The 57,671-nt window shown below is 40.8% G+C and carries 35 protein-coding genes; 10 read left to right on the top strand and 25 right to left on the bottom strand.

All coding sequences use genetic code 11. The annotated features are described in order from the left end of the window. The first annotated feature begins 36 nt into the window (after positions 1-36). From AC5JM2_RS04610 to AC5JM2_RS04600, 3 genes are all read left to right on the top strand, one after another. On the top strand, positions 37-2,325 hold the full coding sequence (locus AC5JM2_RS04610) for a methyl-accepting chemotaxis protein (RefSeq protein ID WP_495833739.1): 2,289 nt from the start codon (positions 37-39) through the stop codon (positions 2,323-2,325). Between the two features lie 256 nt (positions 2,326-2,581). Beyond that, entirely contained in the window at positions 2,582-3,883 is a 1,302-nt protein-coding gene (locus tag AC5JM2_RS04605; RefSeq protein WP_495833738.1) for a P-loop NTPase fold protein, read from the top strand. Positions 3,884-4,128: 245 nt separating this feature from the next. Then, positions 4,129-11,001 (top strand): tetratricopeptide repeat protein, encoded by a 6,873-nt coding sequence (locus tag AC5JM2_RS04600; protein WP_495833737.1) that lies wholly within the window; start codon positions 4,129-4,131, stop codon positions 10,999-11,001. Between the two features lie 631 nt (positions 11,002-11,632). Here the strand turns inward: AC5JM2_RS04600 and ahcY are convergent. After that, positions 11,633-12,910 (bottom strand): adenosylhomocysteinase, encoded by a 1,278-nt coding sequence (ahcY, locus tag AC5JM2_RS04595; protein ID WP_495833736.1) that lies wholly within the window; start codon positions 12,908-12,910, stop codon positions 11,633-11,635. A 773-nt stretch (positions 12,911-13,683) separates the two neighbouring features. Here ahcY and AC5JM2_RS04590 point away from each other — a divergent pair. The 3 genes from AC5JM2_RS04590 (at position 13,684) to AC5JM2_RS04580 (ending at position 16,237) form a co-directional block, all read left to right on the top strand. Next, positions 13,684-15,288 carry a mechanosensitive ion channel family protein gene (locus AC5JM2_RS04590; protein ID WP_495833735.1) on the top strand — a complete coding sequence of 535 codons (1,605 nt, stop codon included), beginning with the start codon at positions 13,684-13,686 and terminating at the stop codon, positions 15,286-15,288. Between the two features lie 172 nt (positions 15,289-15,460). Then, on the top strand, positions 15,461-15,727 hold the full coding sequence (locus AC5JM2_RS04585; protein WP_169266392.1) for a hypothetical protein: 267 nt from the start codon (positions 15,461-15,463) through the stop codon (positions 15,725-15,727). A 108-nt stretch (positions 15,728-15,835) separates the two neighbouring features. Next, a complete protein-coding gene (locus AC5JM2_RS04580) occupies positions 15,836-16,237 on the top strand; it encodes a hypothetical protein (protein WP_244838605.1) in 402 nt (133 codons plus the stop codon). 38 nt (positions 16,238-16,275) lie between these two features. Here the strand turns inward: AC5JM2_RS04580 and AC5JM2_RS04575 are convergent, their stop codons facing one another. Both AC5JM2_RS04575 and AC5JM2_RS04570 read right to left on the bottom strand, forming a co-directional pair. Further along, positions 16,276-17,412 carry a glycosyltransferase family 4 protein gene (locus AC5JM2_RS04575; protein ID WP_495833734.1) on the bottom strand — a complete coding sequence of 379 codons (1,137 nt, stop codon included), beginning with the start codon at positions 17,410-17,412 and terminating at the stop codon, positions 16,276-16,278. A 307-nt stretch (positions 17,413-17,719) separates the two neighbouring features. Then, entirely contained in the window at positions 17,720-18,886 is a 1,167-nt protein-coding gene (locus AC5JM2_RS04570) for a glycosyltransferase family 4 protein (protein ID WP_495833733.1), read from the bottom strand. Between the two features lie 1,477 nt (positions 18,887-20,363). On the opposite strand from AC5JM2_RS04570, the gene AC5JM2_RS04565 reads away from it, so the two are divergent. The 3 genes from AC5JM2_RS04565 to AC5JM2_RS04555 all read left to right on the top strand — a co-directional run bounded on the left by AC5JM2_RS04565 (position 20,364) and on the right by AC5JM2_RS04555 (position 24,860). Continuing rightward, the gene (locus tag AC5JM2_RS04565) at positions 20,364-22,550 is read left to right on the top strand and encodes an NHL repeat-containing protein (RefSeq protein WP_495833732.1); all 2,187 of its coding nucleotides are present in this window, start codon (positions 20,364-20,366) and stop codon (positions 22,548-22,550) included. Between the two features lie 338 nt (positions 22,551-22,888). Then, positions 22,889-23,677 carry a PIG-L deacetylase family protein gene (locus AC5JM2_RS04560; protein WP_495833731.1) on the top strand — a complete coding sequence of 263 codons (789 nt, stop codon included), beginning with the start codon at positions 22,889-22,891 and terminating at the stop codon, positions 23,675-23,677. 103 nt (positions 23,678-23,780) lie between these two features. Beyond that, complete coding sequence (locus AC5JM2_RS04555) at positions 23,781-24,860, top strand: glycosyltransferase family 4 protein (protein WP_495833730.1); 1,080 nt, start codon at positions 23,781-23,783, stop codon at positions 24,858-24,860. 235 nt (positions 24,861-25,095) lie between these two features. On the opposite strand, the gene AC5JM2_RS04550 is transcribed toward AC5JM2_RS04555, so the two are convergent. The 21 genes from AC5JM2_RS04550 to AC5JM2_RS04450 form a co-directional block, all read right to left on the bottom strand. Then, positions 25,096-26,205 carry a glycosyltransferase gene (locus tag AC5JM2_RS04550; RefSeq protein WP_495833729.1) on the bottom strand — a complete coding sequence of 370 codons (1,110 nt, stop codon included), beginning with the start codon at positions 26,203-26,205 and terminating at the stop codon, positions 25,096-25,098. Further along, positions 26,202-27,692: an O-antigen ligase domain-containing protein gene (locus tag AC5JM2_RS04545; RefSeq protein ID WP_495833728.1), complete on the bottom strand. Its 1,491-nt coding sequence runs from the start codon at positions 27,690-27,692 to the stop codon at positions 26,202-26,204. The genes AC5JM2_RS04550 and AC5JM2_RS04545 overlap by 4 nt, the downstream gene beginning before the upstream one ends. Before the next feature lie 112 nt (positions 27,693-27,804). Next, positions 27,805-28,749 (bottom strand): glycosyltransferase family 2 protein, encoded by a 945-nt coding sequence (locus AC5JM2_RS04540; protein ID WP_495833727.1) that lies wholly within the window; start codon positions 28,747-28,749, stop codon positions 27,805-27,807. Next, positions 28,676-29,899, bottom strand: a complete 1,224-nt coding sequence (locus tag AC5JM2_RS04535; protein WP_495833726.1) for a glycosyltransferase family 4 protein — start codon at positions 29,897-29,899, stop codon at positions 28,676-28,678. The genes AC5JM2_RS04540 and AC5JM2_RS04535 overlap by 74 nt, the downstream gene beginning before the upstream one ends. Positions 29,900-29,919: 20 nt before the next feature. Then, positions 29,920-30,954, bottom strand: a complete 1,035-nt coding sequence (locus AC5JM2_RS04530) for a glycosyltransferase family 2 protein (RefSeq protein ID WP_495833725.1) — start codon at positions 30,952-30,954, stop codon at positions 29,920-29,922. Between the two features lie 93 nt (positions 30,955-31,047). Beyond that, positions 31,048-32,223, bottom strand: coding sequence for a glycosyltransferase family 4 protein (locus AC5JM2_RS04525; RefSeq protein ID WP_495833724.1), 1,176 nt, complete (start codon positions 32,221-32,223; stop codon positions 31,048-31,050). A 505-nt stretch (positions 32,224-32,728) separates the two neighbouring features. Then, complete coding sequence (gene hepA / locus AC5JM2_RS04520; protein ID WP_495833723.1) at positions 32,729-34,579, bottom strand: heterocyst formation ABC transporter subunit HepA; 1,851 nt, start codon at positions 34,577-34,579, stop codon at positions 32,729-32,731. Between the two features lie 222 nt (positions 34,580-34,801). Beyond that, complete coding sequence (gene hepC, locus AC5JM2_RS04515) at positions 34,802-35,638, bottom strand: heterocyst development glycosyltransferase HepC (RefSeq protein WP_495833722.1); 837 nt, start codon at positions 35,636-35,638, stop codon at positions 34,802-34,804. A 1,439-nt stretch (positions 35,639-37,077) separates the two neighbouring features. Next, the gene (locus AC5JM2_RS04510) at positions 37,078-39,312 is read right to left on the bottom strand and encodes a GumC family protein (protein ID WP_495833721.1); all 2,235 of its coding nucleotides are present in this window, start codon (positions 39,310-39,312) and stop codon (positions 37,078-37,080) included. 24 nt (positions 39,313-39,336) lie between these two features. Next, positions 39,337-40,437 (bottom strand): glycosyltransferase, encoded by a 1,101-nt coding sequence (locus AC5JM2_RS04505; protein ID WP_495833720.1) that lies wholly within the window; start codon positions 40,435-40,437, stop codon positions 39,337-39,339. A 793-nt stretch (positions 40,438-41,230) separates the two neighbouring features. Continuing rightward, positions 41,231-42,541 carry an NAD(P)H-dependent oxidoreductase gene (locus AC5JM2_RS04500; RefSeq protein ID WP_495833719.1) on the bottom strand — a complete coding sequence of 437 codons (1,311 nt, stop codon included), beginning with the start codon at positions 42,539-42,541 and terminating at the stop codon, positions 41,231-41,233. A 95-nt stretch (positions 42,542-42,636) separates the two neighbouring features. Then, positions 42,637-43,188: a dTDP-4-dehydrorhamnose 3,5-epimerase gene (rfbC, locus tag AC5JM2_RS04495; RefSeq protein ID WP_495833718.1), complete on the bottom strand. Its 552-nt coding sequence runs from the start codon at positions 43,186-43,188 to the stop codon at positions 42,637-42,639. A 215-nt stretch (positions 43,189-43,403) separates the two neighbouring features. Next, positions 43,404-44,255 carry a phytanoyl-CoA dioxygenase family protein gene (locus AC5JM2_RS04490; RefSeq protein ID WP_495833717.1) on the bottom strand — a complete coding sequence of 284 codons (852 nt, stop codon included), beginning with the start codon at positions 44,253-44,255 and terminating at the stop codon, positions 43,404-43,406. Between the two features lie 102 nt (positions 44,256-44,357). After that, entirely contained in the window at positions 44,358-45,350 is a 993-nt protein-coding gene (locus tag AC5JM2_RS04485) for a glycosyltransferase family 2 protein (RefSeq protein ID WP_495833716.1), read from the bottom strand. A 541-nt stretch (positions 45,351-45,891) separates the two neighbouring features. Continuing rightward, a complete protein-coding gene (locus AC5JM2_RS04480) occupies positions 45,892-46,920 on the bottom strand; it encodes an NAD-dependent epimerase/dehydratase family protein (RefSeq protein ID WP_495833715.1) in 1,029 nt (342 codons plus the stop codon). A gap of 179 nt (positions 46,921-47,099) precedes the next feature. Next, complete coding sequence (locus AC5JM2_RS04475; protein ID WP_495833714.1) at positions 47,100-48,041, bottom strand: glycosyltransferase family 8 protein; 942 nt, start codon at positions 48,039-48,041, stop codon at positions 47,100-47,102. A gap of 124 nt (positions 48,042-48,165) precedes the next feature. Next, entirely contained in the window at positions 48,166-49,383 is a 1,218-nt protein-coding gene (gene lhgO, locus AC5JM2_RS04470) for an L-2-hydroxyglutarate oxidase (RefSeq protein ID WP_495833713.1), read from the bottom strand. Between the two features lie 99 nt (positions 49,384-49,482). Continuing rightward, a complete protein-coding gene (rfbF, locus tag AC5JM2_RS04465; protein ID WP_495833712.1) occupies positions 49,483-50,256 on the bottom strand; it encodes a glucose-1-phosphate cytidylyltransferase in 774 nt (257 codons plus the stop codon). A gap of 411 nt (positions 50,257-50,667) precedes the next feature. Next, positions 50,668-52,863, bottom strand: coding sequence for a tetratricopeptide repeat protein (locus AC5JM2_RS04460; RefSeq protein ID WP_495833711.1), 2,196 nt, complete (start codon positions 52,861-52,863; stop codon positions 50,668-50,670). Between the two features lie 67 nt (positions 52,864-52,930). Then, on the bottom strand, positions 52,931-53,710 hold the full coding sequence (locus AC5JM2_RS04455; RefSeq protein WP_495833710.1) for a PP2C family serine/threonine-protein phosphatase: 780 nt from the start codon (positions 53,708-53,710) through the stop codon (positions 52,931-52,933). 50 nt (positions 53,711-53,760) lie between these two features. Beyond that, positions 53,761-54,435 carry a vWA domain-containing protein gene (locus AC5JM2_RS04450; protein ID WP_495833709.1) on the bottom strand — a complete coding sequence of 225 codons (675 nt, stop codon included), beginning with the start codon at positions 54,433-54,435 and terminating at the stop codon, positions 53,761-53,763. A gap of 894 nt (positions 54,436-55,329) precedes the next feature. On the opposite strand from AC5JM2_RS04450, the gene AC5JM2_RS04445 reads away from it, so the two are divergent. Then, the gene (locus AC5JM2_RS04445) at positions 55,330-56,748 is read left to right on the top strand and encodes a response regulator (RefSeq protein ID WP_495833708.1); all 1,419 of its coding nucleotides are present in this window, start codon (positions 55,330-55,332) and stop codon (positions 56,746-56,748) included. A 298-nt stretch (positions 56,749-57,046) separates the two neighbouring features. On the opposite strand, the gene AC5JM2_RS04440 is transcribed toward AC5JM2_RS04445, so the two are convergent. Continuing rightward, positions 57,047-57,586 carry an HD domain-containing protein gene (locus tag AC5JM2_RS04440; protein ID WP_495833707.1) on the bottom strand — a complete coding sequence of 180 codons (540 nt, stop codon included), beginning with the start codon at positions 57,584-57,586 and terminating at the stop codon, positions 57,047-57,049. Positions 57,587-57,671: the final 85 nt, after the last annotated feature.

Here is a 57,671-nt window from a genome sequence, read left to right as displayed (position 1 = left end):
ATTTTCAGTAAAATTACATAATAAATAGGTAGAATAATGTTGAATCATCGTCGATACGACGAGCGAAATCTAGCGCCTTCACGGAAGCTTGACTGTACTCGTATTGTTAAAGTTCTTAGAAAAAGTGTTGTCTTAAAAGTGACAGCTTTAGCTATCACGATTGGCACACTTCCATTAGTAACAGTTAGGACTACGCCTCATAACTTTGGGAATCAATCGATTAGTCAGGAAATAACCGAAGTTCAACAAACCAAAACCTCTGCTATAGCGAATGAGGTACCTCAAGCGATCCTTGAGGATGATCAAAAAATTCAAATAGCGGCTTATCTACTGATTTTGGTAAATCCTCTGGTACGGCATAATACTCTTGAACAACAGCAAGCAGTCTTAAATCGCTACATAATCGATAGTGCATACCAGTTCACAAACTACGTGGTTTGGAAAACACCAAGAGTTTTGCCAAACTTAAGTTCAGAGGTGATCTTTGCTGTAAATAAAGTTACTGCATCTGCCAACCAACAAGACTCATTCCTAAGCCTGCTACTTTGGATTGGAATGATAGGAGCTTTGGTAGTTGCGATCGCTGTTTTCCTAGTTCAATGGTGCATAAGTCCAATCCTGAATACAACTAATGTGCTCAGAAAACCAGGTTCAGGAGAACCCCAAATTGATGCAGAAGAAGACGAACTCGCTTCTTTAGGTCCTGCAATCAACTTGATGGCAGATAAACTCAAGGTTCTAGTCACCGAACAAGCAGAACACTCCTCTCGCAAAGAAGCTGAAGCCAAGCGAACACAAATTTTTACACAAATCACCCTGCGGATTCGTCAATTTTTAAAACAGCAAGATATCCTCCAGACAACAGTTGAAGAAATCCGAAACTTACTTGCAACTGAGCGAGTAGTTGTATATCGCTTTAACGATGATTGGAATGGAAATATCGTATCAGAATCTGTTGCTGCTGGTTGGTCAAAAATGATCGATACACAGATGAATGATCCCTGTTTGAGTGAGCATTACATACAACACTACAAAAATGGTCGCGTGCGTGCTATTGATAACATCTACCAAGCAGGATTTACAGTTTGTCACATACAAACTTTAGAAAAATTTGCAGTCAAGGCAAGTTTAGTCGCACCAATTTTTCTAGAAAAGCAGCTAATTGGCTTACTGGTTGCTCATGAGTGTAAAAAAGCTCGTGCTTGGCAAGAGTGGGAAATCAATTTATTCGCACAGTTAGCAATCCAAGTTGGATTTGCTCTAGATCAAGCGACTCTCCTAGAACAAGTTGAGGCTGTTTCGCAGGATCAACGTCAACAAAAAGAAGCACTTGAGAAAAGATTGATACAAATGCTCAATAGTATCGAAGCGGCTTCTAATGGTGATTTAACTGTCAGGGCTGAGGTGACAGCAGGTGAGATTGGTACAATAGCTGATTTTTTTAACTCTATCATCGAGAACTTACGACAAATCGTCACTGCTGTCAAAAAAGCTGCCGAAGAGGTGAATGTTTCCGTTGGAGAAAACTCAAATGCCACCCAGCAACTGGCAAATGAAGCCCTCGAACAAGCTCAAGAGATTACCCGCACCGTTGCAGAGATTAATCAAATGTCCCTCTCAATTCAAGCAGTGGCAGATCGCGCCCATCAAGCGGCAGAAGTCGCTGAGATCGCTTCTGACATAGCTACAGAGGGTGAGGTAGCAATGGATCGCACTGTCAAAAGTATCTTGAATTTACAACATACAGTCACACAAACAGCTCACAAGGTAAACCGTCTTGGTCAATCTTCCCAAGAAATTTCCAAAGTTGTGTCGTTGATTAACCAAATCGCCTTGCAAACCAACTTGTTATCCATCAACGCTAGTTTAGAAATATCACGAGCAGGTAATGAAAATCGGGGGTTAAGTGTGGTGGCAGACGAAATTGGTCAATTGGCTGCGCAGTCTGCCCAAGCAACACTAGAAATTCAACAAATCTTAGAGAACATCCAAGTGGAAACTAACGATGTGGTTAAAGCAATGGAGTTTGGAAGAAGCGAAGTCTTGGAGGGAGCAAATCTTGTCAAAGATGCCAAACTTAGCCTTGCAAAGATTTCACAGGTGTCTCGCCAGATTGACCAATTACTGCAATTGATTTCAAGTACAACAGTATCTCAAGCTCAGACTTCTAATACTGTGGCTATTTTGATGAGCGATATTGCCAAAGTTTCAGAACGCACTTCGGATTTCTCTTACAATGTATCAGGTTCTCTACAGAAAACTTTAGAGATAGCGCGGGAATTGCAAAAGTCTGTTGGTGTGTTCAAAATAGGTGAGCAGAATTGACGATAACCAAACATAGGCAGCGATCGAGCAGGGGCTGAGGGTAGAAGGTTTAAGGAAATTTTATACTAAATATTCTGGTTCTCAGCCCAAGCTGCTATTAGTTATACTGAAAAACAGTGATTCTATTTAAAAAGATAGGGAGCATCCCAATGGGTGTGAACGTAGTGCGAGCATCTTGCTCGCACTACATTTGGCATAAAGAGCGAACATTTGGAATGCTCCTAAAAGATAGTCTTGTAGTCAATTTCTTATCAGCATGAGCAATACCAATTTTTGGAGAACTGCTTACCAATTATTCAAGCTAGAGGAACCTCTGGCTACAGTTGAAGAACTGAAAAAGTTTTATGTCCAGAGAGATAATAGTCCAGTGGATAAGCTTGTTAGCTTATTGGCTATGGAAGATGAGCCAGCAAAATTTTTACTGGCTGGACATCGTGGTGGGGGGAAAACTACAGAACTGCGGCGATTGCAACAAAAGTTAAATGATAGTTATACAGTTATCTGGATAGATACACAAACGGCTCTTGACCGTTACAATATTGGCTATGCGGAAGTTGTAGTATTAATTGGGTCAGAAATTGCGCATCAAGCTATTAAATCTAATTGGCTATCTACCAAAGATAAATTATTAATAGATTTGCAAGAAAGTTTAACAACTGTAGTGTATCAAGATAAAGATAGCTACAATGAAGGTTTAGGATTACCAAATTTTCTAGACAAATTAGGACTCATTCTCAAACGCGGTTTAACTAAAGAATCCACAAAAACTCTTAACGTTCGTCCTTCACTAAGTAATATTATTGACCGAGTCAATGCCATCATCGACAAAGCTGAAAAAGAAAGAAAACAAAAATTACTAATTATTGTTGATGGACTAGATAGACATGACCAAGCAACAGCTTTGGAGATGTTTTCTAGTTCATTACTGACAGAATTAAACTGTCATATTATCTATTCGATTCCTATTGCTCTACGATATTCTCCAAACTTTCGTCAGCCGATGGAAAGCTTTCAAAAATGTTTGGATTTACATAATCCTCCTGTTTTTGAGTGTGATGATAATTTAGTTCCAACAAGTCATCATAATTCCAGTGGTAGGAAGATTCTCAATAATGTTATTAATAAACGTCTTAATACTTTAGGTGATAGTTACAAGGGTTTATTTAATCCCGATGCACAGGAACTCATTTGTGAAAAAAGCGGCGGTGTGATGCGAGATTTAGTTAGATTAGCACGTACTGTTTGTGAAATTGGGTTGCGGAATAAATTGATTTTAGTAGATTTAAAAACTGCTCAAGAGGCAGTGCAAGAAGTTCGTCGAGAATATAATTTGAGTGACTACCACTATCCGGATCTTGATTCTGTACATTGCACTGGTAAGCTAACAACTAAAACGCATAGCTTACCGAACAAAGGTGAATTTATTATTTGTGATGAACTTTTACAAAACAAATTAGTCTTAGGTTATTACAATTCAAGACAGGAACCTTGGTTTGATATTAATCCTATCTTAATTGAGGATTTGCAGCGTTGGCAAGCTGTTCATAAGACTATATAAAGGGAGCATCCCAAATGTGTAATTTTATTGTCATGCTGAATGAAGCGAAGCGAAATGTAGACACAAAGTGGCTTCCCGCAGGGTAGCATTTTAATCATTCGAGGAGGTTTGAGATTCTTCGCTCCACTTTGTTACGCTCAGAATGACAAACATATTTTTGCAAAATTGGGATGCTCCCCTATATAAATCAATATAAAATACGTGTCCTTTCATTAATAAAAAACAATTTTACACTGGTTTTCTATATGATTTCTCACGACTCCAACTATTCTCTGAGCGAATGTGACAAAGCAGAATTAGAGAAATTAGTTAGCGTATTGGAACTTTCCAGTGGGACGACAATTATTTTCGCCATCGCACCAGAGAGTAGTCCCCAGCATCCAGTTGTAAAAAAGCTGCAGGAGCGTTTAGAAACCAGTGAAGAATATTTTCAGTCTGACAATTTTTTTTATAGTCAGAACTCGTTTCATAATTTTCTTTATAGCTTAGATGACAGTCAACAGCAAAATTCTCAAGAAGAGCGCAAATTAGTGATGGCGTTTGGGCTTGACTTACTACCTACACCGCGCTTAGCGGTAGAGATGCAGCGCTTGAATTTGGGCAGAGAAGAGCTATTTGGTAGAAACTTAGTACTCATTTTTTGGTTAAATAAAGCTCAGTTTTTAGATGAGTTTCGTCATCGTGCGCCTGATTTTTGGGATTGGCGTGAAAAGGTTGTGCAGTTTGAGACACGTAATCCTTTACTTTATCCTTATTTAGAGTGGCTGATTGCCGAGAATTCTTATCTTAAAATGAGCGGCGTGATGCAAGTCAATCGCCAAGTTGATATTTTTCTTGACCAAATTTATGTTTCTCTGCAAGCGCAACGGCGACAAGAAATTACGGAAACTTTTGAGCGCAGTCAACGGGAACTTGAGACGATGACTGGGGATAGATACAAATTGAGGATGATGGATGCCAGTCTCGATGATTGGGATGAACCTGGTTATTATGACTATGAACCATTGAGTCGAAAATCTGTATCTGTTTCAAGTGCTCATTCAAGTTCTAAAACTGTTATACAAAAGGTGGACTTATCCGAAGCAGTACGGGAGCATTCTTATAGTGTGATTTTGGGTGCTCCTGGTGCGGGAAAAACTACGCTTCTGCGCTACTTAGCGCTGCATTTTGCAACAGCAAGAAGAGATAATCAGGAAACAGTGATTGTTGATGAAGAGAATAAAGAGTTAGGTAAAACTCTGTTACCAATTTTCTTTCGTATTGCCGACTATGCAGAGCGACTGAAACAACAACCAGAGTTGACTTTGCTGGAATATCTGCGCCAGTTCTACCGCCAGTGGGAAGCTGATTTTCAAGCAGAGGAACAAGTGAGAACTGAAATGGCGCTGCTGTTGTTAAATGCGATGCGCCAAGGACAGTGCTTGATGCTGCTGGATGGGTTAGATGAAGTCTTTGACCAAAAAAGCCGCAAACGTATTGTAGAACGCATCAATCAGTTTGTCGAAGAGTTCCCCGCTAACAAATTTGTGATTACCAGCCGGATTGCTGGCTACCACGATGTGCAACTTAGTAGTCGGTTTGCAGAGTTCACCATTGAGGACATGGACGGCGAACAGGTTGAGCGGTTTTTGCATCGCTGGTGTCGAGTGATTGAACAAGAGCAGCAGCCAGACGCCGATGAGGAGCAATGGCAAAGAAGAGGAGATGAGCAGGCGCAGGACATCTTGAGGGCGATAGAAGATAATGAGGGTGTGAAGCGGTTGACGGCCAACCCTTTGCTGTTGACAATTTTGGCGCTGATTCACCGCAATGGCGAACGTTTACCTAACCGTCGGGTGAAACTGTACGAGTTGGCGGTGCAAACATTAACAGAAGATTGGCAACTCGGTAAGAAATTACCTGATGCACCGAGAGTGATGTTAAAGGAAAGCGAGGTTGTGCAACTTTTAGCACCCCTAGCGTATTGGATGCATTCGGAAAAACCTTCCGGTTTGGTGACGCAGGCGGAAGTGGAAGAGAAACTAGCAACCCAACTGGCGGAAATAAATGATGCTGAACCGGACTCGGACTCTATCCGTCAAGCAGTCGCGGAGTTTCTGCGGAAGGTGCGGGAAACCACAGGTTTATTTGTGGAACGTATGCCTGGGGTTTATGGCTTTATGCACCTGACGTTTGAGGAGTATTTTGCTGCTCGTTATATTGCTGATAATGAGCTAAGTGAGATTTTGCGTCTGATTCAGGAACATCTGCATGAGCCACGCTGGAATGAGCCGATTTTGTTAGCTTTGGGGTATTACGGAATTTATTCCTCCAACCAAGTTAAGAAGCTTATCGAGAAGCTATTTATCATTATCAAGTTGGAAGATTATGAACCTGTGCTGCAATATAGCGAAATAAAAATTAAAAGTTTTTCACCAAATGATATAAAACTTGTCTGGTTAAAGGCTGAGGATGAATCAGCAAACAATTTGAGACAATTAGAATTCCAACTGAAAGATTTATTGTTTGCAGGACAGGTTATTGCTGAAGTTGAAGTTAATAGCAGTCCTCTTCGTAAGAAGATAATTCGTAAGTTAGTTATTACATATCTCGGTATAGAAGATGATGTAACAACGCAAATCCTCAGATTACTGCGCAAAATTGAACTGTTTAACCAAAAAGGTGAAGTTATACACATACTTAAACAGTTAGCTTCTGATTTAAAACTATCGGAAGAAAATCGTATCCAGGCAAAGACTGCTGTTTTTTATATTGCTTGCGGCGAAGTAGCAGGATTGGTTGAGTCTGTAACAAAAATTATTAATATTTTAGAACCTTTACTATTTATTTATATTATTTATTTAGTTGAAAAATTAGGTAAAGAAATATCACCTGCTCTTGAAGCTAGCCGACTGTGTAATGTAGCTGATGAGAAGTATAAAATAGCATTAAAGTTTATGACAGGAGTGTCTTATATTCGTGAAGACAAATATGATAAAGCTATTGAGCTTTTAGAAGATATTAACCAAGAATCAAATACTTATCTCAAACCATTTCTTAATTGGGCTTTAGCATTTTGTCATCAAAAAAATGAAGAATATGAAAAAGCTAATAACTACTACAATCAAGCCAAAAATACCGAAATTTTGGAAAGTAGTGCCCTTTTTTGGCTATCTTGGGGTTCCTGCCAAACTATTGAGAAAAAATATGAAGAATCACTAGACTGTTATCATAAAGCATTCGTTTTTACTAAAAAACTCAAAAACTTAAAACATGAAGCGGTTATTCTATACATTATCGGTAGTGTATATCAACAATGGGGTAAATACGAACAGGCAATTAATTACTATCAACAAAGCCGCGAAGTTTACCAACACTTATATCAAGAAAAGGATGTAGCCACTTACTGGTACCAGTTGGCTGATTGCTACAGAGAATGGGGAAAATATGAGCGAGCCATTGAATGCGAGAACCAAAACTTAGCGATTCGTCAGCAGTTGGATGACCAAGTCAATATTGCCAGTGCTTACTATCAATTAGGTCGGATTTATCAAGAATGGGGGAAATACGAACAGGCAATCAATTATCATCAACAAAGCAAGGAGGTTTACCAACACTTAGGTCAAGAACAGAATGTAGCCAATCAGTGGAACTGGATAGCGGATTGCTACAGAGAATGGGGAAAATATGAGCGAGCCATTGAATGCGAAAACCAAGACTTAGCGATTCGTCAGCAGTTGGATGACCAAGTTAGTATTGCCAGTGGTTACTATCAGTTAGGTCAGATTTATCAAGAATGGGGGAAATACGAGCAAGCAATCAATTCCTATCAACAAAGCAAGGAAATTTATCAACAGTTAGTTCGAGATAATAATGTAGCCAACCAGTGGTACAATTTGGCTGTTTGTTACAGAAAATGGGGAAAATATGAGCGAGCCATTGAATGCCAAAACCAAGACTTAGCGATTCGTCAGCAGTTGGATGACCAAGTCAATATTGCTGATGCTTACTATCAGTTAGGTCAGATTTATCAAGGGTGGGGTAAATACGAGCAAGCAATCAATTCCTATCAACAAAGTAAGGAAGTTTATCAACAGTTAGGTCGAGATAAGGATGTAGCTAACCAGTGGTACAATTTGGCTGTTTGCTACAGAGAATGGGGAAAATATGAGCAAGCTCTTGAATGCGAAAACCATGACTTAGCGATTCGTCAGCAGTTGGATGACCAAGTCAACATTGCCAGTGCTTACTTTCAATTAGGTAGGATTTATCAAGGGTGGAGAAAATACGAACAAGCAATTAATTCCTATCAACAAAGCCAGAAATGTTACCAACAGTTAGAGCGAGAAAATAATGTAGCTAACCTGTGGTATAATTTGGCTGTTTGCTACAGAGAATGGGGAAAATATGAGCGAGCACTTGAATGCGAAAACCAAGACTTAGCGATTCGTCAGCAGTTGGATGAACAAGTCAATGTCGCCCTTGCTTATTATCAGTTAGGTCGAATATATCAAGAATCAAAAAAATACGAGCAAGCAATTACTTCCTATCAACAAAGCAAGGAAATTTATCAACAGTTAAGTCGAGAAAATAATGTAGCTAATCTGTGGAACTGGATAGCGGATTGCTACAGAGAATGGGGAAAATATGAGCGAGCCATTGAATGCGAAAACCAAGACTTAGCGATTCGTCAGCAGTTGGATGACCAAGTCAATATTGCTGATGCTTACTATCAGTTAGGTCAGATTTATCAAGGGTGGAGTAAATACGAGCAAGCAATCAATTCCTATCAGCAAAGCAAAGAAGTTTATCAACAGTTAGATCGAGATAATAATGTAGCTAACCAGTGGTACAATTTGGCTGTTTGCTACAGAGAATGGGGAAAATATGAGCGAGCTATTGAATGCGAAAACCAAGACTTAGCGATTCGTCAGCAGTTGGATGACCAAGTCAATATTGCTGATGCTTACTATCAGTTAGGTCAGATTTATCAAGGGTGGAGTAAATACGAGCAAGCAATCAATTCCTATCAGCAAAGCAAAGAAGTTTATCAACAGTTAGATCGAGATAATAATGTAGCTAACCAGTGGTACAATTTGGCTGTTTGCTACAAAGAATGCGGCAAATATGAACAAGCCGTTGAATGCGAGAACCAAGACTTAGCGATTCGTCAGCAGTTAGATGACCAAGTCAATATTGCTTTTGCTTACTATCAGTTAGGTCAGATTTATCAAGGGTGGGGTAAATACGAGCAAGCAATCAATTCCTATCAACAAAGTAAGGAAGTTTATCAGCAGTTAGGTGGAGATAATGTAGCTGACCTGTGGTACTGGATCGCTGATTGCTACAAAGAATGCGGCAAATATGAACAAGCCGTTGAATGCGAGAACCAAGACTTAGCGATTCGTCAGCAGTTAAACGACCAAGTCAATATTGCTTTTGCTTACTATCAGTTAGGTCGAATTTATCAAGGGTGGGGTAAATACGAGCGAGCAATCAATTTCTATCAAACAAGTAAGGAAGTTTATCAGCACTTAGGTGGAGATAGTAATGTAGCTGACCTATGGAACTGGATAGCTGATTGTTACAAAGAATGGGGAAAATATGAGCGAGCAATTAAATGCCAAAACCAAGACTTAGTGATTCGTCAGCAGTTGAATGACCAAGTTAATATTGCCAGTGCTTACTATCAATTAGGTCGAATTTATCAAGAATGGGGAAAATACGAACAGGCAATCAATTATCATCAACAAAGCAAGGAACTTTACCAACACTTAGGTCAAGAACAGAATGTAGCTAATCAGTGGTACTGGATGGCTGATTCTTACAAAGAATGGGGAAAATATTCGCGAGCCATTGAATGCGAGAACCAAGACTTAGCGATTCGTCAGCAGTTGGATGACCAAGTAAATATTGCCCTTGCTTACTATCAATTAGGTAGGATTTATCAAGGATGGGGTAAATACGAGCCATCAATCAATTCCTATCAAAAAAGTAAGGAAGTTTATCAGGAGTTAGGTGGAGATAGTAATGTAGCTGACCTGTGGTACTGGATGGCTGATTCTTACAAAGAATGGGGAAAATATTCGCGAGCCATTGAATGCCAAAACCAAGACTTAGCGATTCGTCAGCAGTTGAATGACCAAGTCAATATTGCCAGTGCTTACTATCAATTAGGTAGAATTTATCAAGAATGGGGTAAATACGAACAGGCAATCAATTATCATCAACAAAGCAAAGAGCTTTACCAAAACTTAGATCAAGAACAGAATGTAGCTAATCAGTGGTACTGGATGGCTGATTCTTACAAAGAATGGGGAAAATATTCGCGAGCCATTGAATGCCAAAACCAAGACTTAGCAATTCGTCAGCAGTTGGATGACCAAGTCGGTATTGCCGATGCTTACTATCAGTTAGGTTGGATTTATCGGCAGTGGGGGAAATATGAGCAAGCAATCAATTCCTATCAACAAAGCAAGCAAGTTTATCAACAGTTAGGTCGAGATAATAATGTAGCTCGGACTCTTAGGAGACTTGGTTATGCTCAAACCCTTTTAGCTAAAACTTATCAAGATAACGTTGTAGCTCTCAGCTTATTAACATTATTAACACAAGCTGAATCTAATATTCATCAAGCAATTCAACTTAATACGACAGGCGATTATAAGGATAATCTAGCTTATGACTACACCATCCTCGGTTCACTCTACTCAGAACGCCTACGTTTCTTACTTAGCGACGACTCATCAATACAAGAACAAGTAGTCCTGTTCGAGCAATACTACCACACTGGCTTAACTTATCTTACTGAATTAGGGCAAACAGTGGATAGAGCCGATGAAGCTCTCGATATGGCTCGTGCTTATTTAGAGGTGGAGGTTTTACAAAATCTTAATCGTGCGGAAGAAATCGCTCAAGAATCTCTGCGAATCTTTCAGGAGTATAACCGCCGCAAACAGGAAGCCGCAGCACTCAAGCTCTTGGGCGAAATTTACAGAAAACGTGCCCAACAAAATCAGCCTGATGCAGAGCCAATTGCAACTCAGTTTTTATCTGAAAGTTTGCAAATCTATCGAGAGTTGGATTTACAAGAAGAAGCAGTTGAGGTGACGCAGTTGATGCATCCATCAAACTCCTGAATTTTATTCATGTAGGACTTATACGCCCACCAAGGTAGCTGTATAAGTTAGCTCTTCTTGCCTGTGCGGATCACACACCTTTTGTTTGGGCAATGCGTTCAGTGTTTTGTCAGTGCCAATAGCACGTAGATTGCTTGGATTGCTTCTGGGCGTACGCGAAGCGTCAAGCGTTCGACTGAGCGCTCACGCCGAAGTCCTCCGGCTTATCGCTCTTGTTGGTTAACATTGAAAAACGTAAAATAGAATCTTTGCGATTACTGATACTAAGTTGCGTTCTGTTGTAGTAGCGCTTTAGGGGAGATTGCTTCGCTCCACTTCGTTTCACTCGCAATGACAGGTACTACCTTTGATTGCAATTTGGTATGAGTCCCAAAAGGACACACTTCGACAAAGCTCAGTGACCACGCTGCGCGAACGCTCTTAGCGTGCGCTTTGCGCTTACGCTTCACTCTGTTCCGCTCGTAATGACATTTCAGATTTCACGTTTAATTAGGTTGAGCTGCTTACCTTGCAAAAAAAGCGGGATAAGCAAGTTGCCTATCCCACCATTCGTCATACTAAAAGAGCGATAAGCCGGAGGCTTGACGCTTCGCGTACGCTCTTTTAGACGCTCTCAAATTCTAAGCTGGGCTTAGGTTCCAGAAGTCCAAGAGTTTGTGTACTCAATTTGATCTGGCGTCAGGGTATCAATCTTAATTCCCATCGCCTGCAATTTCAGCCGTGCAATGTCTTGATCGACTTCTGTTGGAATTGAGTGGATACCGGGTTCCAGGTTACCTTTATTTTTCACGAGGTATTCGCAACCCAAAGCTTGGTTGGCGAAGCTCATATCCATCACCGCGCTAGGATGTCCTTCTGCTGCGGCTAGGTTAATCAAGCGTCCTTCACCCAGAACTACGACAGATTTGCCACTTTGCAAGCGATACTCTTGGGTAAAGGGACGTACTGTCTTGACTTCCTTAGCTTTACTTCCCAAGGCGACGAGATCCAATTCAATGTCAAAGTGACCGGAGTTAGAGACGATTGCGCCGTCTTTCATCACGTCGAAATGCTCACCACGAATGACGTGCTTATTACCAGTCACAGTGATAAACAAATCACCTTGGGCTGCAGCTTGTTCCATTGGCAGGACGCGGAAGCCATCCATCACCGCTTCAATTGCTCTGATGGGGTCAATTTCGGTGACAATCACGTTAGCACCGAGTCCTCGCGCCCGTAATGCTGTACCTTTACCGCACCAGCCGTAACCAACAACGACAACGTTTTTACCAGCAAGCAGAACGTTGGTGGCGCGGATAATACCGTCTAGGGTTGATTGTCCAGTACCGTAGCGGTTGTCAAAAAAGTGTTTTGTGTCAGCGTCGTTGACGTTGACTGCGGGGAAGGTGAGAACGCCATCTCTAAACATGGCGCGGAGTCGGACAATTCCTGTTGTGGTTTCTTCTGTGGTTCCAATGATGTCAGCAAGTTGGTGCTGGCGTTTTTGTACCAGGCTGGCGACGACATCACAACCGTCATCAATGATAATGTTGGGGCGATGGTCTAAAGCAATTTGTACGTGGCGGTTGTATGTTTCGTTATCTTCACCTTTGATGGCAAAGACTGGAATTTCATGATCGGCGACGAGGCTAGCAGCTACATCGTCTTGAGTTGATAGGGGATTGCTCGCAATCAGCACAGCGTCTGCACCACCAGCTTTGAGTGCAATTGCCAGATGTGCTGTTTCTGTTGTGACATGGCAGCAAGCCACAAGGCGAATGCCCGCAAAGGGCTTTTCTTGGGCGAAGCGATCGCGAATCTGCCGTAAAACAGGCATCTCACGTCCAGCCCATTCAATGCGCTGTCTTCCCAAGGCAGCTAAGCCGAGGTCTTTAACCTCGTGCTTTAATCGGGGAGAAGTTGCGGTCATCAAATAGTTCCTCAATTACAAAGAAATTGGCGTAAATTCTTACGCACTCTACTAGAGTATTCCAAGACTGGCAATCTGAAACAAGATTTGCTCACAAAAAAGCCAGTTAATGGTTCTTTGCACTAGCTTGACGTTTGAGAGCGCGAATGTCAATAAATTAGGGGTGTAAGGGTGTAAGGGTGTAGGGGTGTAGGGGTGTAAGTGAATGGTTAATTCGTTGGTTCCGACAACTTTGGAATAAAGTTAGGGTAAGAGTGTTTTACTTTCTTCCACGCCAGGTGCACGCCACTTGCTACAACGGGGGGAACCCTCCGCAGTCGCCACAACGGGGGGAACCCCCGCAAGGCGCTGCTCTCCGCAACGCAGTGGCTCCTCAAGTCGGGAAACCCGCCCACGGTGAGACAGCGCGAATGACGGCTCTCCCGACCTAGGCGACTGCGTTAGCGCAGCGTGACCGGAGGTTCTCTCCGATAGCCGTAAGGCGTGGCGTAAGGCGTGGCGTAAGCCATAGGGCACTGGCTCCCCTACACCCCTTTCAAAGGTCAACTTGAGTTCTGTTATTTATGATTGATTGGTGGCTGGTGGTGGCATTCCAATAATTTAACAACGGAACATCCCATAATTATTTTTTTACAAAATATATAATCATATAAATTTTTATTAACATCAAATTGATAAATATCTAACTACAGACAGTATAATTACTGGGGCTGATTAGGCGGGCTAAATTTTTAGCTAAGCTAGCAGGGTTGAAATAGTAAAGGAGGTGCCCATTGCGCTTTCAATTTGTGGCGATCGCTTTTTCTTCAATAGTGATCACTGTTGGGACAATGCCAAAAGCTACAGCGCAGCAGATTCCCTTATTACCTAACCTACAAACTCCTAACTTTTTGATTAATGAATTAGAAAAAGCACCACAAACACGTTGGGTTTTTTTGGATGGTAGGCGTTTGTTTCAGATAGCGGCACCAAAAGGGAATTTGGCACAGCGTTCACAAGATATCCAACAAAGGTTGGATCAACTGAGTCAGGAATACTTTCAAAAATCTGATGCAGAACCTAATGTACAGATTACACCAGAAAAGAAATCAACGACTAAGAACGGAAAAACGACTGTAACTGAAACTGTAGTAATTCTTCTTAATGGTCAATATCTGATGACCGTCAATGACTACGATGCCAGTTTGCAACAACAGGATACTGTCGATACAGTTGCAAAGCAAATCGTTGAAAAGTTGAAAGAAGGTTTGAAACGCGCAAAGCAGGAGCGACAAAGTAAGTTTTTAATTCAACAAGGTCAAATTGCTGCAGCTGCTGGAGTGGCGATGATTGTTCTCAGTTGGGGGGTTTATTCTTACCAACACCGTCGCAAAAAATATAAGGCAGAGCCTGTTACCACGGCTTCAGCAGCAACTAGACCGATTACGATACAGCTAAATCAACAAGAACAGAAACATATTACAGAGGTCAAGAGGCGGCTGTATCAGCTAGCCCAAGCAACGATTTGGGGGGGTGGAAGTCTTTATATACTGGGTTTATTTCCCTACACACGAGCGCTTCAGCAATCGATTATCTTTGGGGCGCAAATTCCTTTGAAAGTGGGTGTTGTCGCTCTGGGAACTTATGTGGTAATACGTCTGAGCTATGCCTTGATTGACCGCTTCAGTTCTGCTTTAGTCAATAGTGCTGTCTTATTGACTCCGGAAGCTCCCGAACGTATACAATTGCGAGTTTCTACTATTTCTGGCGTTAGCAAAAGTATCGCCACCATTACCTGTATAGTAGTTGGTACTCTCATAGGTTTGGGATTTTTGGGTGTAGAACTAGTTCCTTTGCTGGCAGGTGCAAGTCTAGTTGGTGTTGCAGTGTCCCTGGCATCCCAAAGTCTGATAAAAGATGCGATCAACGGCTTTTTGATTATTCTAGAAGACCAGTACGCCTTAGGTGATTATATTACAGTTGGAACTTTCAGTGGGTTGGTCGAAAACTTGAATCTGCGGATGACCCAAGTACGCGATGGAGAAGGGCGCTTAATTACGATTCCTAACAGTGAAATCAAAGTAGTTGCCAATCTTTCCAGTCGCTGGTCAAGAGCCGATTTAACTATCCCAGTTGCATACCAAACCGATGTTGACCAGGCGATAAAATTAATTCAAAAAGTTGGTGTGGAAATGGATGAAGATCCGCTATGGGATCATCAAATTCTGGAAACACCTCAAGTTTTGGGAATAGATAATTTTGCTGTTGCTGAGAAAGGTTTCTTGATTCGTGTATGGATTAAAACACAACCCCTCAAGCAATGGAGTGTAGCAAGAGAGTATCGCCGTCGCCTTAAAATCGCCTTTGACCAAGCCGGAATTTCCATTTTTCTTCCGTAACAAACTATAGGATGTGTTGTTAGTGGTTAGTAGTGCAATCACTAATAACCAAGCCCATCTCACTCGCTTTTTTAGTACAAATATACTATAATTAAGATAGCGTTCACAAAGCCCAGTAAAGTACAAAACGGGTGTGTGACAGCCTTATGAGATGGGTTCGACGGTTTGTCCTATGATCAAGCACTATATTCTCAGCCTTAATCCGACTGCTAAGCATGAATGGGATCGGTGTATTTTACGTGACCCATTGACTGCTAAACGCCCAGATATTGCCAAGTTAGTCGCCGAAGCGGTTGGTGCTGATACAGGCAGTTATTTAGTCAGTGTAAATATTGAAGTTCAAGTATTAGAGCAAGCTGCAGTACCTCACGCTGAACAGCTTTCCTTAAATATTGGGGAGGTGACTATCCAAGCGCCTCAACTGAGGGAAGCAGCATAAAGGGAGATCGGGGGAGAAAATACTCCCTCACCTTTCCCGTTTACCGTAGCTACTCATTACCATGTCTTTGCTATTTTGTATGTAAAATTGCGTAAACACAATTCATCTATGTTAACAAACCAACTGAATCATTATCCAGCGGCGTTGGGCACAGCCCTTGTCGAAGACATCGCTCAAGCTGCCCAAAGAGTAAATAAAGTAGACTCTCAATTAATGGCAGTTCAGCTGCAAATTAATCGGTTTGAAGGTAATGCCGATCGCGCCGCCGCCTTTGATATGGATTTGAAAAATGATGCTCAACGCAAATCTCGTCGTTTTGAAGTGTTACTTGTGAATCAAGAATACCAAAAGGCGATGGACACCCTAATACAATTAACTACCGAAAAGGCAAATGCTGTTGCCCATTTAGAATATCTGCGCAACCTGTTTAGCGTAGCGAAACTGCAAGCAAGACTCACAATAGCTCAACAACTCACAGATTTTGAATCGCATGAATTAGTGGGTTTATAGTTGCGTGCTTTGAAGCTGCTCTGTCAGGTTTATCTGGATCATAACTTATCCAGCAGCACGGCAATTTGCTGATTAATGGCTGTGACATCAAAACGCTGGCTGGCTGTAGTTTGTGCATGATGAGCGATCGTCGCAATCTTCTGTGGTTGTTTTAGACAGGTGGTTATCACTTGTGCTAATTCATCAGGCTTTCCTGGTGTGACTGAGAAACCATTGACACCGTGCTCTACTAATTCTACTGCACCGCCAGCTTTTGCAGCCACAATAGGTTTTCCACAGAGCATAGCCTCTACAATCACTCTACCAAACGGCTCTGGGGCGGTTGAGGTATGTGCAACTAAGTCACAAGCCGCCATCAGCAGGGGAACATCTGAACGAAATCCTAAAAATTTGACTCGGTTTTCTAGTCCCAGCGCTGTCACCTGTTGGTGTAAGTGCTGGACATATTCTTGTTCTCCAAACAGTGCATCACCGACTAAGATTGCTGTGACATCAACAGGACATTGTGCGAGTGCTTCTATTAATATATGCTGTCCTTTCCAAGGTGCGAGACGGCTAAAGTGTCCGACAACAAATTGTCCATCTAACCCCAGTTGTTGTCTAATTTGACTGACATCGGACTCGTGGGTTTGATAATTTTTTGGGTCAAAGCCATTGTAAACCACTTCAGTGATATCTGAGCGTCCTCCTGCTGCAACGAAGCCTGCTTGACTTGCTTGAGAATTGGCAATGACGAGTGATGCAAAACGATTGGCGCAAGTTACAGCAATGCGACGGTTGGTTTGGCTAAAGTGCTCTGGGGAAAGAATATCATGCAAATGATAGACCAAAGGACGACGGCTGAAAAAACTTGCTAGTGCGCCAACAACTAAGGCTTTTTGCGTATTCGCGTAAATTAAATCAAATTCTTTGGCTTTTTGCACAACTTTAGAAATCAGAGGCAGAATTTGAGCCAGACTGCCTAATCCTTGCGCTAAACTGCTTTCTTTACGAACTTGTATAACCTGATTTGTGAGAACTTGAACCGAAATGTGATTTTGTTCTAGTAAATTTCTAAAAGAACCATCAGCAAATAATCCCACTAAAGAGTTATCTTTATAAGGTTTGGCGATATCTATTAAACACAGTTCAGCCCCACCTGGTTTACCACTTTGATCTAGGAAGAGAATTTTCATATCATCTTTAATAATTTCAGTGAGTAGCAGCCATTAAGAGTAAACTTCTTGTTCTTGCAGAAGTATGATTAATGGATCTTTAGAACCACAGATTAACACAGATAATTTATCTGTGTGTATCTGCTGCCCAAGCTTACCAAACGCGCTTTGCTCATGGCTACACCTCACAAAGCGCAAGGTTTATCTGTGGTTTAATTTTCTTCAAATTGATTTTTGCACGAGGTTTTGTATATGGTACGACTGCAAAGGAAAAAGTTGCCAAAGCAGCCTCAAGAGATTTTAGTTTTTTCTTCTTATTGTGTTACAGCTAAGCCAATAGAACTTGCCGTACATCTTGAGCTATCTTATCCCAGTTGAAGTTTGTGACAGCGTACTGACGACAAGCTTGTCGTGAAGGTGTTGGCACTTTTCCCAATAGCACCTGTTCTAATCTTTCTGCAATGGCTGCAACTTCTGTGGAAGACGTAATGAAATCTGGTGAAAATGGTTCTAAAATTTCTGGCATTCCTCCAACCGGAGTACACACAACAGGAGTACCGCAGGCTAAAGATTCTACTACTGCCAATCCAAATCCTTCAAAAGACTGACTGGGCATGATGCTCAAGTCAGCTGCTTGGTAAGCAACAGGTAAGAGTTCGTCAGGCATGAACCCTAAAAATTTCACATGATTGCTCAATCCTAATTCAGTAGCCTGCTGTTGTAGTGTTGCTTGTAGTGGTCCACGTCCTGCGATCGCCAGCATAACATCTGAAATCCTCGGCTTAATAATAGCCAAGGCTTCCAACAATTTATCAAGCCCTACTCGATTCACCAAGCGGCGGGCGGTGAATAAAATTGGGCGATCTTGCGGCCAGTCTAGTTTTGATCGAGCCTCTTGAGGTGATAAATTAGGTTGAAACTGAGTAATATCAACTCCCCCAGGGATGACATGAATTTTGTTCCAAGGAACGTGATACTCTTTGTGTAATATATTCCCGAATGCTTTGCTAAGAACAATAAAGCGATCGCAGTGGTTATATGTTCTTTGTTCTATCAACTTAGCTTTGATAAGAATACTTAGTTTCCTCTGTTCCACTTCTTCTTGACTCTCAAAAGCCCAAGGACCATGAAAGTTAAAGGTAACAGGCACACCTTTTGGCAAAAGATCCAAAATCGGGAAACTATATAGTGCAAAATGTAAGTTAATGACATCTGGTTTTTCAGTTCTTGTTTTCTGAAAATTATTGCGAATACACCACAATCGTTTCCAAATAGGACTACTTGGTGAGGCCAAATTAGTCAATTTTATCGGCAAGTTTGGTTCAGCTTCTGGTAAACCTACTCCACATAATTCAACTTTGTCTTGATTTGCTGCTAGTTTGTGAGTCAGTTCATAGATATATCGTTCCAATCCCCCTGGGGTTTTAGGAAACCAGCCTAGTCCTATGCACAGAATAGACTTAGATTCTAAAGCATTTTTTGTATTATCTTCCACTTATGTTTCTCCAAGTACGGGTTGTGCGTGTGTCTACTTGTTACTTAACATTTTTCAGTTGTCAACTACCGACAGTATTAATTCCATCGCTTGGGTAAGCGTCGATCTACGTCTGAGCACTGTTCGTCGTCAGACGAAGGCAGGCATAGGCGTTATTGACGGGGCAAATCCCCCAGCATACGCCGCTTAAGTGCTGTGCTTAGATCTGGTACTGTTTTCGTGACTAATGCCTTTTTTTGGGTTCATTCAGTATGCTGACTCATGCTGACAATAAATATATTCTCTTGGTGGATATAGAATCCGAATTTTACATAATTAATAGAAATTTATTTCATTTCTCTCATCTCTTTATAGAGCAAAACAGTTCATACGATTGTTGGGTTATAACGTAGAATTTAAGTTAGTATAGTGAATCCTAACAAATAAGGATAAACTTAAGGTGAAAACAACAGGAGATGCTCATGCGCGGAGCCTTAGCATTGGCGATACGCATAAGAAGTCAGCAAGCGGGCTTATCGCACTGAAGATGAAACTCAACAGAAGGCAGTGTGCATTAATGAGTAGCGTTAGTCTTGGCTGATGAAGGTAAATTTGAGCGTCGGGGACGAAGTTCGTTCTTGATTCCAAGTTTTCATTACTAAGTATCCATCTTGCAATAAAAGTTTATAAGTTCTAGGATTAACGATAATAAACGTTTTTTTGAAATAGCATCAGGAAAATCCCTGCTATTTAGGTTGCCTTGAAAAACTTCTTGACACCATTGACTTTTAAGTGTGACAGATGGTTGAAGTTTGCCTCAATTATGAATGAGTAACTAGAAAGGCGCAAATAAACACCAAGCATGTAACTAAAAGTCAAATTGGCTAAAACTCCCTTCGCTTTAGCATAGCTACCTTTTTCCCTCTGCCTTGTCTTAAGGATAAATTTTCCTGCCCACCTAGTTTGAAAAAGGGGTGTAAGGGTATAAGGGTATAGGGGTGTAGGGGAAATATATTTTCATGTAAGGTTCGTGAGATTTTCCCGTGATTAGCAAGCATGAAAATAGATTTTCATGCTTGCTTGTGGGCGCGATCGCCCATGAATGACTGACTTGAAAAAGCAAGGGAGCAGGGAGAGAGGAGAAAATTTTTCATCATCAGGAGTGTAGGTAGTTGATGATAGCTACTTAATCATCCATACTTGTTTAGGGAGATAAACAGTTGAATATTATACGTCTTGTTTTTTACTTAATATTTTTTGTGGATATTCCAAGTCTAATTGAAAACATGTATTGTCCCTAAACAAGTTGAAAATTAAAAAAATAGTGTGATTCTGATAAAGTTTTTGTAAAACCATACGTGGAACACTCTTAAATATAGATAATGACAGAAAACCGCTGTAAAGGTAATTATGATGCAATGATTTTCTATTCTACGCAGCTTCATTGTAAAACGATACTAAATGATATTTGAGAAGTCATCAAGCATTTTGTTACTTTATGAAAAATCAATTCATTTCACATCTGGGTGGACTATATCGTAGGCAACGAAATAGTAGTTATTTGCAATTGAAACAATTTTTCAAGTTTTTTCTATGTCTCATAACTGCATTTAGTATTACATTATACTTTACAACCGCAGTTATACCTGCCACAAAACCCTACACAACATCTTGGATAGGTAATACCTATGGTGGTGGTAAGAAATGGGTGCAAAATTATGTAGAGGGAATGTATGTCGGTTCTGATGGCACGGTTTACACTAATAGCACTTGGGACGAAGCTGCAAGAGAAGCAGGAATATATAAGGATGGTGATGTTATAGGTCCTGACTTTCAGCTTCATGGTCAAAGTCGTGTAGGCGGCAAAGCCATAACAATTAATGATAAATATATTTACCTTGCTATGGTGCAGGGATCAATGGGCAAGACATCAGAAGATTACCCACCAGAAAAAACAGCTTGGTACTGTGTCAGACGCTATACTTTGTCTGGAAAGCCTGCGGGTTTTGCTGGAGGGCGTGGCTATGATAAGAGTATGGTGATTGTCAGTACAAAAAGCCCAGTGACAGGATTAGCAATTGTAGGGAAAGAGTTATATGTCGGTATTGCTGAGGCAAACCGCATTAGTGTTTACAACACTGACACAATGACGGAAGTCCGCAATTTTTCTGTTGCTAGTCCAAAACAGATGACAGTTGATAAGCAGGGAAATCTGTGGATTATACAAAGCAAGAATGGCAGTACTCCTGCTCAGATTTTACATTATTCAAGCAAAGGAAAGCGTTTGCCTGAGGTTATTGCTGATGTTGCTGATCCAAGTGCGATCGCACTCGACAATCAAGGCAGACTTTTGGTAGCAGAAAATGGACCTCGTCAGCAAATATTGATTTATAAAATTACAGGTAAGCCAGCAAAAGTAGGAACTTTCGGAGTCGAGGGGGGCGTTTATGCTGGTGTTCCTGGTGAGGTTGCAAATGTAAAATTTTACGGGATTAGTGGGGTGGGTACAGATGCAACAGGTAATATCTACGTAAATAGTAATGGTTTCAATAATTCAGGAACCGACTTAAGAAAATTTTCGCCGTCAGGAAAGTTACAATGGCGGTTACTGGGTTTGCACTTTGTGGATAATGCAGATACAGACCCTCAAAGTGATGGTGTAGAGGTATACACCAAGCATGAATACTTCCAGATGGACTATAAAAAACCATCCGGTAAGCAATGGAGTTACAAGGCTTACACCTTAAATCCTTTTAAGTACCCCCAAGATCCACGGCTCCATACATCGCCGACTTCAGTTTTCTTCCGCCGCATCCAGGGGAAACCCTTTATGTATCTCATAGATATGTATGACAGCTTTATGCAAATTTATCGTTTCAATCCAACCACAGACGGTAAAATTGCGATCCCATCTGCAATGTTTTTTGGTACAGCCGTAAAAGATGGTAAACCAGTTAACAGTTGGCCACCCAATCAACCGCAGCAAGAAAAAGATTGGATTTGGCGGGATAGCAACGGCAATGGTGCTTTTGATCAGGGTGAATATGATATTAGAGATAAAGATTATCCCTATGGTGGGGGATCGTGGGTAGATAGCAAAGGTGACTTATGGAGAACTTTGCGAACTCAAGAAGGTATCCGGCATTATCCTTTACAAGGGCTAGATAAAAAGGGTAACCCAATCTACTCTTACAGTTCCATGAAAAAGGACAAAACTCCCAGTCCAATTACAGATTTGCGACGGATTGAGTATTTTCCCAATACAGACACCATGTATGTATCAGGCTTTACTAAAGAGCACCCTCCGATTGGAGATGATTCTGGAGTCGTTGGCTCTGAAATTATACGTTATGACAACTGGAATAAAGGAAACCGCACTCCCCGATGGCGAACTGTGATTCCTTATGACACAACTGGAAAGCGTGAAGTGATGACAGAAGCGATGAGTGTCGCCGGAGATTATGTATTTGCTGTAACAGGGAGAACATCAGAGGTATACGTTTACAAAGCAGCGACAGGAGAACAAGTACAAAAGTTCAAACCAGGCCCAGAAGTAGCTGGTGAAAGTGGCTGGATTGACATACCTTATGGTATCCGTGCTTTTCGCCGATCCAATGGAGAGTATCTGGTGTTTGTTGAGGAAGATTGGAAAGGAAAGGTAATTATGTATCAGTTACCGCGATAAGTTTATGATAGTTTTTTACACTTCTTCCCAAACTTAGTTTGGGAATGAATAACGAAGCAATTATCACAGGCAAAGCCTGTTTTTTCTTTCCTTGTATTTTTTTAACGTTAAGTCATGAGACTATAGTTGCATGGCAAAAAATGTTCTGCTTAAAATTGAGCGTATTTAGTAGTCAGAAAATTCTGTTTTTGTATCTAATTTAACAATATTTTGCAAAATTTTATACTGTTTTCATCAAAAATGAAAATATCTTGAATAAGAAAAGTCAAACATAAGAGATAATAGCAACAAAGCATGTTTGAACAATCAATAAAAATCAAGCAATTCTATATTTTGTTATGAAGATAAAACAGATTCTTAAAGTCGTACAAAAATTAATTCCAAATAACTTGCTTTATCTACTGCAAGATATTCACTCTCAAATACTGTTTAGGTGGATTTTACTAAGAGGAAGTGAGCCTACAGCGTTTAATAACAAATCCGCGATGGTGTTTTCTCCTCATCAAGATGATGAAACCTTCGGTTGTGGAGGTATGATAGCCCTGAAACGAGAACATGGGATACCAGTAACTGTGGCTTTTCTAACCGATGGACAGGGTTCCCATGGTCCTGATTCTCAAATCAAAGAAAAAATTATCCAAATTCGCAAGGAAGAGGCGATAAAAGCTTTAGAAATTTTGGGAGTAGAGACCTCAAAAATTCACTTTTTGGAAAAGCCAGATGGGACTTTGCAAGATTTACAAAAAGAGCAACGGGAAGAAACAATTCAGCAGTTAGCTGAACTGATAAAATGTTCTCAACCAGAAGAAATTTATGTTCCTCATAGAAAAGATTGTCATAAAGATCATGAGGCGACATATGAACTTGTTAAAGAAGCAATTGCTCAAGTAGGAATCAAAGTAGAACTCCTACAATATCCTATCTGGTTACTCTGGAGAGCACCCCTATTTATTATGCTTAAGGTGCAAGATATCGCGGTTGCTTACCGACTTTCAATAGAATCAGTTCAAGACAAAAAAAACAGGGCGATCGCCTCTTACTGTTCTCAACTTGAAGGCTTACCTCGTGGCTTTGTCAAACGATTTTTGGGGTCTTATGAAATTTTTTTTAAACCTGATGTAAGGTAGTATAAATTACGTTGAGTCTACGTGTTTACATAATGTTAATTTTATATAATTCTAAATAGCAGGGAATTATGTATAACAAGCAACCACTGTGGAGATGGCAGAAATGCGTATACTACATATTACAAACCACGTCCAAAGAATAGGCAACGGTATCGTTAATGTTGCCATAGACTTAGCCTGTTTGCAAGCCAAACTTGGTTACGATGTCGCTGTGGCATCTGCTGGAGGAGAATATGAAACATTACTGGAACGTTATAATGTTAAGCACTTTCAACTAAATCAGTCGAGGACGCCGCTCAATCTTGCGAAAGCAGCATGGCTTTACTGGGATATTATACAAGCGTTTCAACCAAATATCGTCCATGCCCATATGATGACAGGAGTTGTGCTCGGTGCACTTTTTAAAATATCCTCCTATGGTTTAGTGTCCACAGTACATAATGAGTTTCAGCGAAGCGCAATACTGATGGGATTAGCTGATCGTGTCATTGCTGTCAGTAGTGCAGTAGCGGATTCAATGGTAAAGCGTGGTATACCGAAGCACAAATTAAGAGTAGTGTCCAACGGCACATTGGGTAGTCCTCGGCATCCCAACATTACAGAATACCAAGCCTTACCGTTACACCGTCCTGCTATTACCACTGTGGCAGGGATGTATAAACGCAAAGGAATTGGTGAGTTAATTGATGCATTTGTAGAAATTGCTACTGAATTTCCTGATGCTCATCTGTATTTGGTAGGAGATGGCCCAGATCGCGCAATATTTGAAGCAAAGGCGCAAAGTACACCTGTTGGTGATCGCATTCATTTTGAAGGTTTCCAGCCAGAGCCGCAACGGTATATGCTGGCAAGTGACATTTTCGTGCTTGCTTCATACTGCGAATCTTTCGGTTTAGTTTTGACAGAAGCGCGGGAAGCAGGGTGCGCCATTGTTGCCAGTGATGTAGACGGTATTCCTGAGACATTAGATAATGCAGAGGCTGGTCTTCTGGTGCCACCTAAAGATAGTCATGCATTGGCACAGACTTTGACGAAATTACTCAATAATCCTTGTGAATTAGACCAGTGGAAATGCCAAGCAAAATTAAACTTAGAACGGTTTAGTGCTGCGCGAGTTAATGAGGAAACACTGGCTACATATCGTGAATTATTAACCAACTATAGTGCAATGAGTGTAGTTTGATATCAAGTTGTTGACATTGATAATGATTCAGTCTAACATCAATTCTCCGTAAACTTGAGCTTAATAGTTGACAATAATTATAGTTGTGCCCAATAAGCTTTCCAGCCAAGAACATTGCAAAATATTAAGCCCATGTTTATGGAGAATTACATCAAGTCCATTTAATTAGTTATTGTTTGGAACATCTGTGCGAAAATTGTAAAATCCTCCCTCCTTGCTCGGGTACTCCCTGCTTTCATACAGCAGAACGGAGGGTATTAATAAAGTTTTGAGCGTAATGCTGCGTGGAGAAATCAAGGGCGCGTTGCCGTGCTGCTTGTGCAGCAGTGCAAGCAAATTCTTGGTCGTTAAGGTACCGAAGAATTGCATCTGCCAGTGCGTTTGGATCTCCATAGGGTGTGAGCAACCCGTTTACCCCGTTTGTGATGATTTCTGTTGGTCCCCCAGCATTGCCAGCAATAACCGGTTTACCTAATGCCATCGCCTCAATAATCACAATACCAAACGGCTCGTTATCTGAAGCATGAACAAAAACATCCATTGCTTGCACCCACTCTGGAATGTTGCGCTGTAGTCCAGCCAGGAGTACCTTCTCCTCAAGAGCCAAAGTTGCTATTTTCTCGTGCAAAAAGTCCTCATAATCCGGCTCCAAATCATGCTTACCCCCAACGACGACACAATGGGCGTTGGGATACTTCTGCAACACTTTAGGCATTGCCTCGACAAGAACGTGTATTCCCTTCCAACGCTGCATTCGTCCAACAATGCCAATTAAAGGACCATGTAATGGTAAACCTAGCTTGGAACGTGCTTCACTAGGAGAAGGCAAATCAGAAGGATTAAAGCGGTCTAGTGCTACGCCAGGGGTGACTAAGTAAACAGGTCGCTTTGGTATAATTTGGGATTGGGTTTCTTGAATTTCTTTGCTGAGTGTGAGGACACCACGAGCTGGGACGAGATTAACTAAACGTTTGAGGAAGTCTTTATTATTTGCAAGTTCCAGTTGATACCACAGTGCAGGTATGCCCGCCAAAAACGCTGCTAGTCCTCCAGTAAGGTGGGATAACCACATCCAACTGATGATGACATTTGCACGTTCGCGTCGAGCAATGGAAGCTATGGCGATCGCACTTGTCAGCCAACGATGTACTTCGCGCACGCGACCACCCCGCATAACTCGTGCATCAATACCCAATTTCTGAAACTGCTCAACCATCGGACCATCTTCAAGGAATATGACCAGCCATTCGACTCCTGCGTTGCGTCCTTGCTGCATCAAATCCCAAAGCATCATTTCACCACCCCCACGTTGTTCTGCTAGGGGCATAATTATAATTACTTTCATATCGTAGACCTTTGTTGAGATACAATTATTTCTGGATGCTGCTGATACCTGGATGCACTTATTTCTTGATGCTGATAGTATTTATGTGCTGCCATGCTAATACCAAAAAATCCCCAAAGAATCATGCCTGCCACACTTAGCATTCCGCTACCAATAACAAGCTGAGCACAGGCACTTACACCAATTGCACGAGAAGCACTGACAAAACTATCGAAACGAGATTCAGTATATTTAAATACAGTAGTGATAACCATTATAAGTCCACTGATATAAGGAATGGCTCCCAACCAGCCCAGCGTGAAGAACATATCTAAAACGCCACTATCAATAACAAATACTTCTAGTTGACCTGTTTTTTCATTAAGTTTCCAGGTATTTCCAAATCCATTGCCGAAGACATTAGACAAGGCAACACTCAGGTTTCTGTCATAGCTCCCGGATCTATCTTTCAAGCTACCATCGTTTTCAAGATTAGAAAAACTATTAAAACGACTGCCAACAACACTAGAAAATGGTTCTATGGTTGCTAATGGGACGACACACAATCCCATTGCCAAAATGATAGCAATCAACCGCATTTGAGTTTGCGCTTTGACAGAACCAAAAATCATAACCAGCCCCATTAACCACCCCCCCCAGTTAGTACGTGCCTGAGTTAGTAGGAATGATAAGTAGCCGAATGCAGAAGCGGGAAAGTTTAAAGGTCCTGACGAGCTACCACTAAACAATAACAACAACCCTGCTTGCATCACAGCTGCATAGGGACCGACTGAGTGCATTGTGCTCCACACTCGCATCTGGAAGGGTGCTGGGTTTCCAGAACTGGTATTCATTTTTGATTGTATGAGCCAGTATTTGTCCCACTCAGGTGCTACCGCGAATTGATACACACCGTATATTCCTGTCAGAAACACGCACCAAAAGAATGTGCGTTGAAGGTTCTGACGATAGCTGGGATAATCGCGCCAGCACATGAATAAATGGAATCCAAAAATCACAGGAGATAACCAATCTAGAAGACTTCGTGCTATGGCGATCGGTGAGTTGTAAACGAGTCCTACAAGAAAGCCATAAAACACACCTACAAGAGCAAAAACAAAAGGTAAACCTCCTTGACGAGAAGCACTGGGAAGGTATTTTAAGGTCGTCGCTAATGTTACAAATGTGACTAAATAGGGCGCTATGAGGATCTGACGTGTTGGATCCCAACCAGCACGAAAATCAACCAAGCGAGCAATCAATGCTGATAGAAACCACATCCACCAGGTAAAGCCCAAGTAGAGAATGGGATGCCGTAAGTATAAGAATATAGCTACAACAAAAGATGATACGGGGAATATCAGGCGGAGCTTGGCTGCACCCGCAAAATAAAAGGCGACATTCAGCAACACGAAGCCGGAAATGACTATCCAGCTCACGAATGAACGCTCGTCAGGGAAATAATGCTGTTTAAATAAAGGATGAAAATGTGGCTGTTTAGAATTCACTTGGTTTCTCCAAGTTAAAGATTTCGTAGAGTAAGCTATGCCCTATTTCTAAGGTCATGATTAGGCAGTGCTGTTCACGAGAATAAGGTTTTTTAGCTATCTACTACAACAGTTAGTTATTTATTAAAAAACTGTGGTGCTTTTGCCAGGTTTGCCATCCCTGCCAACGTCCACGAATGGAAGCTAGCCATTTTTGCGCTGCCAGTTTGCCGCCCTTCGGCAAAAGCCTAAGCCATTGGACAAAACCCAAACTATCTCGTGTTCCCACTAATATAGCCCAAAGTAAAAACACTGCACGGCGTGTAGGTGGCAGATGCTCAAGTAACACAAGCGTTTCATTATGAACTAGATTTATCCAAGCTATTTCATTAAAACTATTGCGCTGGTCTTCATCAAAACGTTGTGCTGGATAATGGTCAACGGCTACAGCGGGATCATAAATCATCTTCCAACCCGCCCGCTTTAAGGCTAGGGTAAATGCCATTTCAAAGTGTACCTGTGCTCCCGTACCTCGCATCCGCTGATCAAAGCGCAATCCGGCGATCGCGCTGGTACGAAAACTCATGTTAACACCCTTGAGGACATCGACTTCGCGGGGTTCTCCCATTCCCAAGTGATGATTACCAATGACTCGCCCAAACCACTGTAGTTGACCTACGACTTCGCACGAGTCATCTAACAGCTTTTCACCTTCGTGTATCCAATCGCGTCCGCCGACTCCACCGATGCGACTGTCTGAGGTGAAATGAGCACTGATGCGTTCTAACCAATCAGGGCGAGGTGCTGCATCATCATCAGTAATTGAAACCGTATCTCCTTTAACCGCTTCCAGTCCGGCATTAAGAGCTGCGACCACTCCCCCAACTGTAACTTTTACAATATCCAGTGGCAGTGTAGTTTCTTTGAATCCTTCTAGAAATTGCCAAGTATCAGTATCTATATCCCGTACAACCACTATCACCTGAAAAGGTGGTTTAGTTTGCTCAACTAACGCCTGAAGGCAGCGTAATAGGTCTTGAGGACGGCGATAAGTCGGTATGAGAACCGTGTTCCTCATTCTTGCTTAACTCCTCAAACAGATCCACATAAGTTTTTGCCATAGTAGCCCAGCTGTGCTGTTCTGCGACAGTGCGTGCAGCTTGACCCATCTGCTGCATTCTGTTGCGATTGCGCTCCGCGCAGACGCCAGAAGGCGTATCGCCCACCAAAGACAACAATACCTCTGCCAAAGCCTCAACGTCGTCGGAGTCAGACAAGACAACCCCGCATTCTGGTGTGACTAATTCTGCACCTCCTGTTGCCGTTGCGGTAATAACGGGAAGTCCACAAGCGAGGGCTTCTAATAAAACTAGGGTACATGCTTCGTAACGCGAAGGAAACACGAATAAATCTACAGCACGCATTATCTGGGGTATATCACGCCGATATCCCAAAAAATGCACTCGTTCATTCAACCCTAAGGATTCTGCCATTTCTGGGAAGGGGCTACCTTCAGGACTTCCCACAACTGCAAGATGTAAATTTGGTACTTTCACCAAGGCACGCAGTACAGTATCTAAGTTTTTCCTGGGTGTGCGAATGTCCCCTGCAAACAGCGCTAAAGTGACGTTTTCCGGCAAACCGAGTGTTTGACGAGATACCGTACCAGGAGAAAACTCTTCTAAATCGACTCCATTGACAATCACCCGAATTCGAGAACGAGGTACACCAATACTTTCCAATTCTTGGGCTACTTTTTCGGATACCGCCACCACAATCTTTGCTTTTTGGAAAGCCTGTTTTTCCCAACGGGCATTGAATGCTGTATACAGCTTTTGGTACAAACCGTACAAATCTTGGCGGAGACGGGAAATATGTACAGGCGATCGCAGCCAAGAACTGTGGACAAAGTGTACAGCATTCACATCAGATGCTGATGATGTTATAGCTCCGTTCACTTTCACCAAATCGACTTGGGGGCGGTGTTTGCGCAACCAATCTGCACTTTTTTGAGAGAATATGAAATTACGAATAAATTCAGTTGGCAACCCGTTGACTGAAATAGGAATCCAGTTGACTTGGCTACTTTGTTGTAATTCTGGTGCTATTTCACTTGCCAATAAGGTCAGGTGATGACCCCGACGAATGGCTTCTTTTGCAACCTCATAATTTACTCGTCCCTGTCCATCACCCTTTTTTAGTTTGTGAGTCACAATACATAGTTTCACACACCACCTTCCTTCTCTGTTCATTTTTGACTTAATATTTCTGACTTAAAAATTCTATTTTTAGTTGCCTTGAGGCTTTTAAATTGATTTGCTATTGGTCGTGGAATGAAACTCAAAGTCAATGCTGCTATAGTTCTTAAATTAAACTTTTGTTCAGAAAGCGCCCGCCAAAGATAAGGACGTGCTTGGGTTGTCTCTTCAGAGCGCAGCAAACCTATAGCTAAAGTTGTATGAGATTCTAACCATTTTTGCTTAAAATACAGTTTGTATTTCTTGAGTATTTCATCTTTCATAAATTGCTCGTAGCAAAATATTTCTGCTGTTCCTTTGCGAATTTTTGCCTGAGCATCCACACTACCACTGAGAGTTGTATCTGTTTGTTCATGGGCGCGATACCGTGTCAATTTTTCTGGATAATAGTATGCTCCATGGTCCGAACGAGAACATAAATATGATAAATATAAATCCCACATACCGCCTACTTCCTGTGGAATCTTATCCCAGTCAACAAATTCTTTGCGAATCACACAAGCTCCGGCTGTTGGTACAGACTTATCTATGACTGCAATTTCAAAAAAAGGTTGATGAACTCCTTTTTTTAAAATAGTTCGTTTGTATGCTTTGGAATTTTCCTCAGTACCAATATCATCAATTCTGCCCTGTGCATCTATGATATATTGGTCACAGAAAGCAAGGATCACATCTGGGTTTTCTTCCAAGGCTGGAACCAGTTTTTCCAGAAAGTCCTTATTCCACATATCATCATCATGCAGACTGGCAACGTATTTGCCTTGCGCCATCTTGAAGGCATTCATCTGATTGGCAAACATACCAACATTGTCTGGTTGTCTGAAAAATCGGATGCGTGAGTCACCGAAAGATTCAACTAATGATTTGGGGCTTTCTGGACTGCAATTATCTGAAACAATAATTTCAAGATTTCGATATGTTTGTTTAACCGCGCTCTCTATTGCTTGGATGAGATACTTTGGTCTATCATAAGTTGGAATAATAACGCTTACTAAAGGCTCTTGGGAGCTATTCACCTGTAACATTTTCTAAAAATCCTTCCATGTTACTATAAAATTAGTACTTTATATCTTGATTTTGCATTAAGGCAGCCTATTTAGCTTTCATATATTATCTAATTAATTTTTTTGACTGACAAACTCTGATATTGTGTTTTCATAAATTTTCTGTAAATATTTGACGTGGACATCCATTGTAAATTCTTGCATGAGCAAAGCATGACCTTGTTCGCCCATCTGTCGGCATTTCTGATAATCAGAAGATAAATGAGTTATCGCTTGTGCCAGCATCTTAATATTATTAGCTGGTACAAGAACACCTGTTTCTCCATCTTGTAAATATTCTGGAATACCTCCGACTGCGCTGGCAATGACAGGTCGGTAATGAGCATAAGCTTCCAGAGTGACAAGACCAGCTGGTTCAGGCCAAACACTGGGGAAGATAACAGCAAAACACTGTTCGTAAAGTTGATTTAATTTGTTACTATCACACCAGCCATGCCAAGTGATACGGTTGTTTAACCCTAGTTTTTGAGCTAACTTTTCCAACCGTGGTCGTTCCCAACCTTCACCTGCAATATCAAGATGAATTTGCGAATCTGTGTGTACTAAGGTTTTGAGCAGCCATTCTAGTCCTTTATCAGGAACTATTCGCCCTACAAATAAAATCCGCCCTATTTTGTATGTTTCTAAACTTAGAGGCGCAGTCGCTATTTGCGGTACGGAGATCCCACAGCGTAGTGTTACAGTTTGTTGAGGTGGTAAGCCATTTTTAATCAACTGTTTGCGAACATAGTCGCTATTTGCCAGAAAAGTAACTTTCAGATTTCTGATAAAATTGTTGAGGTGATGAGTACTTTGTAATTCCTGAATCACTCTTGCGGGTTTGCGGCTTCCACAGCCATCTATTATCTTGCCCCAGAGGCATCCTAAATAAGAGAAATTGCGATCGCAAATGACATCTTGTGCTGCTAAATATTTTGTACCACTAGCACAGTACAATGAGTGATTGTGAACGGTGAAGACAGTGGGACATTCTCCTTTGACTTGCTCTAGTAAATCTGGACTGTGAATGTGCAGCAATTTAAACCGACTCTGGTTAAGTTCTTTGAGAGATTTAATAACAAAGTCACTCACACCAGATTGGGGAGATTGAATCAGAGAAGTTAAATAAGTTTCTGCCCCTCCGTTTCCATGAACTCTGAAACTAGAGCAGTGATATATCAAATTATCATCATACTCAGGTTGGTTCAATTTTTCTGCTCCCTCTTGTGCATCTGTTATTAGGTCGGGCATTGCTCCTCCATTTTAGTTTTAAATTCGCACATGTTTATTTTTAACCACAAATAATTGATAATTTTTTTGCTAACTCTTAATTTCTCCATATTTGTTCTAGTGGCTGTTTCTAGAGTAGCTGACTATTCGTTCTTGCAATCTTTTTAGCTGCTTTACCCATTTTTTGCTTAGTGCATCGATTCGTTAACAGCTAAAAAATATAATTTTTCAGCAATAGCTGTTTCGTCTCTAGGTGGTACTATAAATCCATTGACGCCACCTTCTATAGCAATCCCTGTAGGAGTTGTGAAATTACTCGTTGAGGCAGGCAACGCTTAACAGGAAAGAAGGATGTACAAGTGTACTTTATTTTCACAAATGAAACAGGACTGCTATACCAATATCTCATTGAGTATTGCATGTGAAAATAACTTTCATAGGACTCACTATCTAAGGTAATTTTCTCAAGCCATACTTTTCATAGTTTCGTTTAGGTTTGGGCTTTATTAGATATTGCTATTAATCGTTAATTTAGTTGATGCTGCATTTGGTGATATTTCCAAAGCTTACCTTTTTGTTCAAGCAACTCTTGATATCCGCCCTGTTCTACAACCTGTCCCTGTTCTAGTACAACAACTTTATCTGCCCGGACTATTGTCGATAAGCGGTGAGCAATCACAATCACCGTTCGTCCTACAGAAAGCTTTTCTATAGACTCTTGAATCAACTTTTCCGACACAGTATCGAGAGCACTTGTTGCTTCATCCAAAATCAGAATTTCTGGATTCCGCAGCAAAGCGCGAGCAATTGCAATTCGCTGACGCTGACCGCCAGAAAGCCTCACACCTCTATCTCCAAGTTGAGTGTTGAAACCTTCAGGCATTTCTTGGATAAATTCCAAAGCATTTGCTAGTTGAGCCGCTTTGTAAACTTCCTCATCTGTTGCTCCTTCCGATCCATAGGCAATATTGTTAAGGACAGAAGTGTTGAAAATAAAGGTGTCTTGGCTGACCACAGCAATTTTTCGGCGCAGCGACTTGATTTCAAGATCCCGTAAATCAACGCCATCAATAAAAACATGACCCCGCGTTGGATCGTAAAATCGCGGAATCAAATCTGCCAATGTTGTTTTACCAGCGCCGGAAGCACCCACTAGTGCAGTCATCCTGCCTCGTTCAATCATCAGCCTAATGTTACTAAGCACCAAACTTTCGGAGTCGTAGCCAAAATCAACAGACACAAACTCTATTGAACGTTTTAAGCCAGGAAATTCGATATGTCCATTGTGGAAATACTGTCGCTCATCAATCTCTAAAAGTTTTTTCACGACTTCCGACGAGCCGTACATTGTACTGATATGCGTCGCGACACCATTAATATCTTGAATGATTGGTACCAGGCGGAAGAGAACGAAGAAAAACGTCAATAGAAAAGCTGTTTGTAGTAAACCTTTAGTGACAAAAACTGTAAATGCCAGGACAATCATTGCCACAAGTATTGTGGTCGCCAACGCCTCTGCAAGTGGCTTGACTATCATCCATACCGAGGCAATTTTCTTTGAATGATTGACCAAATTCAAGCTGGCATTATAATAACGTTTACGCTCAAAGTCTTCCGTAGAAAACGCGTGAACGGTACGAATTCCATTTATAAATTCTATGGCGATAGAAGTAAATTTATTGTTAGCTTTCGTTACATCAAAACTTGCCTCCCGCACGCGACGATTCAATGTAGACAAGCCCACTGCTAGCAAACTGAAAAGCATCAATGAAATCATAGATAACTGCCAAGATATCCAGAACATTGATATTAGGTAAACTGCAGCATTTAATGTTCTTGAAAACAAGAATGCTGCATCACCAAAAGCTTGTTTGAGTTTTTCTAGCTCGGTTGTTATAGTATTTATCAGTTCACCAGATTTAGTAGTATTAAAATAATCAATTTTTACAGACTGTAGTTTTTCAAATATTTGTTTGCGGAGCCTATCCACTAAAGTAAGCTGAGTTATTTCAGTGTAAAGCAGTGCTAAGTAATTTAACCCTGAACGTATCCAAGCGCTCAAAAAAAGCAATAACGAAACGCGATACAGACGATTGAGAGGTGATGGATCGTCTGATCCTAACAAAGTATTCAACAACTCAAATTTTGTCTGAAACGGGACGTTGGGAGTCGTTAAATTTTGTAGAAAGGCAGCTAAAAGAGTAACATTAAAGCCCTCAAAAATTGCCGCTATAAATGAAAAGGACAGTGCAATAACGGTAATTTTGGGAAAGTGTTTAAATTCTCGCAGTATAAGGTAGTTGTCCTGCCAGAACTTAGTAGTCTTGACTAAATTCTTAAGTAAATTTTGGACTGGTTTGGATACTTTGACATGCATGAGTGAGATTCAACCGTAGTTTTGCAGGGAAGATAAAGCGCTCTAAATACTATAATCTTACAAAAAGCCGCAACGCGTTGACTGACGTGCGGCAATTTTACTTACTACTGTAAGTTCCAGTAGTTGTTTTGTCATCAGAAATAGAGCGAAAGTCACTTTCCAAGGGTGGAACCAATATTTATACCTCAAGGGTGTTCAAGCCATGAGGTAACGAATCACAAATCACAGAGTTGAGCTATCCAGATGTAACAGATTTGACTTTGCTTCAACCTCCCATGACCTCATCATTCCTGGTAATCTGTTGAGCTGTCGTTGTGCTTCTGGAGTGAGCCGTACTGCATCTTCCAAAGTGCGGCAACGTGGTCCAGTCAAACTCATTTCACCACGTAGTACATTCAATAACTGTGGCAGATGGTCTAGTCCGTACTTACGCATCCATCGTCCCAGTTTAGTCGAATTTTGACTATCTTCAGAATCGCACAAATCATCTTGATATGCGATCGCCATATCCCCAATTGCTCTTTTGCTGGCTGTAGTTGTGCGAAACTTGAAAACCTTGAAGAGTTTTCCTCGTTCTCCAACATGCCATTGGCAAGAAAAAAGTAGTCTCGGTTCTGGGGAGGAAATGCGCATGAACAAAACCAATCCCAACATGATTGGACTTACAGCAAGCAGAAAAATCAACGCAGTGACCCAGTCGGTAAAACGCTTCAACCACCACAATGTTGAGTCTAGTGGTTTCGGCTGTTTATCAATCGAGGGTATGCGCAGGAATATGGGTTTGTTGGCTTGAGCGCACGCATCTGCCCAAAATCTTAACCTTGTTTCACCAAGTATTGGATCTATGCGTACCAAATTTGCAGGAGAACGCTTCAGACACTCCACTAACGATTCTTTTCTATGCAGTGAAGGCATATAGGGTTGTGTTATCCCTCCTGGAGGGATGACCAGCAACTGACCCCGACGCCATTGAAGTCTGCAGTATTGAGAGAGATTATCTTGTTGCTGCTGCTTCACTGTATAGTTACTCTGTAATGTTGGTATTATTGAGGTTGTCATATGTATTTTCACTCATAGTATGGTAGATTGCTGACCTAATATTAAAGGCTGCTAAAGCCAAACAGTCCAAGCTGGATCTTACTCTTTACTCTCAAACTGGAGGTAATCGAGTGGAAAAAAGATAACACAATTATCCCTATTAGCAATTGCACATCTTGGTTAATTTTTATTTGCCAAAAATGTATATCATACAACAATAGTAGTTTTCGGATAAATCTCAGAAACTCCACTCTTGTCTTTTTTAGGGGGATTTAATATCTAGGATATAAGACGCTGTAGGAATAACGGTTACATATGGAGATTCTTTATTTAGTCTTTAAACATCAAGGACGTTTTTCCGATAATTATTAAGATCTTATGAATAACAGAACTTGCGTAATTACGAAATAAGACTCTTTCTTGTTACCCTACGTGATTTTAAATCGTTTTTAAAAAAAAGTATAGCTATCATAACTAATAAAAACAGACAAAATCAGTAATTTTAGTCATCTGCACGAACTTTATACGCTGATATAAATTTTTGTGGTTCAAATACTTTCAATAAACAAGGGAGCGGGATCTGAGGGCAGCGGGAACTGAAGGGAAAAGGATTTGACTTGTTTGTTCCATTCGTAGCGAGTGGTGCGCCATTGTAGTGCGCTTGCTTATAAAAAATGTTTCTTGAAGCCTGATTTTTTACTTTGTGAGGCGAATTATATTCGTGGATATACAGCTAAAAGCCGTAAGTTCGGCTTTTAAACCCATGATTTTCTCTGTTTTTGACATCTTTAGTAACGAATCATATTTGTCCTAATATTTGAGTTCCATTTTCATAAATTTGTTAGCAAAAAAACAATATATATGATTTATTAAGTTTTTTTTAATCAATCTAAAAAGACGTATGAATACAAGGTTATTTTTCTTGCCCGTAAGTAATTTGATGTCTGATACACTTTGATTGTGCTTCTTGGAAATAGATAGTTATATGCTCTGCCTTCAAATATAGCAGGGATCTCTGAGCAGGGAGCAGGCGTGTGATTGTCGCGTGGTTTCCGTATTTTCTCATTCGTTGATGTCCTAATCTACCTAGCAACTGCTATATCAGAAGACAAAATAAACAATTAAGATTTTGTCTTTTTATAAATACCAAATCTGCTTAATTACTTACCTTAAAGAAGGAAGGGGGATCTGAAGGCACCAGGCAGTTGGTAACTCGCGCTGCCACAATGCACCAGAAGCTATGCTGTTGTTGTGGGAAGAGAAAATAAAACCTCGTCATACCATCGCTATGGCGAGAAGTATAAGCGTGAAACTCCCACCTCTACTAATAAAAAAACGGCATATGCTTTTCTACGTGGCATGTGCCGCTTTATTTATATTTTTCGTCGTGCGTTGGTTCTCGTTTGTCAAGCGACCCATGTTCTTTGTAGTGTACACCTTGCACTTACTGTGCCGTAGTTTTATTTCTCCACAGCTTGTTGTAGTGCAAATCGTTGTTGATGTGTATATGGCACAAATGTACTACTAGAGTTTGAGACCCCATTTGCCACAACTCCAAGTAAGTTTAACCGGCTCAACATGGCTGTAGCTTGTGTGAGTTGAGTTCGAGTCACTCTACCTATGCTAGCTACCATAACCACGCCACGACAAGATGATGCCGTAAGCATCGCATCAACTAAGCCAAGAACTGGGGTTGAATCTACAAGTACCAAATCATAGTTCTTCTCAAATGTTGCCATTAATTGCTGCATCCGAGGGGAACTTAACAGATTAGCTGGATCAGCAGGTGTTGGTCCTGCTGTCAAAATGTCAATATAGGATGAGCCTGAGGATTGGATACTAATCTGATTGGGTATTGTGACCTCACTTGCTAATAGGGTTGAAAGCCCCTGTTCGTTAGGGAGATTTAGCTGTTTGTGCAAACTGGGTTCACGTAGGTTGGCATCAATCAGGAGTACCCGTTTATGTAAACGAGCAGCACTCATTGCTAAGCCCAATGCCAGACCTGACTTACCGTCATCTGATAAAGCTGAGGTAATCATCAAAGATTTGAACGAAGCAACAGAGTTCAAAAGTTCAATGTTTTTATAAATCAGATCTAGCGATTCCCAACGTGGTGAAGATTGCAATACCTGAATTGTCCAAGGAGCAGGGACATCTGGTTTACCAAATGGTAACTTGATAACTGATTCTCTGGTTTTAGCAGGTGGTAACTTGGGAGTTGTTCCCAGTATAGGTAAAGACATTTGCCTCTCCAACTCAGCTGTGGTATGAACAGAATCATCAGCTGCTTCACGGATAAAGGCAGCAATACCTCCTAACATCAACCCAACTACTGCACCTAGCATGAGATTTTGCTGGAGGTTAGGACCCAACTGTGTACCTTCTTGGGGTTCTTCCACCATTTCCCAGTTAAATCCTCCCTTGGCAATTTCTTGCCGTAATCGGTTTTCTGCTTTCAAAAGTTCCTGCAATCTTTCGCGGCTAAGTTGTACTTGCGGCTGTAAGCGACCATAATCAGCTAACAGCTTGGGGTAATGTGTGAGTTGCGTACGTAAATCTTGCTCTTTCTTCGCCAGAACTTGGTCTTTTGCGCTTAAAGACACTATTGTTGTTTGTGTGTCCACTAACTTCCCAGCAAGGTTGAGGTCAATTGCGCTCTTCTGTCCTTGCTCTAGCAAAGGTCCTGCTTGGGTAGTTGCTTGAGTAGACTCTCCCCCTAAGGTTCGTTTTTGCTCTTCTTGCAATAGTGCCTTTTGACTTTGAAGTTGAGCTACCAACTTTTGCACGCTTGGAGCTTCCTCTGTAAAGCGTAAGCGTTCTTGTGCTAAAGCCAGTTCTGTTTTTTGAATTTCGTTCAGTAGTCCTTGATAGCGAGTAGACTGACTCAGACGAGCTTCGACAAGAGCAGTCTGTGGTGTACTTTGAAGTTGTTTTTGTATATTTTTATACGTAGCATTGGCTTCTTGATACAGAGAACGAGTTGTGCCGCGCTCTTGCGAAATCCTGCTCAATTCGTCCTGTATAGCTTTTGCCTGTGTCTCTGGATCTATAAGTTCCTGGTTTGTGCGAAATCTTTGCAATTGAGTTTCAGCCCCAGTCACCTCTTTTCTTACTGTACTTAACTGTTCTTGAATAACTTTAAGCCCTTTTCTTAAACGCTCATTCTGCTGCTGGATATTGTAAGCTAGATAAACTTTCTGAATTGCTTGCAGAACTTTATGTGTTTTTATTGGGTCTTTCCCCGTATATTGCACGTCAAATATTTTAGTAGTTACATTATCGTCTTTGTTTTTTATTTGACTTACAATCAAAGAACTTTTTAACTGACCTACGTTCATGTCTGGATATTCGCGCTTGAGTTCAGCCACTGCTTTTTTAAGCAGAGGAGAACTTTGCATCAAGCTCAGTTGGGTTGCTGCGTCTACCTGAACAGTAGGGTCAGTAAACTGACTGTCTACACCGCCAGCACTACCTTCTTTCGTTCCTTGATAGTTAGGTTCTACCAACAGCTGCATTGAGCTTCTATAGGTAGGAGCTGTTCTTTTTGTGATCACACCTGCAATAGCAACAGAAGCCACAAATGCTGCCAAAAACCAAGGAAATCTGCGTATTAAAACCGCAAACAGTTGTCCGTAACCCGGTTCTGACTCAGTAACTGGATTCCCGTATGGACTAAGACTGCTCTGAACCACTTTTACTATCCCTCAGCTAACAAATTAAATGAATAATGTATTTACAGTACAAGCTTGCTCAATGACTTGCTCAACTTTGTTAAAGAAAGCTTCCTCGGAAAAGTTTGCCACTGCATGACTACGGATGTAGTTGTAATCCCAATAGATTTCCCTGGCTTCTAGTAGTGCAGCTTGGAGTGATTCGGGTGTTTGTCTCTTAAAAAAGACTCCTGTTTTACCAGGTATTTGAGTATCTAATACCCCACCCGCTCCAAAAGCGATGACAGGTGTTCCACTAGCATTGGCCTCTACTGGAACTAAACCATAATCTTCTAGGGCTGCAACTATAACAGACTTTGCTTTAGAAAACAACTGAGTGCGTTGTATATCAGTTACGTGTCCTAAAAACTCAATATTGGATAATGCTTTAGATTTTAACCTCTCCTTTTCTGGACCACTTCCTGATATCAGCAACCGCCATCCCAGCCAGTTAAAAGCTTCGACTATTATATCAAGACGCTTGTAGCTGATCATCCGAGCCGAGGCAAGATAAAAATCTTCTTTTGTATCTGAAAAAACAAATTTACTGGTGTCAATCGGATAGTTAATAACAATGGCTTCTTTGCGGTAAGTACTTTTAATCCGACTAGCTACAATACTGGAGTTAGCAATGTAAAGGTCAGGTTCCTGTGCATAGACAAGGTCTACCTTTCTCATCATTTCAAAAACTTGTTCGATTAATGGGGCAAAATATCGATAATCTCCGTACTCACGTAAATAAGTTTCTGTGTCCCACAAAAACCGGGTAATGTTATGGCAAAAGCAAATATGGCGACCTTGGCTGTTCTTTCGCACTGCTTTGGCAAAGCTTGTGCTACTGCTGATAATAAGATCGTAGTCTTGCAAATCTAAGGCGCGAAAGGCTGGAAAATATAAGGGAGCCATCAACCTAAAATACTTCGCTGCTCCTGGAATATTTTGTAGAAAGGTTGTGTTGACAATGCGCTCACCAATGTCAATGGTTTTTTCAGGGTCGTATAAGGAAGTAAAAACGTCTGCTTCGGGGTAGCGCTTACAGAGTAACTCGAAAACGCGCTCTGCCCCTCCTTTCTGGGTTAAATAATCATGCACCAAGGCAATTTTCATATGATTCCTTAATGTATTGACTCAATACAACTATTTACAAGTGGTGATCGGTTTGCTCCGAATACTGCACCGACACTTAACAGTTCACAGACTCTAAATGCAAATCTGATTCAACCCCCCTACTTGTTCTCAAGATACTAAAACGTGATTTTTTTAGTGTTAATTTTTAATAAATATTTTGTAAGGAGAGAAGAAAGAAGTTAGTAACCTATTGGGTAAATTGGGAACTTGAGATTTGTATTGGCTACTTGAACAGAACTGATACACAGTCGGTGAGCCTGAGCGGAGTATTGCAAAAAGAACTTAAATGCTAATAGCTTATACCATAATATCCAAATAAAGTATTGCAATAACTCTAAGAGAATTCTGGATTGGGCGATAGCTTCGCGCGCAGCATAGCGGCAGATCGCCATTGCCAAGCTAACTAATTCATAAATCACCTCATAATCTGGGGGAACAGTCTTGCGGTGGAGTACATAAACTTCTCTTGTTTGAAAGGATTTCAGCAGTGCGAAGTGAAACCTTTCGGCGCATTTGTTGACGAACTGGAATTTTGTGTGATAATAAATTATCGATGCTAACTGTACGCTGAACTAACTGAAATCCCATAAGTGTGCTGAGTTGGAAGAGTAATTCAAGATTTATTATGTTTGGAATGACATCAAATCGAAAGAAGAACCTCATAGCCTTTGCATAAGACCAGAGATTCTTTACTACTCAACCTATGCTTTTTTCGCTACCGAAGTCAACCTCATAACATGAAGTATTAGTTAACTTCGGATGAAAAAATGATTTAAACTGCTGCTAAAGTTTTGGATTTGGTGAAATAAGCGTTTTGCTCAGATCGCAGTTTGTCGCATAGTCTGCCTTCAGGGAGTTCTACATCGTCGTAGGTCAAGACTTGATCTTTTGAAATATCTCGCTTCAGGCGACATCCTTCCGCTAGACCTATTGGTAAGAGGTTTTGCTGTTGAACAATGTTGGAATTTTCACATTGCCCGTATGTCATGTAGTAGCCAATGCCATCCAAGGTTTCTCCAGCCTTGAGGTCGATTTTGGCAGTGGTGATTACATCTACCAGAGGAGCACCTAAAGGACTTAAGACGTAATCTTGGAAGAGGACAGCGCGAGCAACAGACAACGGCACCTCAAAGTGACAGAGGTGATAAGGAGTGTAAAAGCTGTAGAGCGGACCTTCACCTAACTTGTACAAGTTGAGGTAGTGACGTTGCTTGGGATCGTCGTGGGTTCCAAAGACAAAGACCCCTGGACCTGGTTTTGCACCAACGACGTAATCAACGATACCACCCAGTTCTTTGAGTTGTTCGACATCGTACATTTTGGTCATTTCATCGACATGACCGTTAAAGTCATATCCCAGCATTCCTCGCTTGGCAACTGTCATACCTGTGGCATTAGCAACTATTGCTTGCTCAAAGGATATCTTTGTTCCATCGGCAAAGCTGGTGACCATGTGAGCTTTTTGACCCCAACGTTTGGCAAAAGCTTCTTGTGTGGTGGGATTGCGATAGGGGTCTTGCAAGCCTTTGATATTACCACACAACAGTGGAGTTAAGCCGATACTCTTGACGAAGCGGTAGAGATTCATTTGCACTCCTGGCTGATCCCCATCACAAGCGGTGAGGATAACTCCTGCTTTGTCAGCGTAAACTTTGAGAATAGGACCGATGGTACCATCTAATTCGGCGTTCATCATAATGATGTGCTTGTGATGGGCGATCGCCTCCATCACAACATGAGCGCCAAATTCTACTGCGCCTGTCACTTCAATCAGAGCATCGATACCCTCGGCACGACACAGTAACATTGGATCTTCAGTGACTGCGTATTGATTGCGGGCGATCGCCTCTTCTAATTCGGTGACGGTGGAAACGACTTTGCTATCTTCAATACCTGCTTCCGAATATGCTCGCACAGCTGCATCAACACTTCGGTTGGAGATAGCAACCAACTCCATACCAGGAACAGAATTTTTAATTTGATTGGCAATTCCCCGTCCCATAAAGCCAGCACCGATCATCCCAACCTTGATGGGGTTACCTGCTTCAGCACGAGCTTGTAAGGCGCGATCTACGATTATCATTCGTTAAACTCCTATGAATAATATTTGCGAATTGCTTAGTTGTTGATTGTTAATGAGTCGTTTTTCCTATCACCGCACTGGCCAACCACTAACAACTAAACATTTCCTCCAACGCTCATCATTTTCATCAAAGGCCAATTCTTATCTTTCTCGGAAATGTCAGTTACTTCCAATGGCCATTGAATATTGAAAAATGGATCATCATAGCGCAACCCCTGCTCATATCCAGGTGTGTAAAACTCTCCTACCTGATACGCGACCTCAGCAGAGTCTGTTAGTGTTTGATAGCCGTGGGCGAACATTTCTGGAACATATAAGGCGCGATGGTTTTCTGCAGTTAATTCCACACCGATATATTGAAGGTAACTCGGAGACTCCGGACGCATATCAATAATCACGTCATAGATAGCGCCTTGGGTACAGCGGACTAATTTCGTTTCCGCTGCTGGTAGAGTTTGATAATGCATTCCCCGCAGCGTCCCTTTTTTGTAGTTAAAAGATAGATTGCATTGGGCAACCGTTGGCTTTAAACCATGTGCCTCAAATTCTTGAGCGCAGAAAGTACGGGCAAAGAAACCACGATGATCCTGCTTTTGTTCTAGCTCAATGATGTACGCGTCTTTCAGTTCAGTTTCTACAAAAATCATGGGTAACCTCGCTTGAAATCTTAACTACACAGTGGCACTCGGTCATTTCAGATTTTTCTTCGTGTTTTTTGCAACTTATTTTGAAGCCCTGTAGAGGTGTAGGGGTGAAGCGGCGGTCGTTATGCACCGAGGGTAACCCGAAGACAGACAACAGTTCACCAAAAGGGCTTCAATAGGAGTAGAACACAAAGAAATTCTTCAACTGAAGAATCGCACTATCTTAGAGCTGTGACAGATGATGGTTCTTGATAGGACTCTGGTTTTGCAAAAGTATCATCCCAGTACTGGGTACAAAGTTCAGGTCGCTTCGGTGGGTTTGCAGTGTAAGTAAAAAATAGTGCTGGTCTTTCTTCTGTCCGTAGTGTTCCGTGGTGTAAAGCAATTTTTGGATCTGTAAAAATCACAGTACCTGCTGGACCTGGACATGATTTCCACTGGTGTTCCGGGATGACTTCCTTAAGCTGTTCATCAGTGATTCCTAAGTAACCTGACTGCCAAAGCTTGTAGTAAATCCGGTAATAATTGAGACTGTATAAAGAAGTCAAAGATACCGGAACGTATTCAAAAGGACCGTGTTTTTCTTCTACATCGGACAAATAAATGATCATTTTGAGCATCCGACGGTCTTCTGAGTCTTTATGCCATAACAGTGTACCAAACTGATCTTCGTTAGGAAAATCTTTACGTAAATGTACGCCCTGAAAAGCAACAGGAAGACCGATGTAATTCTCGATGATATTAAGTAGCTTTTGTTCCCGTCCCCACTGAGAAAATTCTGGTAAATCTGTAACGGTATAAATTTGTGGCAGTCTTTTTGTTAGGTGGCTATTGCCTGCATCTGTCATTCTAGATAGTTGATTGTAAGATGCTTTGAGAAGATTAGATGTAGAGCCAAGTCCCAACTTTTCGAGTGTTGTCACATAAACTCCATCGCGTTTGACGGTATCGACAATCACGCGATCGCTTTCTTCCAGAGCAGGCAATTTTCTTGTATGGTTTAGGAGTGCTGCTCTATAACCTAACTCAGATGTCAACTGAGATAATTTGTTGATAGTACTGTTAAACATAGAATAACTACCTTGTTCGTTTGATTCATTACCCCTTCGGGGTTCGCCAGTCGCTCATGGGGGAAACCCCAAGACCGCGCTGGCTCACAAGTCTTATTTTCGTCAGTTTTGAGTGAATGGTTCTGTTGTTTGTGCCATTTTAAATTCTTTAGTAGGAACTGCGTCAAAAACAGACAGACCTACTAAAGTCAAAAAGGGAACTATTGTTTTAATAGCGAACATAGGCCATCTTCTCAAAGCACCTAAGAAAACTTTCAAATTAGCTTCTTTTAAACTCTGGAACATCATCCGGCGGTAAAATTGCTTAGAGTATCCGTTCTCCTCCAATTTCGTGACAACTTCCGGTAAGTGCTTGTATTGCATTAACAGTGCTGATTGTGGATCTTTTTGCCAATAACTCACACCAACAATACATTCCATATAAATATCTTTAGTAACAATTATCTTGCCGTTAGCAGCGCAATATCCAGCTAAGTATGCTAAAGATATCCAGTTATTCTCAGCTTCTGACCAAATTTGAAGAGCGCGTTGTACTAAGTCAGTACGATATACTGAAGCAGTCAGAAAGATGACTGCGCCAACACTTTTTGAAAAACAGTGTTCAAAGATAGCTTTTCCATCACCGCTTCCATCTTCATTATCAATATCAAACCAACGGTTACCTACTATTGTGGGTGGATGTACAGGTTCCCCGGTAATTTGGTTACGACCAGAAAAATTAAGGAACAATAATGATAAATCTTCATTATATTTTTTGAGTTTGTTAATGACATAAGTGACTGTTCTATCCTGAATGGGATCATCATCACCAATTGTCCAAACATATTTGGTCGTTGCGGACTTTAAGCAATGAATAATATTCCGCATGACACCAATGTTTTCAGCATTTCGGCTGGACTTAAATGTAATATGAGTGAGATTTGTTTGCCACTTTTTAATCACCTCTTGAGTATTATCCGTTGAACAATTATCTGAAACAAAAATTTCACATTCCGATTCCAAACCAACGAGCACTTGAGCAACCCATGCCAGTTGCTTATCAAGTAGTTGGGCGCGATTGTAAGTCGGTATCGCAATAGTAAGTAGTTTTTTCATGGTGGACTGTACATAAGGTTGTGTTTGATGTAAATTGAGTCAATGTGGATTTTGCATATCTCATTATGACTTTTGATTTGAATAAGCGAAGGTGTGACAAGAAAATGAGATGAAGACTTAAGACTGCAAGAAGACACACAACTCAGGTTTTAAAATAATACTACGCTATAGCAGGTCATCTTATCTTCTCAAAACTCTTCACCTAAACAACATTTAAAAAGATACATATTTTTTTTAAATTTGAATTATTTAGGTTAAATAGCGGTTGTCAGGTAGATTAGGACATGAACTAATGAGAAAATACGGACACCACCAGACAATCACACGCCTGTTAAGAGTTCCCGTTCGGCTGACGCTCACCTTGGCGTTGCCTGTTAAGCGTTCCCTGCTATATGTCCTAATAGAGTTGGCGACAGCTATATTATTTTGCACGGTAAAATTACCAGACTATGATACATTGATGATTTCAACAATTCCGAAAAAATATAATTGAGTCGGAATTGTTGAAATCACTTTTTTGTCTATAACTTCGACAAGATAATTACTTCTGACTCCAGAAGAAATCTTTGTCAATTTGTTGTGTACGGATGAGGTATTCTAATTGCTTCAAGCGAGTGAAGCCTCTAGATAAGAAAACTTCTTCATTCATATCAATTTGCGAGAACAAATCATGCAACTGTTGTGCTCCTCGTTGAGCATTCCAATCACACTTAAAGCCAGGTAAAACAGTATTGATTTTCTCAAAAGATACGCGATAACTGCGATTGTCTGCACCTTGAGTGCCAAAGCTCAATTTACAATCTGGGAAAACTTGAGCAATAATTTCGGCAACTTCTTTGACTCGATAATTATTTGCTGTATCTCCTACGTTAAAAACTTGGTTGTGTACGATATCACGAGGTGCTTCTACTGTGCAAACAATTGCTTTGCAAATATCCAGTGCGTGAACTAATGGACGCCAAGGCGTACCATCACTAGTCATCTTAATTTCTTTGGTTGTCCATGCCAAACCTGACAAATTATTTAAAACAATATCAAAGCGCATTCTGGGGGAAGCACCAAAAGCAGTGGCGTTCCGCATAAAAGTTGGAGAAAAGTCATCATCTGCTAATGGCTTGACATCTCGCTCTACTAATGTTTTACATTCTGCATAGGCGGTTTGGGGATTGACAGGAGATTCTTCTGTGACATCACCCTCAGTAGCAACACCATAAACACTGCATGAGGACATGTACACGAAGCGACGTACACCCGCTTCTTTTGCCAATTTGGCAAGACGAAGTGAGCCTTTATGGTTAATTTCGTAAGTAATGTGTGGTGCAAGCTGTCCAGTGGGATCATTTGATAGTTCAGCCATGTGAACGATCGCATCAACACCTTGCAAATCTTCTACGGTGATATTGCGAATATCTTTATTGAGAGTTTTGGCTGTTATCTCAGTACCATTGTACAACCAACCTACTTTGTAATAACCAGTATCTACTCCGATGACTTCATGTCCCCGTTCAATTAACAACGGAGGTAATAAACTGCCAAGATAACCTTCAGTACCAGTGACTAGAATTCTCATTGTTTTTCGTTCCTGTTCAAGTTTAGTTTCACGTCGTAAACAAATTACCTTGGTGAAGTACGGTGCATGATTCTGTGTAGGATGGTTTAGGCAGTTTCATCATAATGGGTTTATGACTACAGAAATTCTTGCCTTTACTCACCTTTTGTGTATATGTTATGCACGGTAACACACCATGTTTAAAGTTTTGAAGTAGTCAACGATGTTACTTTCATAAATTTTCTCCAAAGCCGTCTCCAAATGGTGTCTCGCCATCCTGACCACTGGGTCATGTCAAGATATTGGAAGAACAAATGTTTTTTCGGATGTTTACATTCTTCTCGCAATCCTGCATACCAGGGTTTGGGAGAATTTGTAAAGTGAATAACACAAGGGTTGTCCTGCAGTTCGTGATAAATATCTTCCGTGAAGGGGCTGTCTTTCCAGGATGAATATTCATGTATTTTGGGCATTTGATTCCATTTTGGGTGAAGTTCTCCCCATTTCCCTGCAAGAACTGCGTTTAGACCATCCTGATCATTGCGTACATACTCTCTATTTTGTTTTATGTATTCAAGGACTTTTCTGCCAATATTCTCTGTTCGCCACTTGTCAAGATTTATCACTAAAAGTCCGGAGTTGAAATATTTCTCATCCGGACTAATTCCCACCTCATGATAGTTTCTTAAACCTTCAGACATTCCTACGTACAATTCAACATCGTCTTGAACTGCTAATGCATAGTTATCTCCCATGTCAATCGCCCATAACTCTGCCAAGTCTCCCGTGACTACCATGTCGGTGTCTAAGTAAATAGCCTTGTGAAATTCTTTTGGTAAAAATTCGGTAATTAGAAGCCGATAATAGCAAGTCGGTGTTAAATGTCTAGTCAATACTAAGTTTTCAAAGACTGCATTGTCTGGCTGTATCCATGAAATACTGATCTGTTCTTTGTTAAATGATTTACTAATTCTGCGTTTGTTAACTTCGGTAATACCTCCATCAAGAACATATAATGCTATGTGATGATTCTTTCTAAGGTTGGCAACTGCGGAACGAACTGTAACAGCAAGCGGCATGGCATAGTTATTATCAGCAGCACAAACAAGAACGATTGGCTGAACATCCGAGTTAAGGAACATTAGTTTTCCCCTGATCACTAATTACAACCTTAAATTAGATGTTCTCGCAAATTGAAGGATGCCACAATGCCTGTGCTTTTTCTTAACACTATGAACTTAAGCAAGTACAGGCAAGCGAAATATTTTAGACTTGAGTGACTACAGCCTTGAGATGCGGCTGTTGGGGAATTTTGGCAACAATTGCTTTGCCTATTTCTATGGAAGATGTTGCTGCTGGGGAAGGGGCGTTACAAACATGAACAGAGTTTTGACCTTGAACAATCAAAAAGTCATCTACCAGTTTGCCATCATTCATCAGTGCTTGGGCGCGAACACCCGCGTGGGTGGGGACTAAATCCTCTTGTTGAACTTCAGGAATGAGTTTTTGCAAACTTCTGGTGAAAGCTGCTTTACTAAAGGAGCGAATAATTTCTTGAATTCCTTCATCTGCGTGTTTTGCTGCGAGTTTCCAAAAACCAGGAAAAGTCATCACTTCCGCAAAATCACGCAAGTCAACGTCTGTTTTTTTATAGCCTTCGCGCTTAAGACTTAAGACTGCGTTTGGTCCGGCGTGTACGCTACTATCAATCATGCGTGTAAAATGGACACCCAAGAAGGGAAAGTCTGGATTAGGAACTGGGTAAATTAAACCTTTCACCAAGTAGCGTTTTTCTGGTGTCAGTTCGTAATACTCTCCCCGGAAAGGAACAATTTTTGCTTTGGGATCAGTTTTGCCCATTTTGGCAACGCGATCGCTATGTAATCCAGCACAATTGATCACAAAGCGAGTTTCAAAAGTACCACCGTTCGTTTCTAATACCTGATGTTTTCCACTGATAACTATTTTTTCAACCTTGGTATTGAGACGAAGTTCTCCTCCCTGCTGTCTAATAATTTCGGCATATTTGTAGCAAACTTGCTTGTAATTCGCAATACCAGTTGAAGAAACTAAAATTCCCCCAACGCTAGTCACATGAGGTTCAATTTCTCTGACTTCCTCTGGAGTTATTCTTTTTACGTCTATGCCATTTTCTAAACCTCGCGTGTAAAGATTTTCTAGGCGAGGTAACTCTGTTTCATTAGTAGCAACTATGACCTTACCGCAAATTTCATGCTCAATTCCATGTTCTTGGCAAAATTCCACCATTGAACGACAACCGTCACGGCAAAATTTAGCTTTGAAACTACCCGGCTTGTAGTAAATACCAGAATGAATGACGCCACTATTATTACCAGTTTGGTGAAAAGCCCAATTGCTCTCTTTTTCTAAAACTAGAATGCGAGCATTGGGATAGCGTTTACCTAAAGCCATAGCGGTGGAAAGACCAACAATACCCCCACCTATAATCGCGAAGTCATACATGAGTATTCTAGCTCCCGGAATATAGAAGTATGAATCAAGAATGAATTGTAAAAAATCAAGAACGATGAGTGAAGAATGAATGTACCTTCTTTTTTTATCTCACCATACCTTCCAAGGAGCCTTATTATTCTTCCACAAATCCTCAAGATAATTTTTATCTCGCAAAGTATCCATTGGTTGCCAAAAGCCAGTATGTTTGTAAGCAGATAGCTGTTCCATTTCTGCCAGCTTTTCTAATGGTGTCTGCTCCCAAATAGTAGAATCATCATTAACGAAATTGATGACTTCTGGCTCTAACACAAAATAACCACCATTAATCCAAGCTCCATCTCCCTCTGGCTTTTCCCGAAAACTAGTGATTTTTGTTTGTTCTTGTCCTAAGACAATAGCACCAAAACGTCCGGGTGGTTGAACTGCTGTCATTGTTGCTAAATTATTTTGTTTTTTGTGAAAATTAATTAATTCTTCAACATTGACATCACTAACGCCATCACCGTAGGTGAAGCAAAAAGTTTCATTACCAATATGCTCTCTGACTCGCTTCAACCGTCCACCCGTCATTGTGTTGTCACCTGTATCTACTAAGGTGACACGCCAGGGTTCTGCTTTACCTGCATGCACGTTCATCTGGTTAAATCGCATGTCAAAGGTTACGTCTGACATATGTAGGAAGTAGTTGGCAAAATACTCCTTTATGACGTAACCTTTGTAACCACAGCAGATAATAAAATCATTAATGCCGTAGGTGGAATAAATTTTCATAATATGCCATAATACAGGCTTACCACCAATTTCCACCATAGGCTTGGGTTTGATGCTCGTTTCTTCACTGATACGTGTACCAAGACCTCCAGCCAGAATTACTGCTTTCATAAACTTATCTCTAGGTTTCTAGGTAGATGAGTTATCAACTTTTCATGCGCTAAGTGGAGAAAAGTTGTTTTTAATTTTCTCAGTATATAATTTAGCCGTAAATTTACGCTTAAGTATGAAGACAATATAAATAAATCTATCTTAAGTATGAAAAAATGAACAAGCTTTGTAACTATCTTAAATCTACAGATAAGAGCATTAAATAAGGTTTAAAAAATGCAAGATAAGACAGAGAAAATAACCAAGTCTTGCTGTTTTTGATAATAGTAAAAAATAACTTGTTACAGAATTGCGAACACACAAAATAATCAATACTAACAACGCATGTTGGCGCAAACCTAGCTTTGAATTTTTAGACAGATCTGATCCGAGGTTTCCTCAGATCAGAATTTTGGAGGGGTAGTGCCGTACTTAGTTGCTTTTTGAGGATGTATTCGTGGTGGTTTGCAAAAAAGTATCGCATTTATTTTCAACAACAACACAGATGCTGCTTAATGCTTGCTGGTAATTATCCATATCCTCTTGTTCCAAAGATATTTTAGCAGCCTTCTGCAAATCATCAACTGCTTGCTTATTATACTGACTAGATTTGCCACCTCCATATTGTGCAAGTTCGTAGCGGACAACACCTCGTTTTAAATAGACTTTTGACAGTTTGGGATTGATATTTAATGCCTGATCAAAGTCAGCAATTGCCTGTTTATATTCTTGCTCAAAATCACTGCTATATTGTGCTACTTGATAACGTACCAAACCTCGCTGAAAGAAGGCTTCGGCTTTTGAGGAATTCAAGCTAAGTGCCTGATTGAAGTCAGCAATTGCTTTCTTATACTCATTTTGAGAATCGCCACTGTATTTAGCAACTTGTGAACGAACAACACCTCGTCTGATGTATGCTTCTACTTCATTCGGATTAAGACGCAGGGCATTGTTATAGTCTGCAATTGCTAGATTATACTCTTTGTCTGGATCGCTGCTATATTCAGCAAGCATATAGCGGGAATTTCCTCGATTGACATACGCTTTTATTTCCAAGGGATTGATTCCAATTGCTTGACTGTAGTCTGCAAGTGCCGCTTCATACTCTTTGAGGTTATAGTGAGCATTGCCACGGTTTACATAAGCTTTTGCGTATTTTGGATCTTTTTGTATTGCTTGAGTGAAATTCTCAATTGCTTGTTGGTAATCTTTCACTTTGTATGAAGCATGGCCCTGCTTGTAGTAATCAGCAAAATTTTGTTGATTGTTGTGGGTTTTCTTTTGTTGCAAAGAAATCACATTTTGCCGAGCGTAAGAATTTTCAGCAAGAAAGGGGCGATTTGTGAATTTGACCATTAAATCCAAATACCCCAAGGCACCAACAAGACCAAGCAAGCAGAAAACAACAGGGTATAAATTCTGCTTTTTCTGAGGTTTATAGTAAGGAATTTTTTGGGTAAAGACAGAACTACGATATGCAGTGTTGGTGAATGGAATGGTTGGTTGCTTTGTACGAGGAACTTGAGCTTGGCGTTTTTTCTTTGGTACTCGCGGTTGTAAATGTTCTTTATTTGCGATCGCCTTTAAAGATGGGAATGGATCACGTCCACCTAATCGCAATGTACGTTCGCACCAAGGACATTTGTCCAAGTGGTTGCTATAGCGATGTTGGGGGTTAACAGTGCAGCTGATGAGCGAGTTTTCAGCATCAGCTAGTGCTGTGAGCCAAGTTTGAGCATTGGGGCGTATCTGCGGGTTGTTGTGACCATCCTCAAAACAACGTATAAATAGTTCCTGTAAACCCGGAGGAAGAATTTCCCAACGAGGTGCGATGGGTGTTGGAACGTAAGGTACGCGACGCTTTTGACTGTAGGTAAAATGTCCGGCTACAATACGTCCTTCATATGGTGGAGGTTCACCCGCTCCTTGATAAATCCCGGAAAATGGGTGTGTCCCTTCCATTAAAAGTTGAAATATCAGTACCGCTAACCCAAACAAGTCATGACTGAAATTGCGATCGCACTGAGCAAAGGTTTTGTTGTGAAGTTCTGGTGGGGTAAATTCTGCTTTCCCTACATGACAGCGATAAATGACTCCATTTTCTGGATCTTTTACCTGGAATGAATCGGTGTCTACTATTGTCACCAATGCCATGTCACTGACGAGGATATTAGATTCATTTACATCGCCAACACAGTATCCGCGATCGTGTAACGCAGCAAAAGCCGAAGCGAGATTGCGAGCAGTGCGGATTAAATACTGATAGTTGAACAAAGGACATTGCTGGCGGCGAGTTCTAGGATTGTAAAAGTCGATGATTGGACGCATTCCCTGAATGCGCGGCATCAAAAAGCCTATCACCTCACGGCTTGGGTTCGACGATCGCAACAATTCAATCGGCCAAGCTATGGAAATATGCCCCAAGCTCGCGGTTGGGTTGTCTGGCGGGTGGGCAAGCATGACCTCCAATTTGCGAGCTTGGGCAGGTGTTGGTTTGTGGTAAACCTTCGCCACTAAACCAGCATCTGTTGGTACTGTGTATATGCATGCCTCACCGCCTCGTCCTAAACTTACGGTCAGGCTGACATTACTGATTTGTTGGTTGGGAAGACAACGTAGTACCTGCATGATATATTTTTATAGATACCCTATGAATTTATACACTTCCAGACAAACGAATTCGCACACCTGTTTATTAATCACTCAAAGCAGCAATTATGAGTGTCAAGTCATCATCTGTACGTTGCGTGATTCGCTCGGAACGCAAAAACCTCACTAATTGCTCTTTTGCCACTGTTTTGTCATCTGCATTAGCTGCGAACTCAAATAGTGGGATAAAGAATGGTTTATGAGGAACTCCCACTGCCATATTTAAGGCAAGCATTTGTAGTCCATCTGTGAGGACACCAACATTGGCTACTGCCTGACGCCATAATCTTAGTTGCACAGCATCTAGGGCTGTCGGTGAGGTCAAAAAAACTGTCTCGTTGATATATTCACCACTGTCAGGCATGGTCAGCGCGATCAGGTTATCCTGAAAATCTCTTACCACTGCTACACCATCCCCGATTTGTGCCACTGCCACAAATTCTGGTGTTGCCAACGCAATAATCAGCGTACTTGCCAAATCCAAGGACTGCTTCTGGGAAGCTACGGCCTCTTCCTCGACCGCTTTCTTGGCAGCAATTATTGCCTCGGTCAAAAGTGAGCGCACAGCACTATCATCGACTAATGTTCGTCGAGAAAATTCTTTGATAGAGATGTTTTCTATCGCTGTTTCCACAGCAATCATTGCTCCCACCTTACCCATGCTTGCACTACCTGCTCCATCCGCTGCCGCAACCACTAAGATATTATCTGGCAAAATCTGCCAATGGTGAGCATCCTGACACAATTGTTTGTTCTTCAAATGACTTGTTCCACATACCGATGCAGCTACTACCCGCCAATGAGGTCTTTGTTTAGAAGTGTTCATAGATGATCTTTGGTTACTGCTCTTTTTTGAGCATTTTGTCACATCTTCTACTAAACAGAACCCCAGCCAATAGGTGGTAGTGCCACTTGTTCGTCTACTTTGGAATGAGAAACAGCTGACATACTGGCTGATAGCCAAACAAACATTTCAACAAAATTGAGTCCTTGGAGTTTTAAGGGTGTACGTACAGCTATTTGACTTAGCCGCGTCATATTCGCATTGTCTACGCCTACAGTAAAGAATGCTACACGTTTTCTTGATTCATCCTCTTGTAGACGCCGCGCTGCTTGCTCTACAACATCTTCAGACTCGCCTTGTGGCTCACCATCAGTAATCATGAATACCCAAGGACGATAGTAAGCAATACCATTGGCACGATATTGAGCTTTTCGTTCTTGAATCATGTCCAAGGTTTTATGAATTCCAATACCCATACTCGTCAGTCCCTGTGCTGTAAGTAGCGGCGGACTGAATTGGTCAGCAGTCACAAAGTCCTGTACTACATTGACATGACTATCAAAAGTAACTATTGCTACTTCAACCCTCCTTGCCGCTAAGGCATTTTTTGTTAATTCTTCCCTGAAACTCTGTAAACCCTGATTTAATGAATCTAATGCTACACCTTGCATTGAGCCAGATGTATCTAGAAGAAGTACACAAGGACAACGAGGTTCTGGATTTTCCGCAAACTCCACTACTTCATCAAGTTTTAATGTATCATGCATAACTTTTCGTGTTATGTTATAGTCCAAAGCTTAGCTTTCCTTTTCCTCAAAGTATATAGTTTATAGCACTGACAAAACCATATCTAATTTATTTTGGTTCAGATAGCTTACTATCTCTTTAACAAAATTCCGCCGCTAAATTCATGACAAATTCTTGGTTGAATTTTATCTCAGACATAATTTAAGTAAAACTGAGCCAACAAGTTAGTCAGCATGATCTTATGTGCAAGAAAAACGAGTTTTATACGTAATACGTATACGATACAGTATCTCAGTACCTTTGCTGACGTAGAAATTTAAAGATTCGATGTAGAAAGGTAGGATTAAAGATGAAAATAACTAATTAAAGTTTATCAAACGACTCAGATCACAACTCCTCTGTTACCTTAATTAACTAACTAAAATTGAACAAGGATAATGCAAAATTCAGCAACTACAACTCAGAATGCAATAAGTGGGAGATTGGGACGCATTTTGTCTGGAGTCAAGTAAGCCTTGACTCGGTTATTTGTCAAGCCCCACGATTGCTAGTTCGGTTATATCGGCTAACTTGACTGTAAAAGGACCCTCATGTTCTACCGCTGAGAGCGCAACCACTTTTTCAAAGATTTGGTTGGAAACCCAACACCTGACTCTCCACCCACTCGCATAGAACTCATACTCAGTTGTTTTTTGTTAAAAAACTTGAAAAATTTCCTTTGTTATTCATGTTACGAAAAAATGTAACATACTAGCTATAATATCCCTTTATAGCTTGTAATATATGTATAGAACCCAAATCACGAGAAAATTTCTGTATAAAGAAATCTCAAAGTTAGAGAGATACTATTATTTATTACCGAGCACTCGAAAATTCAAACAATCGGTCTCCTTTTACAGAAAATCTCTAGAGAAATGAATAATTTTGGCACATTTACCAAACTACGTCCTCTAAGCTTATTAAGACATTTATCTAATTGTTCTGAGAGTACTTGTTTACAAGTGCTTGGCAGTTCTGTTTCCTGGTCAATATATCTAGAACAGGGAAAAATAACATATGCTACTCATTCTGTTGAACCGTTTGATCGCTTGGAACGTCATTTGCGTCGCTTAAGCCATCATGTTCCTAGCATCGTTGGTGAGGTTCGTGTTCAATTACGTTTAATGTTTGAACCAGACACCAAAAGTCAATCAATCGTCCATGACAGTGATACTCAAGATGAATTGATTCCTCCCCCACTACCTCCTGAATATCAAGCTATTTGCTGGTTGGTAAGCGAACGGTATTTACATTCTACACAAGCAGCAGTCCTGATCCAAGAATTGGTAAAAGAAGTGCTGGAATCATTTATTTTAACCAAACAAGCAACTTTTACATTAAAAGATTCTGATTGTCGAGTTCCAACTATTTGCAAACTTGATGTGGAAAAAATTGCGGAACGTTGCCAACAAAAGTTGCAGAATTGGCATTCATTGGGACCCCAAATTTCTTCTCCCTATCAACGTCCATATTTGTTAATTAAAACCACAGATATTCCAAATAAATTATCAGGAATAGATCCTCAGTTAACTGAGTGGATGAAAGGTTTTAGTTTGCGACATTTGTCAGTGATAATGAATCAAGACGAAGTCCAACTCGCCAAAATATTATACCCTTATATTTTAAATGGCACAATACTATTACATGAACCAGACCCACCCTTTGATAAATTACCAAAGACTTTTACAGATTTCATACAACCTTCTAGTTCTATTACCGAATCAACTCATACTAAACTGCTTGATTCAGAAGTAGCATCAAGTCGCACTATCTCAAAGGATAACTCTGCTATTTCTGCAAGTTATGCCGCTACTCAACAGCGACAAACTCCAGTTTCTCCTGAGAAGGAACAAATTCAGAAATCAACAATATCCAATAACAACAATCTTAAACATGAAGTAGGAACTTCCGCTACTCTCACCCCACGAAAAGTCTACAAAGTTATTTCTGTAGATGATAGTCCCACCATGCTTAAAGAAATTAGCCGCTTTTTAGAAGATGAAAATTTTTCTGTCGTGACAATCAATGATCCACTCAAAGCCGTTATGTCCGTTATTAGGTACAAACCAGACTTAATATTACTGGATTTGAATATGGACGGGATGGATGGTTATGAATTATGCCGAATTGTCCGAAATAATTCAATGTTCAAAAAAACTCCCATAATTATGGTAACGGGAAATAAAGGACTTGTAGACCGAGTTAAAGCAAGATTGGTAGGAGCTTCTGGATATTTAACTAAACCTTTTACTCGTGCAGATTTACTCAAAATTGTGTTTACATATTTGGCTTAGTGATTCAGCTCTTAATTATTAAAAATAAAATCGAGCAATTAGGATGTAAAAAAACATTTTTGAGAATACAGACAATTAAGTAATTGAGGTACAACGCTCTTGTCTAAAAGCTAGGCAAAAAGGCATTTTTACTTCTGACTTGGTGACTTCTGCTATATTTCTTAGTGTGTATATAGCAGTCCTAAATGAGATTGTAAATTCTCCCATGAGGGATCTTAACAGGAATTGTTTATAAATAATTTAGGATTGATATATTAATTAATGTATATTTTTTCGTGTTTTGCTGGCTGATTTGAGTTTAATCCCTTAAATCTTTTAGTGATATAAATATAGATTTTAGTTGCTGTGCGGACAAAGCTTGATTAGCACTTTCAAAAAATACTGATAAATTTGCTAGCCCCAGGTGTTCGTATACACTAGCTTGTAAAGCCATTTCTAATCGGTCAAGCTGATGAACAAACTGTGATTCAGGAGATTCCCCCTTTTCGTAATCTTCCCATAAAGCAATCCACTCTAATCCATGAGGAAGTTTGTTCAGTACTTGAAGAATAGACTCCTTTTCTAGTTGATATTTTTGATTTTGTTCTATAGCATCTTTTGGAGTAAAGTCCCCAGCATATACTTCTCCTAAATCATGGATTAAAGCCATACGAATGACCTTGGTTGTGTCTAATTTCAGATGATATTCATCAGCCAAAAATAAAGCTAATAGTGCAACACAAAATGAGTGTTCTGCAACACTCTCACAAGACTTTGGTTCAATACCGTGGTTTAGCCAACCCTGACGATAGAGATGTTTAAGATGATTAAACTCAAAATAAGCTTCAATAATAGGCAAGGTTTGCTTGCCGTTTAAAAGAGTAATAGGTAAGGGACTTCCAAGCAATAAAATCACCCAAAGCAAGAATGATAATCATTTGGAG

The sequence above is a fragment of the Brasilonema angustatum genome (genome assembly GCF_059505445.1).
Note: the sequence above shows the minus strand (reverse complement) of the source record. Positions and strands in the feature narration are given on the sequence as shown.

Bases quoted from the DNA above. Each gene is read 5' to 3' on its own strand.
- AC5JM2_RS04610 (WP_495833739.1), top strand. From the start codon at position 37: ATGTTGAATCATCGTCGATACGACGAGCGAAATCTAGCGCCTTCACGG.
- AC5JM2_RS04605 (WP_495833738.1), top strand. From the start codon at position 2,582: ATGAGCAATACCAATTTTTGGAGAACTGCTTACCAATTATTCAAGCTA.
- AC5JM2_RS04600 (WP_495833737.1), top strand. From the start codon at position 4,129: ATGATTTCTCACGACTCCAACTATTCTCTGAGCGAATGTGACAAAGCA.
- ahcY (WP_495833736.1), bottom strand. From the start codon at position 12,910: ATGACCGCAACTTCTCCCCGATTAAAGCACGAGGTTAAAGACCTCGGC.
- AC5JM2_RS04585 (WP_169266392.1), top strand. From the start codon at position 15,461: ATGATCAAGCACTATATTCTCAGCCTTAATCCGACTGCTAAGCATGAA.
- AC5JM2_RS04580 (WP_244838605.1), top strand. From the start codon at position 15,836: ATGTTAACAAACCAACTGAATCATTATCCAGCGGCGTTGGGCACAGCC.
- AC5JM2_RS04575 (WP_495833734.1), bottom strand. From the start codon at position 17,412: ATGAAAATTCTCTTCCTAGATCAAAGTGGTAAACCAGGTGGGGCTGAA.
- AC5JM2_RS04565 (WP_495833732.1), top strand. From the start codon at position 20,364: ATGAAAAATCAATTCATTTCACATCTGGGTGGACTATATCGTAGGCAA.
- AC5JM2_RS04560 (WP_495833731.1), top strand. From the start codon at position 22,889: ATGAAGATAAAACAGATTCTTAAAGTCGTACAAAAATTAATTCCAAAT.
- AC5JM2_RS04555 (WP_495833730.1), top strand. From the start codon at position 23,781: ATGCGTATACTACATATTACAAACCACGTCCAAAGAATAGGCAACGGT.
- AC5JM2_RS04550 (WP_495833729.1), bottom strand. From the start codon at position 26,205: ATGAAAGTAATTATAATTATGCCCCTAGCAGAACAACGTGGGGGTGGT.
- AC5JM2_RS04540 (WP_495833727.1), bottom strand. From the start codon at position 28,749: ATGAGGAACACGGTTCTCATACCGACTTATCGCCGTCCTCAAGACCTA.
- AC5JM2_RS04530 (WP_495833725.1), bottom strand. From the start codon at position 30,954: ATGTTACAGGTGAATAGCTCCCAAGAGCCTTTAGTAAGCGTTATTATT.
- AC5JM2_RS04525 (WP_495833724.1), bottom strand. From the start codon at position 32,223: ATGCCCGACCTAATAACAGATGCACAAGAGGGAGCAGAAAAATTGAAC.
- hepA (WP_495833723.1), bottom strand. From the start codon at position 34,579: ATGCATGTCAAAGTATCCAAACCAGTCCAAAATTTACTTAAGAATTTA.
- hepC (WP_495833722.1), bottom strand. From the start codon at position 35,638: ATGACAACCTCAATAATACCAACATTACAGAGTAACTATACAGTGAAG.
- AC5JM2_RS04505 (WP_495833720.1), bottom strand. From the start codon at position 40,437: ATGAAAATTGCCTTGGTGCATGATTATTTAACCCAGAAAGGAGGGGCA.
- AC5JM2_RS04500 (WP_495833719.1), bottom strand. From the start codon at position 42,541: ATGATAATCGTAGATCGCGCCTTACAAGCTCGTGCTGAAGCAGGTAAC.
- rfbC (WP_495833718.1), bottom strand. From the start codon at position 43,188: ATGATTTTTGTAGAAACTGAACTGAAAGACGCGTACATCATTGAGCTA.
- AC5JM2_RS04490 (WP_495833717.1), bottom strand. From the start codon at position 44,255: ATGTTTAACAGTACTATCAACAAATTATCTCAGTTGACATCTGAGTTA.
- AC5JM2_RS04485 (WP_495833716.1), bottom strand. From the start codon at position 45,350: ATGAAAAAACTACTTACTATTGCGATACCGACTTACAATCGCGCCCAA.
- AC5JM2_RS04480 (WP_495833715.1), bottom strand. From the start codon at position 46,920: ATGAGAATTCTAGTCACTGGTACTGAAGGTTATCTTGGCAGTTTATTA.
- AC5JM2_RS04475 (WP_495833714.1), bottom strand. From the start codon at position 48,041: ATGTTCCTTAACTCGGATGTTCAGCCAATCGTTCTTGTTTGTGCTGCT.
- lhgO (WP_495833713.1), bottom strand. From the start codon at position 49,383: ATGTATGACTTCGCGATTATAGGTGGGGGTATTGTTGGTCTTTCCACC.
- rfbF (WP_495833712.1), bottom strand. From the start codon at position 50,256: ATGAAAGCAGTAATTCTGGCTGGAGGTCTTGGTACACGTATCAGTGAA.
- AC5JM2_RS04460 (WP_495833711.1), bottom strand. From the start codon at position 52,863: ATGCAGGTACTACGTTGTCTTCCCAACCAACAAATCAGTAATGTCAGC.
- AC5JM2_RS04455 (WP_495833710.1), bottom strand. From the start codon at position 53,710: ATGAACACTTCTAAACAAAGACCTCATTGGCGGGTAGTAGCTGCATCG.
- AC5JM2_RS04450 (WP_495833709.1), bottom strand. From the start codon at position 54,435: ATGCATGATACATTAAAACTTGATGAAGTAGTGGAGTTTGCGGAAAAT.
- AC5JM2_RS04445 (WP_495833708.1), top strand. From the start codon at position 55,330: ATGAATAATTTTGGCACATTTACCAAACTACGTCCTCTAAGCTTATTA.